The organism is Actinosynnema sp. NPDC004786 (assembly GCF_053601135.1).
This window is the reverse complement of sequence record NZ_JBSGBG010000057.1, coordinates 1-48028: the sequence shown is the minus strand read 5'-3', so window position 1 is coordinate 48028 and position 48028 is coordinate 1. Positions and strand designations below refer to the sequence as shown.

Sequence of the window (48028 nt, the reverse complement as noted above, 5' to 3'; positions counted from 1 at the left end):
GCGACGGTGTCGACGACGGCGGCGCAGGTGGGGTTGTCGGGCGGGTCGTTCACCCTGACCGACCTGTGGACCGGCGCGACCGCCACGTCGGGCGGGACGATCTCGGCCACGGTGCCGGCGCACGGCGTGGCGGTGTTCCGGGTGTCGGGCGGCAGCCCGATCGCCGCCACCACCTCACGCCTGCGCGGCACCGGCTCGAACCGGTGCGTCGACGTCCAGAACTCCTCCACCGCGGCCGGCGCGGCGACCGTGCTGTGGGACTGCCACACGGCCGCGAGCCAGGCGTGGACCAGCTGGGCGGGCGGTGAGATCCGGGTCTTCGGCGACAAGTGCCTGGACGCCGAGAACCAGGGGGCCGCCAACGGCACCCGCGTCATCACGTGGAGCTGCAACGGGCAGAACAACCAGAAGTGGACGTTCGGCTCCGACGGCACCATCCGCAACGTCCACGCGGGCCTGTGCCTGGACGCCAACCAGGCGGGCACCGCCAACGGCACCACGTTGATCCTGTGGACCTGCAACGGCCAGAACAACCAGAAGTGGAGCCGGGTCTGAGCGCCACCCGCGCGTCCACCCGGCCCGTGCACCCGCACTTCGACGCGGCGAGGAGCACCGTGCCCGCCTGGCGCACCCCCGTGATCGGCGGATCGCACCCGGACCCGAGCGTGTGCCGGGTCGGGGAGGACTACTACCTGGTCTGCTCCAGCTTCGAGTACTTCCCCGGCGTGCCGGTCCTCCACAGCCGCGACCTCGTGCGCTGGCGGCAGATCGGCAACGTGCTCGACCGGCCGGGCCAGGTGCGGCTGCCCCCGGACGCGCCGGCGTCCCGGGGGGTGCACGGGCCCACCCTCCGCCACGACGGCGCGCGGTTCCGGCTGATCGCGACCAACCCGTCCGCGGGCGGCAACTTCCTCGTCACCGCCGACCGGGTCGACGGGCGCTGGTCTGACCCGGTGCCGGTGGACCTGCCCGGCGTCGCGCCCGACCTGGCGTGGGACGAGCGCGGCGACTGCTGGTGCACCACGTCGGAGGGCCACGTCGCGCGCATCGACCCGGACACCGGCGCCGTGCTGGAAGGGCCGTGGCGGTTGTGGGACGCCCGGTACCCCCGCGCGCCGCGCCTGCACCGCATGGGCGAGTGGTGGTACCTGTTCGAGCACGGCACCGCGCGCGTCCTGGCCCGGTCGCGGACGCCCCGCGGCCCGTTCGAACCCGCGCCGGACGACCTCGGCCCCGCGTGCGGTGTCGGGGGAGCGGGCCGCGCCGACGTCGTGGCGACGCCGGACGGCGCCTGGTGGCTGGTGCTGCCGGGCACGCGCGCCCACCCGTCGGGGTTCCACGCGTTCGGCCAGGAGGTCTTCCTGGCCCCCGTGCGCCTGGAGGACGGGTGGCCCGTCGTGGGCGAGGCGCCCGCGCCGGTGGAGGACCAGCCGTGGCAGGTGCGGGACGACTTCGACGAGTTCGTGCTCGCCCCGTGGTGGATCTCGCCGCGCGAACGCCGAACCGGGTCGTGGTCGTTGACCGAACGCCCCGGCTGGCTGACCCTGCGCGCCACCGGCGACACCCTCGACCGGCCCGGCGGCACGTTCGTCGGCCGCCGGCTGCGACACCCCGACTCCCGCGTCTCGGTCCGGGTGGACGCCGGCGCGCCGGTCCGGGCGGGCCTGAGCATCCGGCGCGACGAGGCGCACCACTACGACTTCGAGGTCGTGCCCGGCCGGGTGGACGTGGTCGCCCGGATCGGCCCGGTGCGCCAGGTCGTGGCGAGCCGGACCACCCGGCCCGGACCGCTCACGCTCACCGTGGTCACCCGCACCACCGACCTGGTGCCGCCCTCGTTCGTGCGGCCGACCGACGGGCCGGCCGGTGTCGAGCCGGCCGGCCCGGACACCCTCGCGTTCTACGTGGACGACGATCCCGGCCCGCTCGCGGAGCTGGACGGCCGGTACCTGTCCGACGAGGTGGCCACCGGACCCTCCGGGCGGGTGGCCGGCATGTACGTCACGCGCGGAGTGGCGGCCTTCGACTGGTTCGACTACCGGGGCTCGGGCTGACGCACCGCCGTTGTGAGCGCACACAACCGGACACAAAGTTTGGCCACTGCATGAAGTTCCGAGTGGGTCGAGTGAAGCGCTTCGCGTGATTGTTCCGCTGCTAGAGCCTCCTGCCGGAGTCGGCGCACCGGGGTACGCGCTATTCGTTGATGGCTAACGTTAGCGCTCACAATTTTAGCATTCCGGTAATTGACGACATTGCGGCGCGCGACTAGATTGACTCGACGACCGAATCCGTCGCCACGCGAACCGCGTTCCGCCACGCGGCTCCGCCGCGACCGCCCGTCGACGACACCGCGCCCTCCGTCGAGGAGGAGTGTGGCGGCGGGAGGTCCGCGGCCTGATCAGGCACTCCACCGAAAGGCGAGACCACCGGCGTGAGCCGGCGCGTCGAGCAACCGCAAGTCTGGGAGCGCTCCCACAGCTAGACCCCCCCGAATCCGCACAGCACCGACGCTGCGAGGACCTGAATGAGTACAACGAAACTGGCACGCGGCGGCGCCGCTGCCGCCGCCCTGGCCCTGTGTTCGGGGCTGCTGGTGCTGGCGACCACGTCAGCCAGCGCCGCCCCCGGCTGCTCGGTCGACTACCGGGTCAACCAGTGGGACACCGGCTTCACGGCGAACGTCACGGTCAAGAACCTCGGCGACGCGATCTCCGGTGGTTGGACCCTGGAGTGGGACTTCCCCAACAACCAGCGGATCACCAACGGCTGGAGCGCCACCTACGCCCAGTCCGGCCAGCACGTGAGCGCGAGGAACCCGGAGTGGGCGGCGTCGCTGCCCACCGGCGGCAGCGCGAGCTTCGGCTTCAACGCCTCGTACTCCGGCACGAACGCGATCCCCGCGTCGTTCAAGCTCAACGGCACCACGTGCGGCGGCACCGGCCCCACCACGACGACGTCGACGTCCACCTCGACGTCCACGTCGACGACGACCACCACGACCACGACCACCACCACGACGACCACGACCACCACCACGCCCCGGCCCGGTGAGCACGTGGCCAACCCGTACGTGGGCGCCAAGGGCTACCTGAACCCGGACTACGTCGCGAACGTCACCAGCCTGGCCGACGCCACCGGCGGGGCGCTGGGCACCGCCATGCGCAAGGTCGCCCAGAACTCCACCGCCGTGTGGATGGACCGCATCGGGGCCATCACCGCCGGGCGGGGCCTGCGGGGCCACCTGGACGAGGCGTTGCGGCAGGCGGCCGGCGGCAGCACGCCGGTGGTGATCCAGGTCGTGGTCTACGACCTGCCCAACCGCGACTGCGCCGCGCTGGCGTCCAACGGCGAGCTGAAGGTCAGCGAGAACGGCCTGGCCCGGTACAAGGCCGAGTACATCGACCCCATCGCGGCGATCCTGGCCGACCCGAAGTACAGCAGCCTGCGGATCGTCGGCATCATCGAGCCCGACTCGCTGCCCAACCTCGTGACGAACCTGAGCAAGCCCAAGTGCGCCGAGGCCAACTCGAGCGGCGCCTACGTGCAGGGCATCCAGTACGCCCTGAACAAGCTCAGCGCGATCCCGAACGTCTACAACTACGTGGACATCGCGCACTCGGGCTGGCTGGGCTGGGACTCGAACATGGGCCCGGCGGTGCAGCTGATCGCCAACACCATCAAGGGCACCACGAAGGGCGTCAACAGCGTTGACGGGTTCGTGTCCAACATGGCCAACACCTCGCCGACCGACGAGCCCAACCTGCCGGACCCGAACCTCACCGTCGGCAGCCAGCAGCTGCGGTCCGCGACGTTCTACCAGTGGAACCCGTACTTCGACGAGGCCGACTTCGGCACCGAGATGCGCAACCGGTTCATCGCGGCCGGCTTCCCGAGCGGCATCGGCATGCTGATCGACACCTCCCGCAACGGCTGGGGCGGACCGAACCGGCCCAGCGGCGCGAGCGGCTCCACCGTGGACGCCTACGTCAACTCCGGCCGCATCGACCGCAAGCTCCACCGGGGCAACTGGTGCAACCAGGCCGGTGCCGGCATCGGCGAGCGGCCGACCGCCGCGCCGCGGGCGGGCTTCGACGCCTACGTGTGGATCAAGCCGCCGGGCGAGTCGGACGGCATCGCCACCAAGACCGACGGCCCGAACGAGGAGGGCAAGCAGCACGACCCGATGTGCGACCCGAACTACCGGGGCGACGACCAGGCCAACGGCGGCAACCTGACCGGCGCCATGGCCGGGGCCCCGCACGCGGGCGCGTGGTTCCCCGCCGGGTTCACCTCCCTCGTCCAGAACGCCTACCCGGCCCTCTGAGGGGAGGCGCGATGACGCGGAGGAAGCAGGCCACGGCCGGGGCGCTGCTGTCGGGCGCGCTCGTGGCCGCGGCCACGGCCCTGGCGGTGAGCGGCGGCGTGCCGGCGCAGGCGGCCGAGTCGGCGTTCTACGTCGACCCGTCGAGTTCCAGCGCGAAGTGGGTGGCGGCCAACCCCGGCGACTGGCGGGCCCCGGTGATCCGGGACCGGATCGCGTCGGTGCCGCAGGCCCGGTGGTACACCACCACCAACACCTCGACGGTGCGCTCGGAGGTCAGCTCGTTCGTCGGCGCGGCGGCGTCGGCGGGCAAGATCCCGATCCTGGTGGTCTACAACATCCCCAACCGCGACTGCGGTGGCGCGAGCGGTGGCGGCGCGCCGTCGCACTCGGCCTACCGGGCGTGGGTGGACGAGGTGGCGGCGGGCCTGGCCGGTCGCCCGGCGTCGATCATCCTGGAACCGGACGTGCTGCCGATCATGAGCAACTGCCAGAGCGCGAGCCAGCAGGCCGAGACCAGGGCGTCGATGGCCTACGCGGGCAAGCGGCTCAAGGCGGGCTCGGGGCAGGCGAAGGTGTACTTCGACATCGGCAACTCGGCCTGGCTGAGCCCGTCGGAGGCGGCCAACCGGCTGCGTGCCGCCGACGTCTCGAACAGCGCCGACGGCATCGCGTCGAACGTGTCGAACTACCGCAGCACGCCCGACGAGGTGGCCTACACGAAGAACATCCTCAACGCCCTGGGTGACAGCAGGCTGAAGGCCGTGATCGACACCAGTCGCAACGGCAACGGCCCGCTGGGCACCGAGTGGTGCGACCCGGCGGGGCGGGCGATAGGCACGCCCAGCACGACGAACACGGGCGACTCCAGGATCGACGCGTTCCTGTGGGTCAAGCTGCCGGGCGAGGCGGACGGCTGCATCGCGCCCGCGGGTCAGTTCGTGCCCCAGCGCGCGTACGACCTGGCGATCGCGGCCGGCCCGACGTCGACCACGACCAGCACCACCACCAGGACCACCACCAGGACCACCACGACCGGCAACAACCCGGGCGGCGGCTGCACGGTGACCCACCGCGTGGTCAGCCAGTGGTCGGGCGGCTACACCGGCGAGATCGTCATCGGGAACCGGGGCGCGGCCATCAACGGCTGGACCCTCTCCTTCTCCGCGCCGGGTGTGACCGTCCAGCAGGGCTGGAACGGGACGTGGACCGACACGGGAGACGCGGTCCGTGTCGTCAACGCGTCCTGGAACGGCAGCCTCGCGACCGGCGGTCAGACGACCGTCGGGTACAACGCGAGTTACAACGGCGCCACACCGCCGTTCTCGTCACCGACGCTGAACGGCACGCCGTGCTCTTGATGCCGTAGGCCCTGAAGCGGTTCCCCGCCCGGTCGTTCGCCTCCTCCGGGCGGGGAACCGTCGCTACGGACGCCACCGGCGTCCGCGGTCGCCAACCGCCGGGTTCGTGTCTCCGCCACCGGCGTCCGCACTCGCCGAGGCCCGTGTCATCGGCTTCCGCGCTCGCCGAGCGGCCCGTGTCGCCGATGTGGGCATCCGCTGCCGCACCTCCGCGGCGTCCGGCAGTGCGGTCACAATCCGCGAACGCGTGTGGTGGGCAGCCCGGTACCCGCACGCGCGGAATCGAGCAGCGATCCGTGCCGCGAATCCGAGTTCCTGGGCGAACGCGCGTCTGCGGGGATAAGCTGCCCTTCGTGCCGAATCTGCGGATCAGCGAAGCCGCCGCGCTGCTGGGGGTCAGCGACGACACCGTGCGCCGGTGGATCGATCAAGGACGCCTGGCCGCGGTCCAGTTGGACAACGGGCGCAAGGGTGTCGAGGGCGCGGAGCTGGCGGCGTTCGCCCAGCGCGCCGCCGAGGCCGCCGAGCCGGGCGTCACGGTGGCCGCGTCGGCGCGCAACCGGATGCGCGGCATCGTCACCCGGGTGCTCAAGGACGGCGTGATGGCGCAGGTCGAGATGCAGGCCGGGCCGTTCCGGGTCGTGTCGCTGATGAGCCGCGAGTCGGCCGAGGAGCTGGGCCTGGAGGTCGGCAGCGTCGCGGTCGCCTCCATCAAGTCGACCCACGTCGTCGTCGAGATCCCGGAGGCGTGAGCATGCCCCGCACGGCACGCGTGGTCGCGGTGGCCGTGGCCGCCGCCCTGTCCCTGGCCGGCTGCGGCGCGAGCGGGAGCGGGTCGCCCGCCACCGGGTCGTCCGGCGTGACGGGCGCGATCACCGTGTTCGCCGCCGCGTCGCTGACGGAGACCTTCACCGAGCTGGGCAGGGACTTCGAGGCCGCCCACCCCGGCACGGCGGTGAAGTTCAACTTCGCGGGCAGTTCCGCGCTCGCCCGGCAGATCAACCAGGGCGCGCCGGCCGACGTGTTCGCCTCCGCGTCCCCGGCGAACATGCGGCAGGTGACCGACACCGGCGCGGTCACCGCCACCCCCACCACTTTCGTGCGCAACGAGCTCCGGATCGTCGTGCCCCGGGGCAACCCCGCCGGGATCACCGGGCTGGCCGACTTCGGCGAGGCCGAGACGAAGATCGCGCTGTGCGCCGAGCAGGTGCCCTGCGGGGCGGCGGCGAAGAAGGCGTTCGAGGCCGCCGGCGTGACCCCGCGGCCGGACACGCTGGAGCAGGACGTGAAGGCGGTGCTGACCAAGGTCCGGCTCGGCGAGGTCGACGCCGCCCTGGTCTACGCGACCGACGTCGAGGCCGCGGGTGACGAGGTCGAGGGGATCGGGTTCCCGGAGGCCGATAAGGCGGTCAACGACTACCCGATCGCGCCGCTGGCCAAGGCCCCGAACGCGGCCGGGGCCCGGGCGTTCGTCGACCACGTGCTGTCCGACCGGGGCCGGGCGGTGCTCACCGAAGCCGGGTTCCTCGCACCGTGACCCGCGTCCGCAGGCGGGCGGTGCGCGGCCGGACGCCGCTGGTCCTCGTGCTGCCCGCGCTGGTGGGCCTGGCGTTCCTGCTGGTCCCGTTCGTGGGGTTGCTGCTGCGCGCCCCGTGGGGGACGCTGCCCGCCCAGCTGTTCAGCCCCGCGGTCGGCCAGGCGCTGCGGCTGTCGCTGGTGTGCGCGACGCTGGCCACGGTGGTGTGCGTGGTGCTGGGCGTGCCGCTGGCCTGGGTGCTGGCCCGCGCCGACGTGCCCGGTCGCGGTGTCCTGCGCGCCCTGGTGACCGTGCCGCTGGTGCTGCCGCCGGTGGTGGGCGGGGTGGCGCTGCTGTTCGTGCTCGGCCGGCGCGGCGTGGTCGGGCAGCACCTCGACGCCTGGTTCGGGGTCTCGCTGCCCTTCACCACGGCCGGCGTGGTCGTGGCCGAGGCGTTCGTCGCCATGCCGTTCCTGGTCATCTCCGTCGAGGGCGCGCTGCGCGCCGCCGACCCCCGCTACGAGGAAGCCGCCGCCACCCTCGGCGCGTCGCGCTGGCACGCCTTCCGCCGCGTCACCCTGCCCTCGATCCTGCCCGGGCTGGTCGCCGGCACCGTCCTGTGCTGGGCCCGGGCGCTGGGCGAGTTCGGGGCCACCATCACGTTCGCCGGCAACTTCCCCGGCGAGACCACCACCATGCCGCTGGCCGTGTACCTCGCCCTGGAAACGGACCCCGACGCCGCGATCGTGCTCAGCGTCGTGCTCCTGCTGGTCTCCGTCGCGGTGCTCGCCGGTCTGCGCGACCGCTGGATCAGGACGGCCACGTGACCCTCGACGCCCACCTGTGCGCCACCCGCGGCGGCTTCACCCTCGACCTGGCCCTGACCGTCGCACCGGGCGAGGTCGTCGCCCTGCTCGGCCCGAACGGGGCCGGCAAGACCACCGCCCTGCGCGCCCTGGCCGGCCTGCTCCCGCTGACCGACGGCCACCTGCGCCTGGACGGCCGCGCGTGGGACGAGCCGCCGCGCGCGTTCGTGCCGCCCGAGCACCGCCCGACCGGCGTCGTGTTCCAGGACTACCTGCTGTTCCACCACCTCACCGCCCTGGACAACGTCGCGTTCGGCCCCCGCGCCCGCGGCGCCCGCAAGGCCGACGCCCGTGCCACCGCCCGCACCTGGCTCGACCGCGTCGGCCTCGCCGGGCACGCGGGCCGCAAACCCCGTGCCCTGTCCGGCGGCCAGGCCCAACGCGTCGCCCTCGCCCGCGCCCTGGCCACCGACCCGCGGCTGCTCCTGCTGGACGAACCCCTGGCCGCCCTGGACGCCGCCACCCGCCTCCAGGTCCGCGCCGACCTGGGCAGCCACCTCGACGCGTTCGCCGGCCACACGGTCCTGGTCACCCACGACCCGGTCGACGCCATGGTGCTGGCCGACCGCCTGGTCGTGCTGGAAGGGGGGCGCGTCGTGCAGGAGGGCCCGCCCGTCGAGGTGGCCCGCCACCCCCGCACGCCGTACGTTGCCGACCTGGTGGGCCTCAACCTCTACTGCGGCACCGCCGCCGGCACCACCGTCGACCTGGCCGAAGGTGGTCGCCTCACCCTGGCCCGCCCCGCCCGCGGCCCGGTGCTGGTCACCTTCGCCCCGAACGCGGTCACCCTGCACGCCACCCGCCCCGGTGCCGCTGCCAACACCTGGCCGGTCACCGCCGCCGGCATGGAGCAGCACGCCCACACCACGAGGGTCCGGCTGGCCGGCGCGCCGCCCGCGCTGGCCGACATCACCACCGCGACCCTCGCCGAACTCCGCCCGCGCCCCGGTGACCGGCTGTGGGCCGCCGTGGAACCGGCCGAGATCCGCGCCTATCCCGCCTGACCGGCTCGTGGGCGTGGCGGGGGCGGCGGGTACCGGCGACCGACCCCGGACGGGCCGGGGAGCCCGCGCCTGTTCCGGCTGACCGGCGCGACGCCCCACGTCGGGGTGTCGCGCCGGGTCGGCTGTCGCGTCGGCACGGGGTTGCCCTGCGTCCTGCGGGTCGCGTCGGCACGGGGTTGCCCTGCGTCCTGCGCGTCGCGTCGGGTGGGAGGTTGCTGCGCGTCGGGGTGGCGGTCGCCCGGTCGGGGCGGGCTCAGCCCGGCGAGACGGTGAACAGGCGGCCGTAGGCGGTGATCTCCGACGCCAGGTGCCCCGCCCCCGCGAGGTGCAGCGCGTGCCACAGCAGGACTTGGTTGGCGGTCAGCACCGCGAAGCCGCAGTCCCGCTCCAGCGCGTCCACCACGCCGACCGCCCGGATGCCGTTGCCCGCGACCAGCACCGCGTCCGGCTCGGCCCGCGCCACCGCGGTCCGGATCCAGTCCGAGAGCGCTCCCGGCGTGATCAGCTTCTGGTCGCTGGGCAACCCGCACGGCCCGTGCTGGACGACCTCCAGCCCGTGCTCCGCGAAGTACTGCGCGCCCAGGCCGGACAGCTCGTCGTCGAACCACGGCGGGTTGACGACGGCCACCCGGCGTGCGCCGAGCGCGGCGAAACCCGCCACCGCGGCCCTGGTGGTGCCGGTGATCGGCAAACCGCGGGTGTGGCCGGCGAGCCGGTCGAACAGGTCCTTCTCCCCGGCCGCGCCGAGGACGTACGCGGAGCTGGTGAAGCCGAGCGCGATCACGTCGAGCGGCGCGGCGGCGAGCAGTTCGACCGCGGTGTCGACGTGCGGCGGCTCGACGAACGCCCGGACCGGCGCGTGCGGGATCTTCGGGTCCATCTCGCCGCCGGCGCGCATCGCGCCGAAGTGCACGCGCGAGCCGTGGACGACGACGTCGCGCGGGGCGAGGGCCTGCAGCTCGGACTCCGGCCCGACGTCGGCGTGGGGCACGACCACGCCGATCCGGGCGCGCGCACCCCAGCCGTCCGGGACGGTGGCGGGTTCGGTCATCGTGCGGTCCTCCTTCCGAACGGGGGCGGTCACCCGGCCGCCTCGGCGACCAGGGAGCCGCCGCGAACGGTCCCCGTGCCCTCCGCGTCGAGGAAGGCCGGGTGGTTCGTCCTCATCTGCTCCATCACGAACTCGTACGGCAGGTCGTCGAACCCGCCGTGGTCGACCAGGAACTCCATGCTCCGGCGGCCGTCCTCGTCGAACGGGTGGTACAGGCTGTCGGCGGTGCCGTCGAACTCCAGCGGCTTGAGCCCGTACAGCCGGCACAGCAGCCGGTTGAAGACGGGCGTCGCCTTGACCCACTTCCCGTCCAGGTGGACGGAGGTCAGGCCGTGGAAGAACACGTCGCCGCCGATGTGCGCGCGCAACCGGTCGGACGCGAGGTGGTTGCGGACCTTCCCGTAGTGCAGCCGCGCCGGGATGCCCACCGCGCGGCAGCACGCCGCGTAGAGCACCGACTTGTGCAGGCAGAAGCCCTGCTTGCGGCGCGCGACGTGACTGGCCTTGAGCCCGTCGCGGGACAGGTCCGCGCCGTAGACCTCGTAGAACACGTCGTCGCGGACCGCGTAGTACAGCGCGGTCGCCAGTTCCCCCTTGCCGATGCCGCGGTCGGGCACCGCGGCGTCGATGAACTCCTGGACGGGTTCGGACTCGAAGTCGAGGAACTCCGTCGGCGCGGTCAGCCGCGCGAGGTCGTCAGTCACGGGGCGCTCCCTGGGCAGCCGTGGCACGCAGGCCCAGCAGCGACGCGATCCGGTTGCGCTGCACCTCGTTCGTGCCGGAGTAGATGGTCCCGCCGACCGCGTTGCGCACGTCGGCTTCGACACCGGTGCCGGTGAGGTACCCGGCCCCGCCGAAGATCTGCACGGCGTCCAGCGCGGTGCGCAGGTTCGCCTCGCTCACCACCGTCTTGGTGGCGGCGACGTCGATCGCGGCGTCCTCGCCCGCCTCGACCTTGGCCCCGGTGTCGTACAGCCACTTGCGGGCCGTCTCCACCGCGATCTTCATGTCGGCGACCTTGTGGCCGACGGCCTGGAACCCGCCGATCGGTTGGCCGAACTGCGTGCGCTCCCGGGCCCGCCGGACGCACCGCTCCAGCCGGTGCTCCATCTCGCCGAGCGTGATCGAGAACGAGAGCAGGACCTCCCGCTTCATGATGTGGTCGAGGATCAGGAAGCCCGCGCCTTCCCGGCCGACCCGCCGCGACGCCGGCACGCGCACGCCGTCGAGGGTCACCGCGCCGAGCGGCGAGGTCCGCAGGCCCATCTTGTCGAGCGGTTCGCCGATGCGCAGGCCGGGCGTGTCGCGCTCCACCAGGAAGCAGCTCAACCCGAACGGACCGGGCGCGCCGGTGCGGACGTAGAGCAGCAGCAGGTCCGCGATCGGCGCGTTGGTGATGAACATCTTCTCGCCGTCGAGGACGTAGTCGTCGCCGTCCCGGCGGGCGGTCGTGGTGATGCCGGTGGCGTCCGAGCCGTTCGTCGGCTCGGTGATCGCGTGCGCGGTGACCAGCTCGCCGGAGACGATCCCCGGCAGGTAGGTCTCCCGCAGCTCCTCGCTCCCGAACGCCTGCAGGACCAGCCCCACGCTGACGATCTGCGTCGACGTGGAGAAGTTCAGGCCCGCGTCCCGGGACGTGTGGCCGAGCCCTTCCAGCGCCCGCATGGTCTCGGTGAGGGAGTGGCCCCGGCCGCCGTACCGCGGGTCGAACGGGACGGCGAGGATGCCGCTGCGCCGGATCGCCTTCCACTTCTCCCACGGGAACTCGCCGCGGGCGTCCCACGCCGCGGTGTCGAGGTTCAGCTCCTCGGCCCAGGGGGCGGCGGTGGCGAAGGTGTCGGAGGTTGCGGTCATGGTGATTCAGCCCCTCGCTGGTGCCGTGGGCGGGGCCACCCGACCGGCGGGCGGCCCCACCGGGAACGGATCAGTACTGGGAGAACCCGTCGTCGGATAAGGCGTGCTTCTCGTCGCCGCGCAGCGGCGGGTTGAACACCGAGATGAGCCGCAGGTCCTCGTCGTCGGAGGCGACGAGGTAGTGCGCGTCGTGCTTGTCCAGCGCGTACAAGGTGCCCTCGACGATCTTGTGACGCTCCCCGTCGGCGGTGACGACCTCGCCGGAGCCACCGATGCAGTAGCACGCCTCCAGGTGGCGGCGGTACTGCAGCGCGCTGGTCGTGCCCTGCCGCACCAAGGTTTCGCAGACGGTGAAGCCCATGCCGTCGGACTCGGTGAGCAGGCGGTGGCTCGTGCCGTTGCCCCACTCGACCGGGGCGATCTCGTCGTAGCTGCGGACGATCACGTGGTCTCTCCTAGTTGAATGGGATTCGGGGAATCACGCGTGCTGTTCCGGTCAGGCCGACACCGCGGTGGCCGTGCGCCGGATGAAGGAGCAGATGTGCCCGATGTCGCGGAAGTTCGACGGCTCCAGCGGGATGTCGTCCACCGGGATGCCGTAGGTCTTGCTGATGTGCGAGATCAACCGCACGAGGCCCAGGCTGTCGACCACGCCGTTCCCGATGAGGTCGAAGTCGTCGGTCAGGTCGGGAACGTCCTCGCCGGACAGGAACTCGGTGACGACGTAGTCGCGGACCTGCGTTGCCAAATCCATCAGTCAGCGCCCTCCATGACGGTGTGCTTGATCAGCTTCCGATCCGGCTTGCCGGTGGGCGTGCGCGGCAGCGGCACGTCGCCGACCCGGATCGTGGACGGGATGGCGTGGCGCGGGAGCGTTCTCGCGCCGTGGCTGCGGAGCGTGAGGGAGGTCAGCCCCGATCCCGGCTTCCGCTCGACCTCGGCGTGCAGGCGGTGCCCCGCCGCGACGTCCGGCACGGCGACGACCGCGACCGCCCCCACGTCCGGGTGGGCGGCCAGCACGGCCTCCACCTCCAGCACGTTCGTGCGGATGCCGCGCACCTTGACCTGGAAGTCGCGGCGTCCCTCCAGGACGAACGAGCCGTCGGCGTCCCGGGTGGCCACGTCGCCGGTCCGGTAGAACGGGCCGCCCCCGTCGGGAGCCGGGACGAACGCCTTGTCGTTGAGCGAGGTCTGGAGGTAGCCGGTGGTCTGGAACGGGGTCCGGACGAGCAGTTCGCCGGTGCCCGGACCCTCCACGGTCGTGCCGTCGTCGTGGACGAGCACCGCGTCCACGCCGTCGATCGGCCTGCCGATGGGGATGCGCGGACCGGCGGTCGCGGGGTCGACCTCGTGGATGAAGCTGTCGTTGGTCTCCGTGCAGCCGAAGACGTTGTAGAACCGGGCGCGCGGGAACGCGCGGGCGATCCGCGGCAGGAGCCGGTGGGGGAGCGCCTCGCCGGTGAACACGACCGCCCTGGCCGGGAAGGTCGCGTCCGCGTCCTCGGTGAGCAGTTGGTAGAGCAGCGGCACACCCTGGACGAACGTGACGCCGTGGTCGTGCGCCAGGCGGCGCAGCCGGTTGCCGTCCGCGCCCGCGGCCGGGTCGACCAGCACGACGCGGGCGCCCGCGCGCAGGAAGACCCACACGTCCAACAGGGACAGGTCGAAGTTGAACGGCGCGTAGGCGAGCGACACGTCGTCGGCCGTCAGCCCGAACCGCTTCGTCGCCCACTCCGCGAAACGGTCGAAAGCGGACTCGGGCACGGGGACGATCTTCGGCGTCCCGGTGGAACCGGACGTGGTGAACAGGATCCTGGTCCGGCTCGGGTCGACGGGCTCGAAGCCCGCCGGCTCGGCGGCCGCCACCGGGGTCGCCGCGGGTGGCCCGTCGGGACCCGCGGTGAGCACGTGCGAGCACCGGGCCTGCTCGCAGGCGGTCCGGAGGGCGTCCGGGCCGAGTTCGGCCGACGGCACGAGGACGCCGGCGCCCACCGTGAAGCAGGCGATCAGCAACGCGACGGTCTCGACCGACTTGTGCGCCGGGACGCACACCGGCCGGTCGGGGGTCACGCCGAGCGCGACCAGGTCGGCCGCGTACCGCTCGACGAGCCCGGACAACTCGCCGTAGGTCACTTCCCGGTCCGCGTGGACCAGCGCGACCGACCCGGAACGGCGCACCGCGTGTTCGGCGAGGTGACCGAGCAAACGCGACGAAGGCACGATTCCTCCTCGGGAGCAAGCTGTGCCGTGGGAAGCAGGACTGCCTGAGCGACGGACCGGCGCGTGGCGCCCAAGGTCGACGTGCCCGCTGAAGCGGCAAGGGTTCGCCCCGGCTGATCTCTCAGCGGTTTCGACCGTCCTGTCGCTGTGACGTGTAAATTAACCGCGAACAGATGCACGGTCAAGCAACTAACTTCGGTCCCGATGCGGATCACACATCACGACCGCCCGTTGCGTCGAACGGTGGAATGGATTCCTGCTCCGGTTTTTCGACGGCACTGCTGCGGGAGGCGGAATTCCGATCAGCCGGCGCTGCGGATCGCCTGCACGAGGCGGGCCAGCTCCTGGTCGGCGCCGGCGGTGTTCAACGCGGAGCTGAGCACCTCGGCGTAGGTGGCCCGGGCCGCGACGTGCAGCTGCCTGCCCTCGTCGGTGATCACGGCGTAGACGCCGCGCTTGTCGTCGGGGCAGAGATCCCGCCGGGCGAAACCGAGCGCGTCCAGGCGCGCGACCAGCCGCGTCACCGAGCTCTGACCGAGGCCGATCCGGTCGGCCAGCTCCTGCATCCGCCACTCGCCGGCGGGCGAGTTCGACAGCTCGGCCAGGGCCCGGTACTCCGACAGCCCGACGCCGTGGCGTCGCTGCATGGCCTGGGCGAGCTGGCGTTCGACGTGCACGTGCAGGGTCAGCACCCGGCCCCAGGCGGCCTGGTCGGAGGCGGCTTCGGTGGTCTGGCGGTGGGTTGCGCTCATCTCGTCACCTGCGCTTCCGATCGGCAGCCAAGTCCATGAGTGAGCAACATTCTAGAACGTGGCCGGCTTGTCCGGGCTTGACTGTGCTGGTACATACAACGGGCGTGAGGCCGACTCTACCGGTTGCCGGCGGGGTTCCGGGGGCCTCGCCTCCCTCGCGGAACGCCGGCCCACCCGTCTGATCGCCCGCGGGCATGCCGCGATTCGCCCGTTCGGCCTGCCGGCGGCCTCCGCCCCTTCCGCCCGTGCCTGCTCTCCGACGTGAGCCTTGGTGCGAAGATCCATGCACGTGCAAGTTTCCGGATCGGGTCGACACGCGTGTCAGGTTGCCTCAGCAGACGCGGTGACGTGGTAATCGTCGCAGGTCAGGGCCGGTGTTGTACGACGGCACGGTGACGGTGCCCGCGAAGGACTTGACGAGAGCATGCACATGCATGCAAATATTGAGCCGGTATCCCTCGTGTGGATGTGGAGAGGAGTCATGAACCCACCCGAGGTCGTCGTCTACTTCGACTACGTGTGCCCGTACTGCCTGCTCGCCGAGGACGTCATCGAGACGGTCGCCGCCGAGGCGGGCGCCGCGGTCACGTGGCGGCCGCACGAGCTGCGGCCCTACCCGAACCCCACCCTGCGCCCGGAGGACGACTACCTGCCGCGGGTCTGGCGGAGTTCGGTCTACCCGATGGCGGAGCGGCTCGGGGTGCCGATCAAGCTGCCGACCGTGTCGCCCCAGCCCTACACGCACCTGCCGTTCGAGGGCTCGCTGTTCGCCGAGGAGCACGGCCGGGCCAAGGAGTACCACCTGGCCGTGCTGAAGGCGTTCTTCCAGCACGACCTCGACATCGGCCGGCCGGACGTGCTGGCGGAGATCGCCGCCGAGGTCGGGCTGGACGCCGGGGAGTTCGCCGCCGCGCTCGCCGAGCGCCGGTACGCCGACCGGCACCGCGACCGGCTCGCCGAGGCCAGGGCGGCGGGCGTGCGGGCCGTCCCGACCATCGACATCGGCTCGCACCGCATCGAGGGCGTGCCGAGCCCCGATGAACTGCGCAAAGCGCTGAGCTAGCAAGGAAAGGAAAGCGACATGCACTGGGTCTACCTGGCGATCGCCACCGTCTTCGAGATCGCCTTCGCGCTGTGCGCCAACGCCGCCAAGGGTTTCACCCGGCTGTGGCCGTCCATCCTCACGCTCGTCATCGGCGCGCTCGGCACGTTCTTCCTGAGCCTGGCGCTCATCACCCTGGACGTCGGCGTGGGTTACGCGATCTGGACCGGCCTCGGCTCCGTCGGCATCGTGCTGCTCGGCGCGTTGCTGTTCAAGGAGCGCCTCGACTGGCGCAAGGTCCTCGGCATCGCCGTCGTCATCGTCGGCGTGGTGGGCCTGGAACTGTCCGGTGCGGCCGTCTGACCCGACGCGCCCGTCCGGACCCGGCACGCAGACCATCGCAAAGGGAGCACACGAGATGACCACCACCTCGACCCGACCCGGCACGACCCGGCACGACGACACCGCCACCGCGAGCCGCCGCGCCTGGATCATCCTGCTGATCGCGGGCCTCGTGGAGATCGGCTACGCGGTCAGCGTCGGCGGCAGCAAGGGGTTCAGCGACCTCGGCTGGTCGATCGCCGCGGGCGTGTTCTTCTTCCTCACCGTCTTCACGCTCAGCCTGGCGCTGAAGAACATCGACGTCGGCATCGGCTACGCGGTCTGGACCGGCATCGGCTCGTCCGGCGCGGCCGTCGTGAGCGCGTTCCTGCTGGACCAGGCCCTCACCCCGGTGCGGGTGTTCTGGCTGGCGGTGATCATCGGCGGGGTCGTGTGGCTGAAGCTCGCCTCCAGCCCGAAGCACGCCTCGGGCCGGTCGTGATGACGGCGCTCGACGTCGACCGGATCGCCGGCCACATGCGGGAGGCGGTGGACCTCGCGCTGGCCGAGGTGGAGCGCGGCGGCATCCCGTTCGCGGGGGTCGTGCTCCACCCCACCGCCGGCGTCCTCGGCACCGGGGTGAACCGCGTCCTGGTCGAGCGCGACCCCACCGCGCACGCCGAGGTCGTGGCGTTGCGCGCCGCGGCGAAGACCGACCCGGCGCTGGTCGCCGAGTCCGTGCTGCTGGCCTCGGGCGAGCCGTGCGGCATGTGCTACCGCGCCGCGTTCGACCACGGCGTCACCACCGTCTACTACGCGGTGAGCGCCGACGAGGCCGCCCGGTACGGCTTCGACTACCGCGCCTCCTACCGGGACCTCGACCGCCGCGGCCGGACCGTCGAGCCGTGCCCCGTCGACGGATCGCTCGACCCGTTCACGGCCTGGGCGCGCCGCGCCGGCTGACCACCACCGCGAGGGGCACGGCCACCCGGCCGTGCCCCGTCGTCGTCCGGGAGCCCGCTCGGTGCCGCCGAACGCCGCCGACGGAGCCCCGCCGTGCGTGCCTCACGAGAAGATCAGGGCGAGCCCGACGAACAGCTCGCGGACCTGCCACAGCCCTGGTGAGCGCGTCCACACCTGCGCCGACGCACGGTCCCACAGCGGTGCGAGCCCCGCCGGGGCGACCGTGTCGATGCCGAGACGGCCCGCGGTCACGTCGACCCGCGGCAGGTGGTAGGGGTGCGCCACGATCGCCGCGGTGGACCACCCGCGCTCCGCCATGATCCCCCGACACTGACGGAGCACCCGGGACGTCGAGACGTACCTGTCCGCGTCGTCCGGGACCTGACCCACCGGGATGCACCGCTCGGGACCCCCGGGCAGCCGGTTGATGCACTCCGCCACCTCGACTTGCGCGAGCACCGGCTTGCCGGGGAACAAGCCGATCGCGGAGCGGGCGAGGTAGTCGTTGACGACACCGGGTTCGGTCCCGACCGGCGATCTGCGGTAGCCGAAGCTGCACGCGATCACGCACGAGACCTCCCGAGGGTCGCCGTGTGCCCGGTAGCGACCGGTGAGCCCGGCGACCAGCTCACCCGGCACCCTCTTCCTGGGAAGGCCCACGACCCGCTCTCCTCACCGGTCCTCGCGCACGACCTCAGCCCGGAAGCCGTTCCGGTGCTGCCCGTCGTGCGCCCGGGACGACCGCCGACAGGTCGGCCGCCTGCCGCCCCGCGCGTTGCAGGGCCGCGGTGATGATCACGAGCGTCACTGTGAACCCGCTGAGGACGAGCGTTGCGTACGCTGTGAACGCCGTTCGGATCCCCGTGCCCATCCACGGCAGCGGGTCACGCCAGACGCGGATCAACGCGACGGTCAGCGGCACGGCCACGACACCCGCGTAGAGCCCGAGGCACCCCAGGTAGCCGACGCGTTGTTTGGACACGGCCACCCCTCTCCGCTCGCCGGAGATGTGGTTCTCCCACCGGAGGGGCGAGGTGGGGAAGGCCGGGTCGCCCGAGGGCCGGTGGCGGGACATGATCTCGCCCAGGGCCACCTCGAAGCCCCGCAGGTACCGGCCGACCCGTTCCATGCGTATCAGCTCGCCGAACCAGGCGAGCGTGGCGCACCACGAGGACAGGGGCAGCACCACCCCGAACACGAGCAGGAACACCAGGTGGAGGAAGCCCTGGGCGGAAGGACTGGTGTTCGCGTTCATGGACTGGTTCGCCACGAGGATGCCGGCGCTGAAGACGACGCCCAGGATCGCCATGCTCCACTGCAGTATCGACTGCTGGGCTTGTCGCGCCTGCGCACCCTCGCCGCGTAACGAGTCGTATTCGGCTTTCATGAAGTCCAAGGCGATCTGGTCGGCCTGGCTGAACGTCGTGCCGACGTTCCGGTTCGCCGCGAGCGCCGAAACCCCGGTCGGGCATTTGCACGAACAACGCGAAATCCACATGGGGCCGATGGTAAGACCGTTTTCCCTGCTCAGCCTGGCCTCGGGACCGGCTCGACGCGCGCCCGGCCGCCACCCGGCGCACCTCGGACCAGGGCGCGTGCCGTCGGGTCAGGCGCGCCACACCGTGCCGCGGCGCTCGTACTCCAGGATGGTCTCCACCTGCTGGGCCGACCGCGCGCCCAGGAAGCGCTCGACCAGCCACAGGGCCACGTCCAGCCCGGACGTGACGCCGCCGCCCGTGACCAGGTCGCCGTCGTCGACCACGCGGGCGTCCACGACGGTCGCGCCGGCCGCGGCCAGGTCGGCCTTCGCGCGGTGGTGGGTGGTGGCGTTGCGGCCCCTGGTGAGGCCGGCGGCCGACAGCGCCATGACACCGGTGCAGATGCCGACGTGCAGCACGTCGGCGTCGGCCAGTCGGCGCAGGAAACCGCGATCGGCCATCAGCCGCCGCACACCGACGCTGCCCGGGTCGCTGTAGCGGCCCCCGCCCGGCACCACCAGCACGTCGGCCGCGTGCGGCGACCAGCCCTGGCCCACCTCGACCCGGGCGCCGAAGTTGCAGGTCACGGTGCCGGGGCGGCCGGTGGTGACGAGCGTGGCGGTGAGCGCGCCACCGCTCAACCCGGCGGCCATGCCGAACACCTCCGCGGGCGCGGCCCAGTCCTGCTCCTCCACCCCGTCGAACATCAGCACCTGCACCCGCACCGGGTTCGCGGCCGACGCCACCGGCGCCGCCGCGGCGAGCGCGCCCAGACCGCCGGCCATGCCGGCCGACAGCGCCGACGCGCGCAGGAAACCACGACGCTCCACCACGAACCTCCCGACTCCCGGATCCCTTGCCCCAGGAGTCGGACCCGCCCCGTCCCCGGTTCCCGGCGTCAGTCCTTCAGCGGGTCGTGGCCCCAGTTCATGAGGGAGTAGCGCCACCTCGTGTGCTCCACGTCCCCGCCCGGCCGCTGGGCGAGGTGCCGGTGGACGTACCCGACCACCTTGCGCATGTGCGCCCGGTCGTCGTCGGTCAGGTCCGCCTCCTTCGTGCGCAGCAGCTCGACTATCCGCCGGCCGGACTCGTGCCCGACCGACTCCCCGCCGTCGGACTGCCCGACGGACCGGGACTCGTCGGTCTCCAGCCACCGCGCCAGTTCCGCGGCCGTCATGTTCACGGCCTCGTCGAACCCGCCGCTCACGAGTCGTCGCCCAGGGCGCTCGGCTTGTGCACCGCGTCCTTGCCGCTCTTGTCGCTGCGCACGCGGTACTGCGGGTCCTCTTCGGACGCGCGCACCGTCCTGCCCGCCGCCTCGGTGTCCTCGGTGATCTCCTCGACCACCTCCCCGTGCACGGTCCGGCCGTGACTGGACCAGGTGACCTCGTCGCCTTCGTGGAACTTCTCCTCACCCATGGGCGAAGTCTGTGGCGTCCCGCCCGACCGCGCACGACGATCACCGCCCGACCGGGCGTGCGGCGCGGTCCGGGCAGCCCGGTTGCCGCCCCGTGCCGCGCCGCCGATAGTGGGCGTCGTGGACCTCGCCGACCTGTACCGCGACCTGCACCGGCACCCGGAGTTGGCGTTCGGGGAGACCCGCACGGCGTCGGTCGCCGCCCGCGAGCTGCGTGCCGCGGGTTTCGAGACGACCGAGGGCGTGGGCGGGACGGGCGTGGTCGGCGTGCTGCGCAACGGCGACGGCCCCACCGCGCTGCTGCGCGCGGACATGGACGCGCTGCCGGTCCGGGAGGAGACCGGCCTGCCCTACGCCGCCACCGCCGTGGTCGACCGGGACGGCGACCGGGTGCCGGTGGCGCACGCGTGCGGGCACGACGTGCACGTCACGTGCCTGGTCGGGGCCGCCCTGCAGCTCGCCGCCCGGCGCGACGGGTGGCGCGGCACGCTGCTCGCGGTGTGCCAGCCGGCGGAGGAGGTCGGCGGGGGAGCGGAGGCGATGGTCGCCGACGGCCTGTTCGACCGGTTCGGCAGGCCGGACGTCGTGCTCGGGCAGCACGTCGCGCCGATCCCGGCGGGGTTCCTCGGCCTGCGGCCGGGGCCGGCCTTCGCCGCGTCGGACACCGTGCGCGTCGTCCTGCACGGCCGCGGGGGGCACGGGTCCCGCCCCGAGGCGGCGGTGGACCCGGTGGTCATGGCGGCGGCGACCGTGCTGCGGTTGCAGGCGGTGGTGTCGCGCGAGATCGCGGCCGGTGACACGTGCGTGGTGACCGTGGGCGCGGTGCGGGCGGGCACGGTCGCGAACATCATCCCCGACCACGCCGAGCTGCTGCTGAGCGTCCGGAGCTACGACCCGGTGGTGCGCGACCGGGCGTTGCGCGCGATCGAGCGGGTCGTGCGGGCGGAGGCGGCGGCGTCCGGCGCGCCACGCGACCCGGAGGTAGGCGTGCTGGGCAGCTACCCGGCCGCGGTGAACGACCCGGACGCGGCGGCCCGGACCCGCGCGGCGCTGTCGGCGGTGGTCGGCGCGGACCGCGTGGTGGACCCCGGGCCGGTGACCGGGAGCGAGGACGTGGGCGTGTTCGCGACGGCGGCCGGCGTGCCGCTGGTGTACTGGCTGCTGGGCGGGGCGGACCCGGCGGCGTTCGCGGGCGCGACGACGTTCGACGAGCTGCGGCACGTGGTCGCGGACCTGCCCGCCAACCACTCGCCGCACTACGCGCCGGTGATCAGCCCGACGCTGGAGGTGGGCGTGGCGGCCCTGGCAGCCGCGGCCCGCGCCTGGCTCCCCGCCTGACCCCTGGCCCGACCGCCCGGAGCCGACCGCCCGGAGCCGACTGCCGGGACTGACCGCCCGGGGCCGACTGCCAGGGCCGGCCGGAGCCGTCCGTCGGAGCCGACCGCCGGAGCCGACCGCCGGACCCGGCCGCCCGGAGCCGACTGCCGGAGCCGGCCGCCCGGAGCCGACTGCCGGAGCCGGCCGCCCCGAGCTGACCGGATGGAGCCGTCCGCCGTAGCCGATCGGACGGGCCGCGGCACGAAGCGACGTTGGGCATAATCTTGACGACCGACACCAACGAGCCTAACTTCGGGGAGCGTCGGCGGAGCGCGGAAGCTCGCACAGCGAAGGGGTCGCCATGCGCAACCAGGGCATCGGCTCGTGGACCGCGCGGCGCGTCCGCAAGACGCCGGACAAGGTGGCGGTGATCCACGAGGGCCGGGGGACGACCTACCGCCAACTGCACGAGCGGGTGCTCCGGCTCGCGCACGGCCTGCGGCGGGTCGGCGTGGGCCGGGGCGACCGGGTCGCCTACCTGGGGCCGAACCACCCCGCGTTCCTGGAGGTGCTGTTCGCCGCCGGCGTGCTCGGCGCGGTGTTCGTGCCGCTGAACATGCGGTGGGCGCCGGCGGAGGTGGCGCACGCGCTGGCCGACTCCGGCAGCGCGGTGCTGGTGTACGCCCCGGAGCAGGCGGCCGTCGTCCAGGCGGTCCGCGAGAACGGCGCGGGCCCGCTGCGGGCCGTCGCGCTCGACCGGCCCGCCGCGGGCGAGGACTCCTACGAGGAGCTGATCGCGTCGGCCGCGGCCGACCCGATCGACGAACCGGTCACGCTCGACGACCTCTGCCTGATCATGTACACCTCGGGCACGACCGGGCGGCCCAAGGGCGCGATGCTGACGCACGGCAACCTCACCTGGAACACCGTCAACGTGCTGGTCGACGTCGACCTGGCCAGTGACGAGGTGACCCTGGTCGTCGCGCCCCTGTTCCACACCGCCGGGCTGAACATGACCTGCCTGCCCACCCTCGTCAAGGGCGGCACGGTCGTGCTCCTGCCCGCGTTCGACGCCGCCGACGTGCTGCGCCAGATCGAGGCGCACCGCGTCACGTACATGTTCGGCGTGCCCACCATGTACAACGCGATCGCCGCCTGCCCGCGCTGGGCGGACGCGGACCTCTCCAGCCTGCGCCAGGTCAACTGCGGCGGTGCGCCCGTGCCGGAGGCGACCATCCGCACCTACCAGCGCCGCGGCCTGGCGTTCAGCCAGGGCTACGGCATGACCGAGACCTCCCCGGGAGCGCTGTACCTGACCAGGGAGATGAGCGAGGCCAAGGCGGGCACCGCCGGCGTGCCGCACTTCTTCACCGACGTGCGCGTGGTCGGGCCCGACCTGACCGACGTCGCCCCCGGAGAGAAGGGCGAGATCGTGGTCAGCGGGCCCAACGTCATGCGCGGCTACTGGCGACGCCCGGCGGACACGGCGCGGGCCATCGACCGCGACGGGTGGTTCCACTCCGGCGACGTCGCCACGGCCGACGAGGACGGCTACGTCGCCGTGGTCGACCGGCTCAAGGACGTGATCATCTCGGGCGGGGAGAACGTCTACCCCGCGGAGGTCGAGAGCGTCCTGCACGAGCACCCCGCGATCGCCGAGTGCACCGTGATCGGCGTGCCCGACGACCGGTGGGGCGAGGTGGGCCGGGCGGTCGTCACCGTCAAGCCCGCCGCCGGGACGACCAGCGAGCAGGACGTCCTGGCGTTCCTGCGCGGCCGGCTGGCCGGCTACAAGATCCCGAAATCCGTGGTGTTCGTGGACGAGCTGCCGCAGAGCGCCACCGGAAAGCTGCTGAAGGAACTCGTGCGCGCCCGTTACGGCGCGAGCTGACCGGTCACCCGGTCGGCGAACCACGTCACCGCAGGAGGCTGTCCCATCATGACGTTCGCGCGCAACCAGTGGTACGTGGCCGCCTACGGCCGCGAGATCGGGCGTGAGCTGTTCGCCAGGACGATCCTCGGCGAGCCGCTGGTGTTCTACCGCAGCGAGGCGGGCGAGGTGGTCGCGCTCGCCGACCGGTGCGTGCACCGGCGCTACCCGCTCTCGGAGAGCCGGCTGGAGGGCGACACGATCGTCTGCGGCTACCACGGCTTCACCTACGACAAGACGGGCAGCTGCGTGTTCGTGCCGGGGCAGGCGCGCGTCCCGCGCACCGCCCGCGTGCCGTCCTACCCGGTGGTGGAGCAGGACTCGTTCGTCTGGGTGTGGATCGGCGAGCACGACCGGGCCGACCGGGCGCTGATCCCCCGCGCGCCGTGGCTCGCCGACCCCGGCTACACCACGGTCAGCGGGATGGAGCCCCTGGCGGCGCGGTACGAGCTGCTGGTGGACAACCTGATGGACCTCTCGCACGAGACCTACCTGCACGGCGGGTACATCGGCACGCCCGAGGTCGCGAACACGCCCATCACCACCGAGGTGGACGAGGACAACGGGATCATCTACGTCAGCCGGCACATGGCCGACGCCGCGTGCCCGCCGTTCTACGCCAAGTCGACCGGGATCGACGGCCGGATCACGCGCTGGCAGGACATCGAGTACCACCCGCCGTGCCTGTACCTGCTGCACAGCCGCGTGGCGCCGGTCGGCGTGCTGCCCGAGGCCGACGGCTCGGACCCGCACGGCTTCCACGTCGAGGTCGTCTACGCGATCACCCCGGAGACCGAGCACAGCACGCACGACTTCTGGGCCGTGGCGCGGGACTTCGCGCTGGACGACCAGGAGGTGTCGGACTTCCTGCGGGACAGCAACCGCACGGTGGTGCTCCAGGACGTCACCGCGCTCGACCTCCTGGAGCGGGTGATCCAGGCGGAGCCGGAGGGCTACCAGGAGCTGTCGATCAACATCGACACCGGCGGCCTGGCGGCCCGGCGCATCCTCAGGCGCATGGCGGCCGGCGCCACCGCACCCGCGAGTGCCGGCCCCGCGAACGGCGCTGTGCCGCCGAACGCCGCCGCGCCCGCGAGTGCCGCCGCGCCTCCGAGCGCCGCCGCGCCCGCGAACACCGCCGCGCCCGCGAACGCGTCCACGCGATGAGCGACCGGGTGGCGGTGCTGCGCGGCGACGCGGTCTACCGCGTCCACTGGGAGTTGGGCACCGACGTGCTGGTCGGCGTGTGCCACTGCGGGGCCGAGCACGACTCGGAGGACCCGGTGGAGCTGTGGGACTGGCTGCTCGCCCACCCGCGGGGCCACGAGCCGCGGGCCGCCGCGCCGCCGGCCGACCCGCGGCCGGTCCACGCCCACCTCTGAACAGGAGCCCCGATGACCGTGCCCACCGAGCCGCGCGCCCTGGTGGAGTTCGACGTCCTGGTACACCGCAGGGAGGTCGTCGCCGACGACGTCGTGCGCCTGACCCTGCGCCGCCCGCACGGCGAACCCGTGCCGGCCTGGGAACCGGGGGCCCACGTGGACCTGGTGCTCGGGCCGGACCTCGTGCGCCAGTACTCGCTGTGCGGCGACCCGGCGGACCGCTCGGTCCTCCAGGTCGCGGTCCAGCGCGAGCCGTCCGGTCGCGGCGGCTCCCGGCACGTGCACTCGACGCTCGCCGAGGGCGCCGCGGTGCGGGTTCGCGGACCGCGCAACAGGTTCCCGCTGGTGGCGGCGGACCGCTACCTGTTCGTCGCGGGCGGCATCGGCATCACGCCCCTCGTGCCCATGATCGCGGCCGTCGCGGCGCGCGGCGCGTCGTGGCGGCTGCTCTACGGAGGGCGGACGCGCTCGTCCATGGCCTTCGCCGGGGAGCTGCGCGACCGGTACGGCGACCGGGTGCTGCTGCGGCCGCAGGACGAGACCGGCCCGCTGGACCTGGACGCGTTCCTCCCGGCGGACGCCGAAACCTACTGCTGCGGACCGGAATCGCTGCTCGCGGCCGTCGAGCGACGCGTGCCCGCCCGCCTGCACGTCGAGCGCTTCACGTCCCGGGCGGACGCCGGCGGGGGAGCGTCGTTCGAGGTCGGGCTGGCGCGGTCGGGCCGGACGCTGCTCGTGCCGGAGGGCGCGTCGATCCTGGACGCGGTGGAGGCGGCCGGGGTCGCGGTGCTGTCCTCGTGCCGCGAGGGCACCTGCGGCACGTGCGAGACCGTTGTGCTGGAAGGGTTCCCGGACCACCGGGACTCCGTGCTGAACGACGACGAGCGGGCGGCCGGCGACGTGATGATGATCTGCGTGTCGCGGTCGCGCGGCCCCCGTCTCGTCCTCGACCTCTGACCTGTCGACCCGCCGGGCGTTGCTAAAATGAGCACGCTCATCCTTGACGCCGGGTGACCTTGCTGCTCTCATAGAGCCCGGAGTCGGTCGCCCACGCCTCCGCCCCTACCAGGGCAAACGTCATGCCCGCCGGTCAGTCGTCCGACCCGCGCACGGGTCGGTCCGGGACCGGATGAGTAGCACACATCGTGTGCTGCGGCGGGTATGCCCTCCCCGATCCGGAGCGAGAGGACGAGACGGTGACTTCAGCCCTCACCGCCACGAGGTTGTTGGCGGTCCTAGCGGTGTTTGTGTCCGCCGCGCTGCTGCCGGCCGTCGCCGACCCCGGCCGGGCCGCGGCCGCCACCCAGGCGACGTACTACGTGGCGCCCGACGGCAACGACGCCAACCCCGGCACGATCACCGCGCCGTTCCGGACGGTGCAGCGCGCGCGGGACGTGGTCCGCACGATCAACGCCAACATGACCGGCGACATCCTCGTGTACCTCCGGGGCGGGAACTACCCCGTCACGAGCACCATCGCGTTCACGTCCAGCGATTCGGGCACGAACGGCCACCGGGTCGTGTACGCCGCGTACCAGGGCGAGACGCCGGTCCTGAACGCCGGCGTCCAGGTGACCGGGTGGACGCAGCACAGCGGCGACATCTGGAAGGCCCCGCTCAACCGGGACACCAAGCTGCGGGCGCTCTACGTCAACGACAAGCGGGCGTTCATGGCGTCGAAGACGGTGACCTCGCAGGGGTGCTACGGCACCTACACCATCACCGCGGGGCAGGCGCCGTGGGCGTGGGAGTCCGGCTCGCAGTGCGACGGGGCCAAGTACGCCCTGGGCGACCTGCCCGCGATCTCCCGCAACCAGGACGACCTCGAGATCGAGACGGGCACGACCTGGACCACCGCCATCGTCGGCGTCCGCCAGGTCACCACGAGCTCCGACGGGTCGGGCCGGGTGGCGTTGTTCCAGCAGCCGGGCGCGGCCATCGCCCAGGGCGCGTACAACGGCAACGCCCAGGTCGGCGGCAGCCACAAGCTCATGAACGCCTACGAGTTCCTGGACACCCCGGGCGAGTTCTACTTCGACCGGGCCGCCCGGACCGTGTACTACTACAAGGCCGCGTCGGAGAACATGGCGACCGCCTCGGTCCACGCGCCGAACAACGTCTCCACCGTGCTGCGCGTCGCCGGCACCTCCACGAGCGACCACGCGCGCAACATCACGTTCTCCGGGCTCACCGTCCAGCACTCGGACTGGAACCTGGTCACGGTGGCCGGTTCCGCGTTCAAGCAGGCGCAGCAGGGCAACCTCGGCAACACCGCCTACGCGCGGGGCAACTTCCACGTCTACTACTACCGCAACGTCGACGTGCCGCCGGGCATCGTCCAGATCGAGAACGCCGACGGCATCGCCCTGCACCGCAACCGGGTCCAGCACACCGGTGTGGACGGCATCTCCCTGGTCAACGACGTGCAGAACACGCAGCTGACGGGGAACCACACCAACGACATCGCCGGGTCCGCCATCGTCGTGGGCCACCCGCAGCACGTCTACATCGGGGACCACACCGCGACGAACCGCGAGAAGTACCCGGCCCAGGTCGAGGGCCTGCCGAAGAACATCCAGATCGAGAACAACTACCTCTACGACAGCGCCGTGCTGTTCAACGGGCACAGCCCGATCTCGGCGTACTTCGTCGACACCCTGACGGTGCGGCACAACCGGATCGAGAAGAGCCCGTGGTCGGGCATCACGCTCGGCTGGGGGTGGTGGAACTTCGACGGGTCGTCCGGCTCGATCGCCCCGAACCGGCCGACCACCACGGCGAAGAACAACAACATCAGCTTCAACCACATCATCGACACCGTGCAGCGCCTCAGCGACACGGCCCCGATCTACACGCTGGGCAGCCAGCCGGGGACCACGATCACCGACAACTACCTCCAGGGCGTCCCGGCGGGCCACAAGTACGGCCTGCACCCCGACGAGGGGTCGGCGTACATCACGTTCCGCGACAACGTCCTGAGCGTGGACAAGAACATCACCTGGATGATCAACTCGGACGACTTCGGGCGCAAGCACGACCTGAGCATCACCCAGACGTACGGGCCGATCAACAAGGTCTCCAACAAGAACCTGCCGAACAGCACGGTGCAGGACATCCTGACCTACGGCGACTACGTGTGGCCGGCGCCGGCCTACGGCATCGCGGTGAAGGCCGGGTTGGAGGACGAGTACCGGGACATCGTCCCGCGGAGCACGCTCGCGGCCCCGGACTACGCGCTGCCGGCCGGCACGTTCGTCGGCACGGGCGTCGCGTCGATCCCGATCCGCAGCACCGGCGACGCGACCAGGACGCTCTGGCTCGCGCCCCAGGGCACCACCGCCTTCGCGGTCGGCCCGACGATGACCAGGGCGGGCGGCGCCGCGACGTCCATCGACGTGCCGACCGCGTCCGGCGACTACCGGCTCTACGTCGTGGACGCGCAGGGCACCCGGTCGGCTGAGTCCAAGTCGGTCGTCCGGCGACAGGGCGGCAGCCAGCCGGTCGGCGGCACGATCGTCGGGGGCCAGTCCGGGCGGTGCCTCGACGTCGGCAGCACGACCAACGGCACGCAGGCCCAGCTGTGGGACTGCAACGGCGGCGCCAACCAGCGCTGGACGCACACCTCGGGCAAGCAGCTCCAGGTGAACGGCAAGTGCCTGGACGCCTCCAACCGGGGCACGACCAACGGCACCGCGGTGATCGTGTGGGACTGCAACGGCCAGGCGAACCAGCAGTGGAACGTCAACGCCAACGGCACCATCACCGGTGTGCAGTCCGGGCTGTGCCTGGACGCCAACGGCGGGGGCACGGCCAACGGGACCAAGATCATCCTGTGGTCCTGCAACGGCGGCCCCAACCAGCAGTGGAGCCTGCGCGCCTGACGGCGTCGGGATGAGGGCCTCCGCGTCCGGTGTGGAGCAGGCGGCGTCCACACCGGATGCGGGGGCACTCGCCGTCCGCTCGCCGGCAACCGATCGCGCCCCCGGCGCGTCACAGTGCTCGTGAATCGACAGGCACGCGCAAGGCGCTCGACCGCGACGGGACTCGTCGTGCTCGCCCTGATGGCCACCGGTTGCTCGACCGCCGTGACCGGCTCCGGCTCCGGGGCCACGACCACCGCGTCTTCCGCCACCACCCGGTCCTCCGCGGTCACCACCCCGTCCGACGTCGAACCCACCCCCGGGCCGGTGCCGACGGTGGACGAGGGCGCGCCCGCCGACTACTGCACCGACCCGTTCCCCGGCGCGCTGGGCAAGCCGATGCTCGCCGTCGTCGTGCACACCCCGTCCGGTCGGTTGACCTGCGACCGGGCCGCCGCCGTGCTGTTCGACTACTACGCCGAGCGGCGCGAGCCGACCGCCGGCCGGCCGCCGCTGGTGATCGGCACGATGACGTGCAACCAGGTCCCCGAACCGGCCCTGCCGCAGGTCGTGTGCGCGGACGAGGACGACTTGATCTACTCCATGTGGCCGCAGACCTGATCGGACGTCAGCCGGCGGTGGGCTCGGCGACCGGCGGGACGAACCGGGCGATCCAGTCCCGGTGCACCCAGGCGTCGGTGTAGACGTCCGGACCCGTCCGGCAGGACTTGGGGTTGCCGCGGCTCAGCGCGCCGAGCAGCACCCACCGGCCGCCGGGCAGGGGCCGGACGGCCGGGCCGCCGGAATCGCCCTGGCACGCGCCGCCGTCCCGGTCGTGCCGCTGCACGCAGAACTCGAGCCGCGGGTCGATGTCGCGGTCCCGGCACGCGACGGGGGACACGATCGAGGTGTCCAGCTCCTGGAGCCAGTGCGCGTCGCAGTCCCTGCCCTGGCAGACGTCGCCGAACCCGAGGATGCGCACCGGGCCGGGCCACCGACCGGCCCCGGCGATCCCGATCGGCGTGCCGGCGGCCGGCGCGGACAGTTCGAGCAGCGTCAGGTCGGCTCCGGTCGGCGGCGGCCCGTGGATCGCCTTCACCTGGACCAGGTGCGGCCGGAACGGGTCGGGTTCGAGCGATACCTGGAGGTCCGGGGCCGTCGCGTCCTTGACGCAGTGCCGTGCCGTCAGCACCCAGCGCGGGTCCAGCAACGACCCGCTGCAGAACGCGCCCGGGAACTCGAACGCGTGCAGCGAAGCGACGAAGCCGTGCGGTTCCGTCGCGTCACGCCCCCCGACGATGCGGTCGTCCGCCTGCCCGACCGCGGGCCACCCGGCCACCAGGACGGCCAGCACGGCGACCACGACCCGAACTCTCGTCAACGTCCTCATACCCGGCGACGATCCGGCGGACCGGGCGGCCCGGCCAGGCCGACGCCACAACACCACCGCGCCGGGTGAACCCCGCCCACCCGGCCAGGCGACCCCGGCGCGACCGCCGGGCACCGTGCCGGGTGACCGGCCGTCGGTCCGCGCGGCGGTGCGAGGGGAGGGCGTGCGAGGGGAGGGCGTCCGAGGGGAGGGCGGTGGCGGGCCCGGTCCGATCACCCGGTCGGACCGGCTTCGGGTGCGTCGGCGCGAGGTGCGGGGTCGGCCGTTGACAAGGGACGGCGCGAGTTCGTGTAATTCTTTCAGATTTTACTCTCCCCGCTCACCCCTGCACGCCCTGTAACGGGAGGTAGGCCCATGTCCCTGTCGCGCCGTACCCGGATCGTGGTGTCGACGCTCGGCGCCTGGGCGGTCGCCGCCGGCCTGGCGACCGCGCCGGCCCACGCCGAGGCCGCCACCGCCCCCGCCGGCTCGGTCGCCGCGGTCACCGACCACCTCGCCGCGCGACTGGCGGGCGAGTTCGCCGACGACGCCCGGCGCGCCGGCCTGCTGTCCGCCTCCGCCGACCCCGTGCCCCTGGCCCGCGCCGCCGGGGACACCGCGCTCGGCCGGGCCGTGCGCGACGCCGACCGGGCGGTCCTGTCCGCCAAGGGCCTGCCGCAGGACGGCACGTCCCTGCTCACGGTCCGCCTCGCGCACCCCGACATGGCCGCCGCGCTGCGCCGCGGCGTCGCGCCGCTCGTCGCCGCCTCCACCACCGACGACGACGCGACGACCGTGACCGCCTACGACCGCGCGGGCCGCCGGGTGGCGCTGCCCGCCGACCGGGTGCCGACCCGCCCGGTGTACCTGGTCGAGGTCGACACCGCGACCGCCCTGGCCAAGGGCTCCGAAGTGCTGCGCTCGACCCTGGCGCGGCGCGGCCTGGCGCCCGCCGTCACGGCCGCGTCCGGCTACTGGGCCACGCAGCTCACGTCGATCCGCCTGGAGGACGACAAGGAGCCGTGGCACAAGGGCGGCGCGGAGATCTTCACCATCACCGCCGGGTTCGGCCTGGACGGCAAGGTCAAGGTCGACACCGTCCAGCTCCCGTACCTCGACGACGACGGCAAGACCTACTACCCCAACCAGCTCCTGGTCCACTTCTCGGACTACAAGTACAACCTCGCCGACATCGTCATGATGGAAGAGGACGGCGGCACCAACTACCGCGACCTCGCCCTCGCGCTCGCCCAGGCGCTGCTGACCATCGTCGACGGCGGCGCGTACATCCCGCTGGTCAACGCGATCCTCAACGCCCTGCCCGACAGCTGGTGGACCGACGACCCGGACTACGTCGACTCCTGGTACACCCTGTCCACCACGACGAGCGGCACCCTGCGCGGCGCGGCCGGCAACGGCACGATGACCGTCACCCCGTACTGGGTCGCGCCGCTGTAGCCCGGGGGAGCGCCCATCGTCAGGCGGTGGGCGGCAGGACGACGACCTTGCCGGACAGCGTGCCCGCGGTGGCCTCGACGTGCACCGCGGGCAGCTCGGCCAGCGGCACCCGCCGGGCCACGCCCACCCGCAGCTCACTGCGGTCGACCAGCGCCACGAGCAGGGACAGCTGCTCGGCGTCGCTGCGGACGAACAGGTCGATGCCCCGCACGCCGCGCTCCTCGTCGCTCGGCGCGGGCATCCACACCGTCGTGTTCACCAGGACACCGCCGGGGCGGATCAGCGTGACCAGCGCCGCCAGCGCCGCGGGCTCGACCGGCGCGAGGTTGAGCACCACGTCGACCGGCTCGGTCACCGCCGCGGTCACGTCCGCGGTGGTGTGGTCGACCACCTCGTCGGCCCCGGCCGCCCGGACCGCCTCGCGGCTGCGCGGCCCGGCCGTGGCGACGACGTGCGCGCCCGCCCGCTTGGCGAGCTGCACGGCGTAGCCGCCGACCGCCCCGCCCGCGCCGTTGACCAGCACGCGCTGCCCGGCGGTCAACCCGGCGTGGTCGAAGAGGGCCTGCCACGCGGTGAGGCCGACCAGCGGCAACGCGGCGGCGTCGGCCGGCGGGATGCTCGTCGGCGCCGCCGCCAGCACCTCGGCCGGGGCGAGGACGTACTCCGCGGCCGCGCCCGCCCCGGTCATCGGCAGGAAGCCGACGACCCGGTCGCCGACCGCGAAACCGGTCACGTCCGCGCCCACCGCGTCGACCTCGCCGGCCACGTCCAGGCCGGGCGTGTGCGGCAACGCCACGGGGATGGGGCCCTGCATGCGGCCGGCGCGGATGTTGCCGTCGACGGGGTTGAACGACGTCGCGGTGACCCGGACGCGGACCTGCCCCGCGCCGGGGACCGGCACCTCCACGTCCTCGTACCGCAGGACGTCGGGGTCGCCGTACTCGTGGAAACGCACTGCCTTCATCACGGTCGCACCTTCGCTCGGCTGTTGCTTCGAATTCGAAGCACTGACGACGACGCTACATGTGCTTCGAATTCGAAGCAAGTGACGTGCGGCACTGCCCCGAGGGCCTGGCGGAGGTGTAGGCTCCTTCGAATTCGAAGCAGTAGACTGCCGCCATGCCGGACCCGTCGCCGTCCCTCGACCCCGTCCAGCTCGGCGCCTACTTCGACCTCATCGAGGTGACGAGCCTGCTCCGGCACGCGGTCGAGCAGCAGTTGCGCGAGGCCGGCGACCTCAGCTACGTGCAGTTCCAACTCCTGGCCCGGCTCGGCGACTCGCCCACGGGCAGCCACCGCATGACCGACCTGGCCGACGGCGTCGTCTACAGCCGCAGCGGCCTGACCTACCAGGCGGGCCTGCTGGAGAAGGCGGGCCTGGTCGTGCGCGCCCTCTCCCCGGACGACGAGCGCGGCGTCACGGTCACCATCACCGACGCCGGACGGGCGCGGCTCGCGCAGGTGCTCCCCGGCCACGTCGAGGTCGTCCGGGGCCTGCTCTTCGAGCCGCTGTCGGCCGACGACGTCACGACCCTCGCCCGCCTGCTCGCGCCGGTCCGCGACCACATGCGCTCGACGCCGCCCCGCTCCGCGGCGCCCCGCCGCCGCAAGGACCGGGCCTGACCCGCGCTGGCCCGGCCCGGCGCGAATTCCCGCAGTGCCGCACGCGGCGGTGAAGCGCCCGTGGTGGGAAGTCGTCGCCGTCGGTGGTTCCGTTGTCCGGCCGGCGCGTTCCGGACCGCGCGCGGATACTCCCTCCACCCCGCGAACGCGAATTCGTAATATCGGTCCCAAGCGCCGGTAAGGGAGTGGTCGAGCCGGAAAATACGGTGTTCCCGCAGGTCGGCACGTCAGGTTGACGCACCACCGGTCCGGGGGTAAATCTCCAGGGAGGGCGTCGATCCGGCGTGAACCTGAAGATTTCCTGATGAACGGACCACATTGCCCAGCCCACTGGACCTGTCCCTGATAAAAGGGCCGATCCCCGTCGCGGCCACCGCCGCCGGCGTGCTCGCGTTGCTGTCGCTGACCATCCGGAAGAACCGGACGTGGTGGACGCGGGTCGTCCCGGTCGTGGTGCTCGCGTGCGCGGCGTCCGTGGCGGGGCTCGCGTTCGTCGTCGACCACGTGTGGAAGCCGTGGCCGGAGCCGCTGCCCCCGGTGCTGACGGCGTGGGCGGGCGCGGTGCTGGCGGCGGCGTGCCTGGCGGCCGCGCGGCTGCGTGCCGGGCGCTGGACCTCGCGGGTGCTGAGCGTGGGGCTGGTGGTCGTCGTGGCGGCGGGCGCGGTGACGGCGGCGAACGCGTTCTTCGGCTTCTACCCCACGGCACGGGCGGTGCTCGACGTGCTGGCGGACAGCCAGGTGGACCTGGACGAGGCCGCGCCGCCGGCGTCGAGCGTGGTGGAAGTGCCCGAGGGCGGCAAGCTCGCCGACGTCTGGGCGAGGCCCGCCGACCTGCCGGACAAGGGCACGGTGTCCGAGGTCGCCATCCCCGGCGGGTTCCGGGCGCGCCCGGCGTGGATCTACCTGCCGCCCGCGTACGCGGCGACGCCCCGCCCCCGGCTGCCGGTCGTGGTGCTGCTCGCCGGCCAGCCGGGGTCGCCGCGCGACTGGTTCGACGCGGGCCGGCTCGCGGACAACATGGACGCGTTCGCGCGCGGGCACGACGGGCTGGCGCCGATCGTGGTCGTGCCCGACCAGCTCGGCGCGGAGACGGCGAACCCGATGTGCCTGGACTCGGACCTCGGGCGGGTGGAGACCTACCTGACCCGCGAGGTGCCCGCGTGGATCAGGCAGCGGCTGACGGTGGACGACCGCCGCGACGCCTGGACCGTCGCGGGCCTGTCCCAGGGCGGCACGTGCGCCCTGCAGTTCGCCGTGCGCGCGCCGGACGTGTACGGGAACTTCATCGACCTGTCCGGCCAGCGCGAACCCACGCTGGGCACGCGCGGGGAGACGGTCAAGGCCGCGTTCGGCGGCGACGAGGCGGCGTTCACCCGCGTCAACCCGATGGACGTCCTGGCCCGCGAGCGGTTCCCGCGCACCGCGGGCGTGATCGTCGCGGGCGCCGGCGACGCGACCTACCGCCAGGGGGACGCCGAGGTGTTCGACGCGTGCCGCCGGGCCGGCATGGACGTGCGGTGGCGGGAGCTGCCGGGCGGGCACGACTGGACCGTCTGGCGACCGGGCCTCTACGACTCCCTGCCGTGGCTGGCCGAGCGGACGGGGCTGAGCAGGTGACCGCGCGACCGCACCACGCGACGGCCGTCCCCGGCGGGCCGACCGCGCTCGTCCGCGCCGTGCGCCGGGCCGGCCGGCTGGTCGGCCGCCTGGTCCGGACCGCGCCCCTGACGTGCGCCGCCCTCGTCGCGTTCTGGGCCGTCGGCGTGGCGACCGGCGCGCCGGACCACCCGAACGACGAGCTGATCGCCCGCATCGGCTTCGGCACGGACAGCCCGCTGTGGACCGCGTTCTCCTCGGCGCTGTGGGCGATGGACCTGACGGGCTACCTGGCGACCACCGCGTTGCTGCTCGTCTTCGGCACGCTCGCCGAACGCGAACTCGGGGCCGCGCGCACCGCGCTGATCTTCCTCGCCTCCCACCTGGTCGGCGTGTTCCTCGGCTCCGGGGTGGTGCTGCTGGGCAGCGACATGGGCTGGTCGTGGCTCGACTCGCTGGTGGGGTCGGTCGCGGCCGGGCCGTCGTTCGGCGGGGTCGGCCTCGCGCTGGCGCTGACGTTCCGGATGCCGGTGCTGTGGCGTCGTCGCGTCCGGCTCATCACCGGCCTGTCGGTGCTGGTGCTCGCCCTGTACTCGGGGTGGCTGGAGGACCTGCTGCGGCTGTCCGCCGGCGTGATCGGGCTGCTCATCGGCCTGGTGTTCCTGCGCGGCGACGCCGCCCGCGAGCCCCGGACGACGGCCGAGACGCGAGTCCTCGTCGCGCTCCTGGTCGCCGCGTCGGCGCTCGGGCCGGTCGTGGTGCTGATGTCGCCGTCCCCCAACGGCCCGCTGTCGTGGTACTCCGACGTGGTCGCCGTCGCGCAGCCGGCGCAGGAGGACGTGGACGTGGTGTGCGGCTCGGGCGCGGTCGAGTTGTGCCGGACGATGGTGATCCAGATGTCCTACGGGCGGCTCCCGGCACTGGTGATGTCGCTGCTGCCGGCCATGCTGCTGCTCGTGCTCGCGGAGGGGCTGCGGCGCGGGCGGAGGTTCGCGTGGTGGTCGGCGCTGGTGTGCAACGTGGGGCACGCGGCGTTCATCGGCTGGTACGTCGTGGGCGCCGCGCAGATCCCGGACATCGGCGGGTTGGAGGTCGTGTTCTCCTACGGCGTCCCGATCCTGGGGCCGCTGGCCATCACCCTCGTGCTGCTGGTGACGCGGAAGCGGTTCACCGTGACGCTGCCCCGGGCCGTGATCCGGAGGTTCTGGCGGTTCACGCTCGGCTGCGTCGGGTCGCTGTCGGCGCTGTACGTCTTCGGCGGGTACCTGGTGCGCGACCAGTTCGTGCCCGAACCGGGGTTCGCGCAGCTCCTCGCGGACCTGCCCAAGCGCTTCCTGCCGCCCGGCTACCTGCTCGGGCTGGTCCCGCTGGAGTTCGAGGCGGACGGGTTCGCCGGCTCGCTGCTGTTCGAGTACACGGGCGTCGTGTTCTGGCTGATCGTGCTGGTGGGCCTGCTGATGGCGTCGTGGCGGGCGTGGCCGTCGTCGTCGGAGGAGCGCGCGGCCCGCGCCCGGGAGCTGATGCGGCGGCACGGCGGTTCGTCGCTGTCGTACATGACGACGTGGCCCGGCAACCAGTACTGGTTCACCCCGGACGGCGAGACCGCGATCGCCTACCGGGTGGTGGCGACGATCGCGCTGACCGTCGGCGACCCGATCGGGCCGGCGCGGATCGAGGCCGTGCGCGGGTTCGCCGAGTTCTGCCAGGAGAACGGCTGGACGCCGTGCCTGTACAGCGTGGGCGCCGACACGAGGGCGATGGCGGAGAGCCTGGGCTGGTCGGCGGTGCAGGTCGCCGAGGACACCGTGATCGAGCTGGACACGCTCGCCTTCACCGGCAAGAAGTGGCAGGACGTGCGCACCGCCCTGAACAAGGCCGCCAAGGCCGGCATCACCGCCGAGTGGTGCGCCTACGCGGACGCGCCGTACGCCATCACCGACCAGATCCGCTCCATCTCGGCGGAGTGGGTGGCCGACAAGGGCCTGCCGGAGATGGGCTTCACCCTCGGCGGCATCGAGCAGCTCACCGGCGACGGCGTGCGCTGCCTGCTCGCGATCGACCGCGACCGCACCGTGCACGGCATCACCAGCTGGCTGCCGGTGTACGCGGGCGGCGAGGTCGTCGGCTACACGCTCGACTTCATGCGTCGCCGCGCCAACGGCTTCCGCGGTTCCATGGAGTTCCTGATCGCCTCGGCGGCCCTGGCGCTCAAGGCCGAGGGCGTGCGGTTCCTCAGCCTCTCCGGCGCGCCGCTCGCCCGCCTGGACCGCGGCGAACGCCCGCGCGCGCTGCAACGGGTGCTCGACCTCACCGGGCAGGTCCTGGAGCCGGTCTACGGGTTCCGCTCGCTGTTCGCGTTCAAGGCGAAGTTCCAGCCGACCTACCGGCCGATGTTCATGGCCTACCCCGACTCGGCGGCGCTGCCGCGCATCGCGAACGCGGTCAGCCGCGCCTACCTGCCCCACCTCAACGTCCGGCAGGGCGTCCGCCTCGCCACCAGGATGATCACCCGCTCGTGACCCCTCCGCCGGCCCGGCGACCGCGCCGGGTCCGTCATCCGCGTGGTCGGGACGCGCCCGCCGGGCGCGGGATGTTGCGCAGGTTGGTCCGCGCGAGCTGGAGCATGCGGCCGACCCCGCCGTCGAGGACGATCCGGGTCGTGGCGAGCGCGAACCCCTTCACCTGCTCGCCGGTGACGCGCGGGGGCATCGACAGCGCGTTCGGGTCGGTCACGAGGTCGAGCAGCGCGGGACCGGGGTGGGCGAGCACGTCCTGGAGCCCCGCGCGGACGTCGTTCGGCTGCTCCACCCGCAGCGCGTAGATGCCCGCGGCCTGGGCGATCGCGGCGTAGTCGACGGGCGCGTGGTCGGTGCCGTAGTCCGGCAGCCCGTCGACCAGCATCTCCAGCTTCACCATGCCGAGCGAGGAGTTGTTGAAGGTGATGATCTTCACGGGCAGCCGGTGCAGCGCGACCGTCAACAGCTCGCCCATCAGCATGCCGAGGCCGCCGTCGCCGGACATCGCGATCACCTGCCGGCCGGGGTGGGCGAGCTGCGCGCCGATGGCGTGCGGCAGGGCGTTGGCCATGCTGCCGTGGACGAACGAGCCGATCACGCGCCGGCGGCCGTTGGGCATGACGTACCGGGCGGCCCAGACGTTGCACATCCCGGTGTCCACGGTGAACACGGCGTCGTCGTCGGCGACCTCGTCCAGCACGCGTGCGGCGTACTCGGGGTGGATCGGCAGGTGGTGCTCGATGTCGTGGGTGTAGGCGTCCACGACCTGTTCGAGCGACTGGGCGTGGCGCTGGAGCATGCGGTCGAGGAACGACCGGTTGGTCTTCTCCGCCACCAGCGGCAGCACCGCCCGCAGCGTCGCGGCGACGTCGCCGTGGACGCCCAGCTCCAGCGGCGTGCGCCTGCCCAACCGCGAGGCGTCGTGGTCCACCTGGACGGTGCGGGAGCCCGGCAGGAAGCCGTCGTACGGGAAGTCGGTGCCCAGCAGGAGCAGCAGGTCGGCCTCGTGCGTGGCCTGGTAGCACGCGCCGTACCCGAGCAGGCCGCTCATGCCCACGTCGTACGGGTTGTCGTACTGGATCCACTCCTTGCCGCGCAGCGAGTGGCCGATCGGGCTCTTGAGCCGGTCGGCGAGCCGCATCACCTCGGCGTGCGCGCCCCGCGTCCCGGCCCCGCAGAACAACGTCACGGTCCGGGCCGCGTCGAGCCGTTCGGCGAGTGCGCGGACCTGGTCGTCGGGCGGCACGACGGCCCCGGCGGTCACCGCGGGGGCGCCGTCCCCGGTCGGGTGGACGGCCCGCTCGCGCAGGACGTCACCCGGCGCCACGAGCACCGCGACCCCGCCCCGGCCGAGCGCGTGGCGCATCGCGACGCGCACCAGCCTGGGCATCTGCGCGGGCTGGGTGACCATCTCGCAGAAGTGGCTGCAGTCGACGAACAGCCGTTCGGGGTGCGTCTCCTGGAAGAAGCCGGTGCCGATCTGCCCGGAGTCGATGTGCGAGGCGATGGCGAGCACCGGCGCGCCGCTGCGGTGGGCGTCGTACAGGCCCTGGAGCAGGTGCGTGTTGCCGGGGCCGCAGCTGCCCGCGCACACCGCGAGCCGGCCCGTCACCTGCGCCTCGGCGGCGGCCGCGAACGCGCCCGCCTCCTCGTTGCGCACGTGCACCCACTCGATGCCGTCGGTGCGCCGGATCGCGTCCACCACCGGGTTGAGGCTGTCGCCGACCACCCCGTACACGTGTTCGACCCCGGCCTGCCGGAGGACGTCGATCAACTGCCGGGCCAGGGTCGGGGCCACCATCGCCAGCTCCCATCCGCGTTCGGGCGAACCAGGGCCAGGCTCCCACCGGACCCGGCCGGGCGCAGCGCGACCGCGTCACGCGGAGGACCGCCGGGCACGCCGGCGGCGGAGCAGGAGATAGCCCACGAGGACGACCGCGATCAGGACGAGCGGCCCGTACGCGAGGTAGCGGCCCACCGCGGTGAGCGAGGCGGAGAACCCGTAGCCGAGCAGCACGCAGCCCGCGCCCCAGACCACCGCGCCGGTGAGGTTCCACGGCAGGAAGGTGCGCAGGTACGGCATGCGGGCCATGCCCGCCATGGTCGGGGTGAGCGCCCGCAGGACGGCGGTGAACCGGCCGAGCAGCACCGCCCTGCCGCCCTGCCGGCGCAGGAACTCGTCGGCCCGCCGCCAGCGGTGCTCGCCGACCCGGCGGCCGGGCCCGGACGCGCGCAGCCCGGGGCCGAACCGGCGACCCACATCGTACCCGACGCTGTCGCCGAGTGCCGCCGCCCCGACCGCCACGACCACCATCACCCACAGCTCGATCCAGCCCTGGTGCGCCGCGAACCCGGCCACCAGCAACGCCGCCTCGCCGGGCAGCACCAACCCGACCATGATCGCCGCCTCGGCAAACGCGAGCCCGCCCGCGACGAGGTAGAACCAGGCGCCGGCCTGCTCGCCGATCCGGCGCAGCGTCTCGAGCACCGCGCGCACCCTTCCGTCGACCGGACCACCTCGCGAGGTCCGATTCTCGTCCACACCGCCCCCCCACCGCACCCGCGATCACCACCCGTTCACGGCTCGGCGTCCGGTCAGCGCGTGATCGTCCGCGATGCCACCCGGTCCTGGGAGCTCTTCGGCCCGGCGTCGAAGTACCTGCGGGTCCACGTCGCCACGTTCCTCGGACGGCGTCAAACGCAGTGCCGCGACCAGACGGGCCGAGGTCAGGCCGTCCGGCGCCGACGTTGTCGGCGCCGCCCACATCCCGCCATTCGACTCCACCGTGCGTGTGGTGTCCGCCAGGTCGCACGCCGCGTCCGTCGCGGTGTTCTTCACCAGTCCGCTGGCGGCGCTGGCGTCGGTGCATCTGATTGACACCAGGCGTTCGGCCATCGGGCCGTCCGCGCCCACCGCCCGCCCAGGTCCTCTTGACGCCTGCGCCATGCCATGGTTCGCAACCATAATAACTTCAGTGATGACTATATCATTCTAGCGTGAGAACGCTCTGCAACCTCTCGTGGGGATTCGCGGGCCACGCCTCGACCCTGTCTCTGGGTAAAGCCGTCACACGTTCCTATGCGGTGACAGCTACCGGTATTCTCGACAGGTTGAATCAAGAACTAGCGTCCTGGGCCAGTCGTTCGATCTGAGCGATCAACTCCTGCGGTGGAACTCCGAGGTCAAGGGCGTAGGTGGTGATCGTGACGGGCGAGTTGAGGACGCGGTGAGGTGTTGCGTTGGCGGAGTCACCTGCGTATATGAGCCAGGCGCGGTTGACGCGTAGCGCGGTGCAGTAGGCCAGCACCTGGTAGAGATCGGTGTTCGGGTATCGCCTGGAGGTGCTTTCCAGCTTGTACTTCGCGTCGACGATGACTCTCGGGGTTCCGTTCACCAGGTGCACGACATCGACGTTCATGGAGATCGCGCCCGCAGCGTCGAGCTTGGCCGGGTACTGACGTTCGGTCCGGCCTGGACCGCGGCTCCACGCCTCGGTCAGCGCGGTGGTCACGAAGTCCTCGAAGACCTTCTCCATGTTGACGACGAACGAGGCGATGGACAGACCGTCCCGGCCCACCTCGAACGAGAGTGTGTCCAGCACGAGCTGGGCGATCCGCAGCGCGGCGTGGTAGCGGGCATTGAGGCGGTGCGCTCGCCACTGCGGTCGTGGTGCTCCGTGTGCCGACAGAGAGACGCCCGTGAGACGGTTGAACAGGTGGCGCAGCCGGGTCCGGATCTTCGGATCGACTTGGGGTAGCGAGAGCATGCGGCCGATCGCAGCCCTCAGTAGGCGGTTCTCGGGAATGTCGACGGTGAACTCATCGTGGGTGATCTCCACCGGAATCAGGCGGCCGGGTCGCCTGGTGATCTGGTCGCCGACTCGGATTCGCCCGCGGACGACGGTGCTGGTGGAGTTCTCGGTGGTATAGCCGAGCAGCACACCGCGGGCCAGGGCTCGTTCGACGTTGCGGCACAGGGTTTCCGCGACGATCGCCCACAGCCCGTCGGCCTCAATGCCTTCCACGTTCTCGGGTCGGAAACCGGGGTGCAAGGCATACCCCAGCATGAAAAGCAGGCGAGGGATGCTGACCTTCGGCGTCACGACGACATCGAGCCCGTGCGCGTGCACAGCACCGACTCGCTTGGTCTTGGGCACGAGCCGGTGGGCGGTACCGTCCGGCCGAACCTCGACCAGGTTGCTGTCCCGCAGACAAGTGACCTGTGCGGGAGTGAGCGAAGCCGTCGTGCCGGTGTGGTCGTTCTCCCTGAGGATGATCACGGGCGGTTCCGGATGGCGTCGAGACCGAAGGTCTCATGCACCTGTCGACGTGACTTGCTTTCGTAGAAGTGCTCTTCGAGCAGTGGCAGGATGGAGTGCTCCCAGACGAGGTCCAGTCCGTGGTCCGCGTCCGGTTTCATCAGGTAGGCCGGGCCGATCTTGAACTCGTGGTCGTCGCCGATCGCCTGGTTGAGCTTGTCGAGCAGTGAGGCCCGCCCGTCGTTCTTGCCGTTCGCCTCGGCCCAGCGCGACAGGACAGCATTGACCGGTGGGTGGTCAGGGTGGAGCTCGAAGAAGGCGAATCGGCGCCGCATGGCGGCGTCCACGAGGGCGATCGAGCGGTCGGCGGTATTCATCGTTCCGATGATGAAGACGTTCGCGGGCATCTTGAACCGGGCGCCGGGGGAGTACTGGAGGTCGATCGCCTCCTCACGGTACTCCAACAGGAAGTACAGTTCGCCGAAGACCTTCGGCAGGTTCGCCCGGTTGATCTCGTCGATGATCAGCACGTACGGGCGACCCTTGTCGGCCTCCGCATCGGAGGCCAGCCGACGCAGCGGACCGTGCACCAGGTCGAACGCGGCGACCCCTGCCTCAAGACGTGGCCGGAACCCCTCGAAGAAGTCCTCGTAGGTGTACGACGGGTGGAACTGAACCAGACGGATCGCATCGGGGTCGGTCACATGTCGCGCCAGCTCACGTGCCACGTGGGTCTTTCCGGTGCCGGGTGGCCCGTAGAGGACGATCTGCTTGCGGTGTTGCAACAGGGTGACGACCTTCTGCAGCCAGGTCTGGTCGAAGTGCAGTCGATCGGCGAGTGCGCGGGTCACCACAGGCAACTCCACCCCGCCGGCGGGCTGCGCGGAGGGCTGTGACAGATCCGCAGCCAGCCTCGTCGCGTCGCGCGCACTGTACCCGGGAACCCGTAGCCGGAGACGGATCTGCTTGGTGGAGTTCCGACCGGTCGAGTTGCTGATCTTGCCCTGTGCGCTGCTCAACTTCCTTCGGAACTCTTCGATGTCTGCCAGGTCCGCCAGTGCGACAGGTGCATCCAGGATCGTTCGCTCGGCTTCGGGCAGGTCCTGAACGCTGCTGGAATCGACGATCCCGCCGACCAGTACCGCGTCGTGGTCGCGAAGTCTGCTGAGCAGCAGTTCAAGCGTCCGGTTGTACTGGGGGTTGCGGCCGTTCGGCCTTCCGGCGGACCTGCCACTCGCGCTCTTCATGATCAACGCGAGTCCATCACCGTCGGCCTCGATCTCGAAGTCCGCGTCGAGTGCCTCACCCGTGTCATCTGTCGCCTGCACGCGTTGATTATCGCTGGCGAGCGCGACGCGGTTGCGGCCCGAACGACTACCCGACCCGCGTGAAGTCGGTCATCGGGACGCCGCCGGTCGCGCCCGGGCCCACGCGGAGCACGCGGTCCAGGTTGGCGGACAGCAGGTCGTCGTGGGACAGGGCGAAGTCGCCGTTGGGGATGCGGCCGTAGTCGTACCGCACGCCCAGCACCGCGTCGGGCAGGAACGCGCGCAGCTTGTGCCGCGTGGTGGGGGAGTAGTCGACCGGTGAGCCCTGGTCGCTGCCGAACAGCAGCCAGTGGTTCGGGTGGACCCAGTCGTCCGCCCTGGGCGCGTCACCGGTGTGGCTGTCGAGCGCGGGCAGGACCAGCACGTCCGGGTCGGTCGGCCGGTACCACAGCAACAGCGGTTTCGCGCGCAGCGCCTCCGCGTTGTCGAAGCAGCACCCGTCGCGCCCCACCGGGATGAAGTGCCCGGCGGTCAGCCCGGTCGCCGGCCGGTGCAGCACCATCGAGTTCGGGCCGGGCTCGAGGTTCACCGCCGTGTTCTGGTACCCCGGCACCTCGATGCGGCCGTGGTCGGGGTGGTCGCAACGGCCCGCGTACAGCACGGTGCCGCTGAAGTCGGCGTGATCGCTCGAGACGCACACCCGGCCGACTCCAACCACCCGACGGCAGGGTAACGGGGCCGTCACGGAAGGCGATGGAGGGAGTGGGCGCCCGGCGGCGTCCGCGGTCGCGGGGATCGGGGGCGTCATGATCGTCGTCAACGGGGAAGAACGCGCCGTCGCGTCCCTGCTCGCGCTGCTCGGCGACGCGGCGGGGTTGGCGCTCGACGGCGGCGACCCGGTCACGGCGACCCGCGCGGACGGCGAGCCGAGGTCGCCGAGGCTGCGTGCCGCGCTGGAGGAGATGGCCGCCGAGTCGCGGCGCACGGCGCGGGTCGCGGTGAGCGGGCAGCGCAACGTCCACTTCGGGATCTTCGGGTCGAGCCAGCGGCTCAACGTGGTCAACCTCCTGGGTGTGGAGGAGGACGTGCCGGGGCTGGGCGTCGTGATCGCGATCCACGAGGTGTGGGAGAACTACCGGGCCTGGCGGTCCGACGGGCGGCTCGGCGAGTACGGGCCCGCGCACGCCGCCGCGCTGGAGCTGGAGGCCCTGGTGGCCCACGAGCTGATCGGCGGGGCCGGTGGCCGGGTCGCCGCGGCGAGCACGGGCACCTGGCGCGCCCCCGCCTACGTGCTGGACCTGCAGGACCGGTTCGTCGTGCTCGACGCCCGCCCGGACGTCGAAGTCGCCGCGCACGGCCTGTTCCGCGCCTCGGTGCGCGACCGCGTCCCGTGCGGCACGGTCGACATCGACGGCGCGTTCCCGGTCGGTCGGCGGGTCGGGCAGGACGTCGTCCGGGACGCCGCCGAGCTGCTCCGCGAGAACCCCGCGGCGACGGCACGGGTCACCGCCCTGCACACCGACGGCGAACCCGCCGACACGTCCCGGCAACGCGCCGAGGCCGTGCGCAACGCCCTCGTCGTGGCCCTGGACGAGGACGGGTACGCCGAGGGGTCGGGCATCCTGCTGGACGAGGTCCGCGCCAAGGGCGTCGGCGCCGACCTCGGCGCACGCCGGTCCTGGGTCGACCCCGGGCGCGTCCGCAACGCGACGCCCGGGATCCGGGTCGCCGTGGCCACCCCCGCCTCCGCCGGCTGACCCCCTGGGCGACGGCCAAACCCCGAGACGGCGCGGCACAGCGCGCAGCCGGCCTCGCACGAAGTCACCGGGCGCTGCCCCGGCCGTCCCGGTTCCCGAACCTTCGGCTGGCCGTGCCGGCGGCGGAGCTGGGAGCGTGGAAACCGGTCTTCACCAGCGGGCGAGAGTGAAGTGGCCCCGGACCTCACGACCGAGTGGCACCGACACCCACGAGTGGAGTGGAATAGCGCATGCTGACGTTGGGCATCAGCGGACACTTCGACCTGTTACCGACGTTGTACCGGAGCTACATGCACGACGCCGCCGCCTGCCTGGTGGCCGACGGCGAACTCGTCGCCGCGGTCGAGGAGGAGCGGTTCAACCGGATCAAGAAGACCAACCGGTTCCCGACCGACGCCGTGCGGGCCTGCCTGGACCTGGCCGGCGTGCGACCGCAGGACGTGGACGCCGTCGGCTACTACTTCAACCAGGACCTGCTCGACCTCGGCCTGCGGAACTTCCAGGTCTCGTCGCCGACGTACCCGGTCGGCTCCGGCCGCGACCTCCTCCTGGACCGGCTGCGCACCCGGTTCGACTGGGACCTGCCCGCGGACCGGGTGGTGTTCATGCCGCACCACCTCGCGCACGCGTGGTCGTCGTTCGCCCGCTCGGGCATGGCGGACGCCCTGGTCGTCGTCATGGACGGCCGCGGCGAGGACGTCTCCACCACGATCTTCGCGGCCGGCGGCGGCGAGATGCGCGAGCTGCGGTCCTACCCGGTGCCGCACTCGCTCGGCCTGCTCTACCAGGACGCGATCGGCCACGTCGGCTACGGCTTCGGCGACGAGTACAAGGTCATGGGACTGGCGCCCTACGGCGACCCGGCGACCTACCGCGAGCAGTTCCGCAGTTTGTACGCGCTGCTGCCCGACGGCGACTACGAGCTGATCCCCGGCATGCCGGACATCAACCCGACCGTGGGCCCGTTCTACGAGATCGGGTTCCCGACCCGGATCGCCGGCGAACCGGTGACCCAGGAGCACAAGGACTTCGCCGCCGGCCTCCAGGAGATGCTGGAGACGATCGCCATGCACGTGATCACGCACTGGGCCCGCCGGACCGGCGCGACCAGGCTGTGCTTCACCGGCGGCGTCGCGCACAACAGCAGCCTCAACGGGCTGATCCTCCGTTCCGGCCTGTTCGAAGAGGTCTTCGTGCACCCGTCGGCCAACGACGCGGGCTCGGCGGAGGGCGCGGCCATCGTCGCCGCGCAACGCCTCGGCACGCCGCACACCCGGGTCGAGCGGCTGCGCAGCGCGAGCCTGGGCCCGGACCTCGGCACGCCCGAGGAGGTCGAACGGCAGTTGACGGCGTGGAGCGGGATCGTGGACGTCGAGCGGCCCGCCGACATCGTCGACGCGACCGCGCGGCTCCTCGCGGACGGCGCGGTCGTCGGCTGGGCGCACGGCCGGTCCGAGTTCGGGCCGCGCGCGCTGGGCAACCGCAGCATCCTGGCCGACGCCCGCCCGGTGGAGAACCGGGACCGGATCAACGCCATGGTGAAGAAGCGGGAGGGCTTCCGACCGTTCGCGCCCGCCGTCACGCCGGCCGACGCGGCGACGTACTTCGACCTCACCGGGACCGCCGCCGAACACGGGTTCATGTCGTTCGTGGTGCACGTGCACGAGGACCGGCGGGCCGAGCTGGGCGCGGTGACGCACGTGGACGGCACCGCGCGGGTCCAGGTCGTCTCGCCCGACGCCAACCCGAGGTTCCACCGGCTGATCACCCGGTTCGGCGAACTCACGGGCACGCCGGTGCTGCTCAACACGTCGTTCAACAACAACGCCGAGCCGATCGTGCAGACCGTGCACGACGCGGTGACCTGCTTCCTGACCACCGAGATCGACGTGCTGGTGGTCGAGGACTTCCTGGTCCGGCGGCGGGAACCGGTGCTCGGGGCACTGGACGACCTGGTGCCGGCGTTCCGGCCGGACACCCGGCTGCGGAAGGACTGGCGACCCGGCGACGAGGTGAGCGGCGAGATCTACCTGGACTTCTCGTTCGGCCCGTCCACCACCGTCTCGCCGGAGGTGTTCGAGCTGCTGGCCGCCGTGGACGGCAAGTCCACGATCGCCTCGCTGGCCGGCGAGCTGACCGACGAGGCCCGCGCCGAGGTCCTGTCCCTGTGGCAGCGGCGGTTCTTCAGCCTCGCGCCCGAGCGCTGACCCGCGACCGCCTCACGGGACCCGCCAGTACGTTTCCGCGACCACTTCGAGCACCCGGCCGCCGGGGGACTGCGCCCCCGGCACGGGCAACGCCTCGGTCAGCTCGACACCGCCGGGGAACCGGGACAGCAGCCGGGGCAGGGTGCGCAGGTGCAGGGCGTTGCCGAGGTCGACGTACTGCGGCTTGGCCGGGATCAGCCGGCGTTCGAGGAAGTCGGCGGGCAGGGACGCGGCGCCGGCGTCCACGAACACGTGCTCCGGCAGCCCGTGCCGGGCGCGCAACCGGGCCACCGCGGGCGCGACCGCCTCCTCCGCGCCCAGCTCCGGGGCCGCCGGGAAGTCCCACGAGCGCCGCGCCAGCACCACGTCGCGGTAGCGCAGCCCCCCGCGCCGCACCACCCCGCCGTCGGTCTCGCTCGACCGCAGCGCCTCCAGACCGACCCAGCCGCACGCGAGGTCGGTGTGCAGCGGGATGTACCGGTCCGGCAGCATCAGCGGCAACAGCAACCCGAGGTAGACCACGTCCAGCGGCTCGTCGCCGTGCAGCACCCTGACCTCGTCGGTGCGCGGGTCGTGCCGGACCCGGAGTTCGTCCACGGGCAGGTCGGCCCAGCGGGGGTCGTCGCCGATCTCGCGTGGGGCCAGGAGCGGGTGCAGGTTGGCGTTGAACCCGCGCAGCGGCCGGAATTGCGCGAACCGGTCGCCGAGCGAGCGGCGCAGCCGGGCGGCCACCGCGTCCGCCGCGCCGGGGAACCGGCGCAGGAACCGGCTGGTGAAGCGGCCGAAGCCGGGGTAGACGTGGTTGACCACGAGCCGCCCGTCCCGCGTGGGCTGCGCGAAGAACGCGTAGGATCCGGGACGGCGCAACCACTCCGGCACGTGCCGGGCGGCCTCCCGCACGAGGTCGTCGGACAGCACGCCGTCCGCGGCCACCGCCGCCGCGATCTTCGCGCGGGACTCCACCACCGCGACGACCGCAGGGTCGCGCATCGACTCCGCGTCGTTCTCGGCGTCGTGCGAGACGCCGGACAGGAACGCCGCGCACTCCGCCAACGACGCCGTGCCGCCGACGCCGACCGCCTTGACGAACCGGTTGCGCACCAGTCGGCGCAACAGCACGTGCTGGTCGAACAGGACGAGCAGCGGGGTGAGGCGGGTGAGGGTGTCGGTGCCCGTGGCGGGCACCCGCACCGGGTGCGGCAGGACGACGTCCTCCAGCACCGGCGCGATGCCGGACAGGTCGACGCCGACGTGGTCGCCGAGGTCGCGCCACCCCCGGGCGAGTTCGGCGGTGGCGGCGGCGCGGGCGGGCGGGTCGGC

At 72.5% G+C, this 48028-nt stretch carries 46 protein-coding genes; 25 read left to right on the top strand and 21 right to left on the bottom strand.

The genetic code is table 11. The annotated features are described in order from the left end of the window. The 8 genes from ACWEFJ_RS34605 to ACWEFJ_RS34570 all read left to right on the top strand — a co-directional run. Positions 1-555, top strand: a 555-nt coding sequence (locus ACWEFJ_RS34605; RefSeq protein ID WP_449716333.1) for a ricin-type beta-trefoil lectin domain protein, incomplete at its 5' end; no start/stop codon positions are given. After that, positions 540-2054, top strand: a complete 1515-nt coding sequence (locus ACWEFJ_RS34600) for a family 43 glycosylhydrolase (RefSeq protein ID WP_449716332.1) — start codon at positions 540-542, stop codon at positions 2052-2054. The genes ACWEFJ_RS34605 and ACWEFJ_RS34600, both read left to right, overlap by 16 nt. Before the next feature lie 470 nt (positions 2055-2524). Beyond that, a complete protein-coding gene (locus ACWEFJ_RS34595; protein ID WP_449716331.1) occupies positions 2525-4324 on the top strand; it encodes a glycoside hydrolase family 6 protein in 1800 nt (599 codons plus the stop codon). 11 nt (positions 4325-4335) lie between these two features. Beyond that, on the top strand, positions 4336-5682 hold the full coding sequence (locus ACWEFJ_RS34590; RefSeq protein WP_449716330.1) for a glycoside hydrolase family 6 protein: 1347 nt from the start codon (positions 4336-4338) through the stop codon (positions 5680-5682). Between the two features lie 353 nt (positions 5683-6035). Further along, positions 6036-6434 (top strand): TOBE domain-containing protein, encoded by a 399-nt coding sequence (locus ACWEFJ_RS34585; RefSeq protein WP_378090304.1) that lies wholly within the window; start codon positions 6036-6038, stop codon positions 6432-6434. Positions 6435-6436: 2 nt separating this feature from the next. Further along, positions 6437-7219: a molybdate ABC transporter substrate-binding protein gene (modA, locus tag ACWEFJ_RS34580; RefSeq protein ID WP_449716329.1), complete on the top strand. Its 783-nt coding sequence runs from the start codon at positions 6437-6439 to the stop codon at positions 7217-7219. Further along, on the top strand, positions 7216-8025 hold the full coding sequence (gene modB / locus ACWEFJ_RS34575; protein WP_449716328.1) for a molybdate ABC transporter permease subunit: 810 nt from the start codon (positions 7216-7218) through the stop codon (positions 8023-8025). The genes modA and modB overlap by 4 nt, the downstream gene beginning before the upstream one ends. After that, positions 8022-9068 carry an ABC transporter ATP-binding protein gene (locus ACWEFJ_RS34570; RefSeq protein WP_449716327.1) on the top strand — a complete coding sequence of 349 codons (1047 nt, stop codon included), beginning with the start codon at positions 8022-8024 and terminating at the stop codon, positions 9066-9068. The genes modB and ACWEFJ_RS34570 overlap by 4 nt, the downstream gene beginning before the upstream one ends. Positions 9069-9321: 253 nt before the next feature. Here ACWEFJ_RS34570 and ACWEFJ_RS34565 read toward each other — a convergent pair whose 3' ends face one another. The 7 genes from ACWEFJ_RS34565 to ACWEFJ_RS34535 form a co-directional block, all read right to left on the bottom strand. Beyond that, entirely contained in the window at positions 9322-10119 is a 798-nt protein-coding gene (locus ACWEFJ_RS34565; protein ID WP_378090312.1) for a maleate cis-trans isomerase family protein, read from the bottom strand. A 29-nt stretch (positions 10120-10148) separates the two neighbouring features. Continuing rightward, positions 10149-10823 carry a transglutaminase-like domain-containing protein gene (locus ACWEFJ_RS34560; RefSeq protein WP_378090314.1) on the bottom strand — a complete coding sequence of 225 codons (675 nt, stop codon included), beginning with the start codon at positions 10821-10823 and terminating at the stop codon, positions 10149-10151. Then, positions 10816-11973: an acyl-CoA dehydrogenase family protein gene (locus ACWEFJ_RS34555; protein WP_378090316.1), complete on the bottom strand. Its 1158-nt coding sequence runs from the start codon at positions 11971-11973 to the stop codon at positions 10816-10818. Before ACWEFJ_RS34555 ends, ACWEFJ_RS34560 begins: the two co-directional genes overlap by 8 nt. Positions 11974-12043: 70 nt before the next feature. Next, positions 12044-12418, bottom strand: a complete 375-nt coding sequence (locus ACWEFJ_RS34550) for an ectoine synthase (protein ID WP_378090318.1) — start codon at positions 12416-12418, stop codon at positions 12044-12046. Positions 12419-12469: 51 nt separating this feature from the next. Further along, positions 12470-12727, bottom strand: coding sequence for an acyl carrier protein (locus tag ACWEFJ_RS34545; RefSeq protein ID WP_378090320.1), 258 nt, complete (start codon positions 12725-12727; stop codon positions 12470-12472). After that, on the bottom strand, positions 12727-14193 hold the full coding sequence (locus ACWEFJ_RS34540) for an AMP-binding protein (protein WP_449716326.1): 1467 nt from the start codon (positions 14191-14193) through the stop codon (positions 12727-12729). The genes ACWEFJ_RS34545 and ACWEFJ_RS34540 overlap by 1 nt, the downstream gene beginning before the upstream one ends. Positions 14194-14495: 302 nt before the next feature. After that, positions 14496-14945 carry a MarR family winged helix-turn-helix transcriptional regulator gene (locus ACWEFJ_RS34535; RefSeq protein WP_378090324.1) on the bottom strand — a complete coding sequence of 150 codons (450 nt, stop codon included), beginning with the start codon at positions 14943-14945 and terminating at the stop codon, positions 14496-14498. A gap of 481 nt (positions 14946-15426) precedes the next feature. Between ACWEFJ_RS34535 and ACWEFJ_RS34530 the strand changes: the two genes are divergently transcribed. The 4 genes from ACWEFJ_RS34530 to ACWEFJ_RS34515 are packed head-to-tail and all read left to right on the top strand — an operon-like array spanning position 15427 to position 17271. Continuing rightward, a complete protein-coding gene (locus tag ACWEFJ_RS34530; RefSeq protein WP_378090326.1) occupies positions 15427-16008 on the top strand; it encodes a DsbA family oxidoreductase in 582 nt (193 codons plus the stop codon). An 18-nt stretch (positions 16009-16026) separates the two neighbouring features. Then, positions 16027-16350 carry a DMT family transporter gene (locus ACWEFJ_RS34525; protein WP_378090328.1) on the top strand — a complete coding sequence of 108 codons (324 nt, stop codon included), beginning with the start codon at positions 16027-16029 and terminating at the stop codon, positions 16348-16350. 55 nt (positions 16351-16405) lie between these two features. Continuing rightward, a complete protein-coding gene (locus ACWEFJ_RS34520) occupies positions 16406-16810 on the top strand; it encodes a DMT family transporter (protein ID WP_378090330.1) in 405 nt (134 codons plus the stop codon). Further along, entirely contained in the window at positions 16762-17271 is a 510-nt protein-coding gene (locus ACWEFJ_RS34515) for a nucleoside deaminase (protein WP_449716325.1), read from the top strand. The genes ACWEFJ_RS34520 and ACWEFJ_RS34515 overlap by 49 nt, the downstream gene beginning before the upstream one ends. 102 nt (positions 17272-17373) lie before the next feature. Here the strand turns inward: ACWEFJ_RS34515 and ACWEFJ_RS34510 are convergent, their stop codons facing one another. From ACWEFJ_RS34510 to ACWEFJ_RS34490, 5 genes are all read right to left on the bottom strand, one after another. Continuing rightward, positions 17374-17931, bottom strand: coding sequence for a hypothetical protein (locus ACWEFJ_RS34510; protein WP_378090333.1), 558 nt, complete (start codon positions 17929-17931; stop codon positions 17374-17376). Positions 17932-17965: 34 nt separating this feature from the next. Beyond that, entirely contained in the window at positions 17966-18769 is an 804-nt protein-coding gene (locus ACWEFJ_RS34505) for a hypothetical protein (protein WP_449716324.1), read from the bottom strand. Positions 18770-18877: 108 nt separating this feature from the next. Next, entirely contained in the window at positions 18878-19579 is a 702-nt protein-coding gene (locus ACWEFJ_RS34500) for a DJ-1/PfpI family protein (RefSeq protein ID WP_449716323.1), read from the bottom strand. A 68-nt stretch (positions 19580-19647) separates the two neighbouring features. Next, a complete protein-coding gene (locus tag ACWEFJ_RS34495; RefSeq protein ID WP_378090339.1) occupies positions 19648-19956 on the bottom strand; it encodes a DUF3140 domain-containing protein in 309 nt (102 codons plus the stop codon). Next, the gene (locus ACWEFJ_RS34490; protein WP_378090341.1) at positions 19953-20168 is read right to left on the bottom strand and encodes a hypervirulence associated TUDOR domain-containing protein; all 216 of its coding nucleotides are present in this window, start codon (positions 20166-20168) and stop codon (positions 19953-19955) included. Before ACWEFJ_RS34490 ends, ACWEFJ_RS34495 begins: the two co-directional genes overlap by 4 nt. A gap of 118 nt (positions 20169-20286) precedes the next feature. Between ACWEFJ_RS34490 and ACWEFJ_RS34485 the strand changes: the two genes are divergently transcribed. The 7 genes from ACWEFJ_RS34485 (at position 20287) to ACWEFJ_RS34455 (ending at position 29276) form a co-directional block, all read left to right on the top strand. Further along, positions 20287-21504 carry an amidohydrolase gene (locus ACWEFJ_RS34485; protein WP_449716322.1) on the top strand — a complete coding sequence of 406 codons (1218 nt, stop codon included), beginning with the start codon at positions 20287-20289 and terminating at the stop codon, positions 21502-21504. Between the two features lie 340 nt (positions 21505-21844). Beyond that, on the top strand, positions 21845-23374 hold the full coding sequence (locus tag ACWEFJ_RS34480; protein ID WP_449716321.1) for an acyl-CoA synthetase: 1530 nt from the start codon (positions 21845-21847) through the stop codon (positions 23372-23374). Positions 23375-23422: 48 nt separating this feature from the next. Continuing rightward, positions 23423-24580, top strand: coding sequence for an aromatic ring-hydroxylating dioxygenase subunit alpha (locus ACWEFJ_RS34475; RefSeq protein WP_449716320.1), 1158 nt, complete (start codon positions 23423-23425; stop codon positions 24578-24580). Further along, positions 24577-24795, top strand: coding sequence for a hypothetical protein (locus ACWEFJ_RS34470; protein WP_378090349.1), 219 nt, complete (start codon positions 24577-24579; stop codon positions 24793-24795). The genes ACWEFJ_RS34475 and ACWEFJ_RS34470 overlap by 4 nt, the downstream gene beginning before the upstream one ends. Positions 24796-24807: 12 nt before the next feature. Next, positions 24808-25752, top strand: coding sequence for a PDR/VanB family oxidoreductase (locus ACWEFJ_RS34465; protein WP_449716319.1), 945 nt, complete (start codon positions 24808-24810; stop codon positions 25750-25752). Positions 25753-25991: 239 nt separating this feature from the next. Next, positions 25992-28676, top strand: coding sequence for an RICIN domain-containing protein (locus tag ACWEFJ_RS34460; protein ID WP_378090353.1), 2685 nt, complete (start codon positions 25992-25994; stop codon positions 28674-28676). Between the two features lie 168 nt (positions 28677-28844). Continuing rightward, a complete protein-coding gene (locus ACWEFJ_RS34455) occupies positions 28845-29276 on the top strand; it encodes a hypothetical protein (protein ID WP_449716318.1) in 432 nt (143 codons plus the stop codon). Positions 29277-29283: 7 nt separating this feature from the next. On the opposite strand, the gene ACWEFJ_RS34450 is transcribed toward ACWEFJ_RS34455, so the two are convergent. Then, positions 29284-30045: a S1 family peptidase gene (locus ACWEFJ_RS34450; RefSeq protein ID WP_449716317.1), complete on the bottom strand. Its 762-nt coding sequence runs from the start codon at positions 30043-30045 to the stop codon at positions 29284-29286. A gap of 354 nt (positions 30046-30399) precedes the next feature. Between ACWEFJ_RS34450 and ACWEFJ_RS34445 the strand changes: the two genes are divergently transcribed. After that, entirely contained in the window at positions 30400-31482 is a 1083-nt protein-coding gene (locus ACWEFJ_RS34445) for a DUF3103 family protein (protein ID WP_378090359.1), read from the top strand. A 19-nt stretch (positions 31483-31501) separates the two neighbouring features. On the opposite strand, the gene ACWEFJ_RS34440 is transcribed toward ACWEFJ_RS34445, so the two are convergent. Further along, positions 31502-32446, bottom strand: coding sequence for an NADP-dependent oxidoreductase (locus tag ACWEFJ_RS34440; RefSeq protein ID WP_449716316.1), 945 nt, complete (start codon positions 32444-32446; stop codon positions 31502-31504). A gap of 155 nt (positions 32447-32601) precedes the next feature. Here ACWEFJ_RS34440 and ACWEFJ_RS34435 point away from each other — a divergent pair, with 155 nt between their 5' ends. The 3 genes from ACWEFJ_RS34435 (at position 32602) to ACWEFJ_RS34425 (ending at position 37220) form a co-directional block, all read left to right on the top strand. Further along, complete coding sequence (locus tag ACWEFJ_RS34435) at positions 32602-33105, top strand: MarR family winged helix-turn-helix transcriptional regulator (protein ID WP_449716315.1); 504 nt, start codon at positions 32602-32604, stop codon at positions 33103-33105. A 318-nt stretch (positions 33106-33423) separates the two neighbouring features. Then, positions 33424-34722 (top strand): alpha/beta hydrolase, encoded by a 1299-nt coding sequence (locus tag ACWEFJ_RS34430; RefSeq protein WP_449716314.1) that lies wholly within the window; start codon positions 33424-33426, stop codon positions 34720-34722. Next, a complete protein-coding gene (locus tag ACWEFJ_RS34425) occupies positions 34719-37220 on the top strand; it encodes a bifunctional lysylphosphatidylglycerol flippase/synthetase MprF (protein ID WP_449716313.1) in 2502 nt (833 codons plus the stop codon). The genes ACWEFJ_RS34430 and ACWEFJ_RS34425 overlap by 4 nt, the downstream gene beginning before the upstream one ends. A gap of 34 nt (positions 37221-37254) precedes the next feature. Here the strand turns inward: ACWEFJ_RS34425 and ACWEFJ_RS34420 are convergent, their stop codons facing one another. From ACWEFJ_RS34420 to ACWEFJ_RS34395, 6 genes are all read right to left on the bottom strand, one after another. Next, a complete protein-coding gene (locus ACWEFJ_RS34420; RefSeq protein ID WP_449716312.1) occupies positions 37255-39018 on the bottom strand; it encodes a pyruvate dehydrogenase in 1764 nt (587 codons plus the stop codon). 75 nt (positions 39019-39093) lie between these two features. Continuing rightward, the gene (locus tag ACWEFJ_RS34415) at positions 39094-39705 is read right to left on the bottom strand and encodes a DedA family protein (protein ID WP_449716311.1); all 612 of its coding nucleotides are present in this window, start codon (positions 39703-39705) and stop codon (positions 39094-39096) included. 78 nt (positions 39706-39783) lie between these two features. Beyond that, positions 39784-40113: a hypothetical protein gene (locus ACWEFJ_RS34410; protein WP_449716310.1), complete on the bottom strand. Its 330-nt coding sequence runs from the start codon at positions 40111-40113 to the stop codon at positions 39784-39786. 220 nt (positions 40114-40333) lie between these two features. After that, complete coding sequence (locus ACWEFJ_RS34405; RefSeq protein ID WP_449716309.1) at positions 40334-41497, bottom strand: McrC family protein; 1164 nt, start codon at positions 41495-41497, stop codon at positions 40334-40336. Beyond that, positions 41494-42804 (bottom strand): McrB family protein, encoded by a 1311-nt coding sequence (locus ACWEFJ_RS34400; protein WP_449716308.1) that lies wholly within the window; start codon positions 42802-42804, stop codon positions 41494-41496. Before ACWEFJ_RS34400 ends, ACWEFJ_RS34405 begins: the two co-directional genes overlap by 4 nt. A 46-nt stretch (positions 42805-42850) precedes the next feature. Beyond that, positions 42851-43462, bottom strand: a complete 612-nt coding sequence (locus ACWEFJ_RS34395) for a hypothetical protein (RefSeq protein WP_449716307.1) — start codon at positions 43460-43462, stop codon at positions 42851-42853. 88 nt (positions 43463-43550) lie between these two features. Between ACWEFJ_RS34395 and ACWEFJ_RS34390 the strand changes: the two genes are divergently transcribed. After that, complete coding sequence (locus tag ACWEFJ_RS34390) at positions 43551-44501, top strand: hypothetical protein (RefSeq protein ID WP_449716306.1); 951 nt, start codon at positions 43551-43553, stop codon at positions 44499-44501. A gap of 230 nt (positions 44502-44731) precedes the next feature. Further along, positions 44732-46708: a carbamoyltransferase family protein gene (locus ACWEFJ_RS34385; RefSeq protein ID WP_449716305.1), complete on the top strand. Its 1977-nt coding sequence runs from the start codon at positions 44732-44734 to the stop codon at positions 46706-46708. 12 nt (positions 46709-46720) lie between these two features. Here the strand turns inward: ACWEFJ_RS34385 and ACWEFJ_RS34380 are convergent. After that, positions 46721-48028 (bottom strand): hypothetical protein (locus ACWEFJ_RS34380; protein ID WP_449716304.1); only part of this gene is annotated, 1308 nt, incomplete at its 5' end.

Bases quoted from the DNA above. Each gene is read 5' to 3' on its own strand.
- ACWEFJ_RS34480 (WP_449716321.1), top strand. From the start codon at position 21,845: ATGCGCAACCAGGGCATCGGCTCGTGGACCGCGCGGCGCGTCCGCAAG.
- ACWEFJ_RS34490 (WP_378090341.1), bottom strand. From the start codon at position 20,168: ATGGGTGAGGAGAAGTTCCACGAAGGCGACGAGGTCACCTGGTCCAGT.
- ACWEFJ_RS34435 (WP_449716315.1), top strand. From the start codon at position 32,602: ATGCCGGACCCGTCGCCGTCCCTCGACCCCGTCCAGCTCGGCGCCTAC.
- ACWEFJ_RS34440 (WP_449716316.1), bottom strand. From the start codon at position 32,446: ATGAAGGCAGTGCGTTTCCACGAGTACGGCGACCCCGACGTCCTGCGG.
- modA (WP_449716329.1), top strand. From the start codon at position 6,437: ATGCCCCGCACGGCACGCGTGGTCGCGGTGGCCGTGGCCGCCGCCCTG.
- ACWEFJ_RS34590 (WP_449716330.1), top strand. From the start codon at position 4,336: ATGACGCGGAGGAAGCAGGCCACGGCCGGGGCGCTGCTGTCGGGCGCG.
- ACWEFJ_RS34420 (WP_449716312.1), bottom strand. From the start codon at position 39,018: ATGGTGGCCCCGACCCTGGCCCGGCAGTTGATCGACGTCCTCCGGCAG.
- ACWEFJ_RS34505 (WP_449716324.1), bottom strand. From the start codon at position 18,769: ATGTGGATTTCGCGTTGTTCGTGCAAATGCCCGACCGGGGTTTCGGCG.
- ACWEFJ_RS34535 (WP_378090324.1), bottom strand. From the start codon at position 14,945: ATGAGCGCAACCCACCGCCAGACCACCGAAGCCGCCTCCGACCAGGCC.
- ACWEFJ_RS34390 (WP_449716306.1), top strand. From the start codon at position 43,551: ATGATCGTCGTCAACGGGGAAGAACGCGCCGTCGCGTCCCTGCTCGCG.
- ACWEFJ_RS34475 (WP_449716320.1), top strand. From the start codon at position 23,423: ATGACGTTCGCGCGCAACCAGTGGTACGTGGCCGCCTACGGCCGCGAG.
- ACWEFJ_RS34545 (WP_378090320.1), bottom strand. From the start codon at position 12,727: ATGGATTTGGCAACGCAGGTCCGCGACTACGTCGTCACCGAGTTCCTG.
- ACWEFJ_RS34595 (WP_449716331.1), top strand. From the start codon at position 2,525: ATGAGTACAACGAAACTGGCACGCGGCGGCGCCGCTGCCGCCGCCCTG.
- ACWEFJ_RS34385 (WP_449716305.1), top strand. From the start codon at position 44,732: ATGCTGACGTTGGGCATCAGCGGACACTTCGACCTGTTACCGACGTTG.
- ACWEFJ_RS34520 (WP_378090330.1), top strand. From the start codon at position 16,406: ATGACCACCACCTCGACCCGACCCGGCACGACCCGGCACGACGACACC.
- ACWEFJ_RS34450 (WP_449716317.1), bottom strand. From the start codon at position 30,045: ATGAGGACGTTGACGAGAGTTCGGGTCGTGGTCGCCGTGCTGGCCGTC.
- ACWEFJ_RS34555 (WP_378090316.1), bottom strand. From the start codon at position 11,973: ATGACCGCAACCTCCGACACCTTCGCCACCGCCGCCCCCTGGGCCGAG.
- ACWEFJ_RS34445 (WP_378090359.1), top strand. From the start codon at position 30,400: ATGTCCCTGTCGCGCCGTACCCGGATCGTGGTGTCGACGCTCGGCGCC.
- ACWEFJ_RS34525 (WP_378090328.1), top strand. From the start codon at position 16,027: ATGCACTGGGTCTACCTGGCGATCGCCACCGTCTTCGAGATCGCCTTC.
- ACWEFJ_RS34465 (WP_449716319.1), top strand. From the start codon at position 24,808: ATGACCGTGCCCACCGAGCCGCGCGCCCTGGTGGAGTTCGACGTCCTG.
- ACWEFJ_RS34410 (WP_449716310.1), bottom strand. From the start codon at position 40,113: ATGGCCGAACGCCTGGTGTCAATCAGATGCACCGACGCCAGCGCCGCC.
- ACWEFJ_RS34530 (WP_378090326.1), top strand. From the start codon at position 15,427: ATGAACCCACCCGAGGTCGTCGTCTACTTCGACTACGTGTGCCCGTAC.
- ACWEFJ_RS34470 (WP_378090349.1), top strand. From the start codon at position 24,577: ATGAGCGACCGGGTGGCGGTGCTGCGCGGCGACGCGGTCTACCGCGTC.
- ACWEFJ_RS34565 (WP_378090312.1), bottom strand. From the start codon at position 10,119: ATGACCGAACCCGCCACCGTCCCGGACGGCTGGGGTGCGCGCGCCCGG.